At 61.5% G+C, this 56824-nt stretch carries 53 protein-coding genes (1 of these 53 cut by a window edge); 16 read left to right on the top strand and 37 right to left on the bottom strand.

Annotation, left to right across the window (positions count from 1 at the left end; translation table 11 throughout):
• The 9 genes from BFQ00_RS19805 to lptF form a co-directional block, all read right to left on the bottom strand.
• Positions 1–631: the start of a multicopper oxidase family protein gene (locus tag BFQ00_RS19805; protein WP_065934480.1), read on the bottom strand. 752 nt of this gene lie to the left of the window's left edge; the window shows 631 of its 1383 coding nt (coding positions 1–631); the start codon lies at positions 629–631; its stop codon lies beyond the left edge, outside the window.
• 170 nt (positions 632–801) lie between these two features.
• Positions 802–1551 (bottom strand): pyridoxine 5'-phosphate synthase, encoded by a 750-nt coding sequence (gene pdxJ / locus BFQ00_RS19800; RefSeq protein ID WP_065934479.1) that lies wholly within the window; start codon positions 1549–1551, stop codon positions 802–804.
• A gap of 51 nt (positions 1552–1602) precedes the next feature.
• A complete protein-coding gene (recO, locus tag BFQ00_RS19795; protein ID WP_057724727.1) occupies positions 1603–2292 on the bottom strand; it encodes a DNA repair protein RecO in 690 nt (229 codons plus the stop codon).
• Between the two features lie 142 nt (positions 2293–2434).
• Positions 2435–3337 (bottom strand): GTPase Era, encoded by a 903-nt coding sequence (gene era / locus BFQ00_RS19790; protein WP_043204836.1) that lies wholly within the window; start codon positions 3335–3337, stop codon positions 2435–2437.
• Complete coding sequence (gene rnc, locus BFQ00_RS19785; protein ID WP_003188856.1) at positions 3330–4019, bottom strand: ribonuclease III; 690 nt, start codon at positions 4017–4019, stop codon at positions 3330–3332. The genes era and rnc overlap by 8 nt, the downstream gene beginning before the upstream one ends.
• Positions 4020–4163: 144 nt before the next feature.
• Positions 4164–5018, bottom strand: coding sequence for a signal peptidase I (lepB, locus tag BFQ00_RS19780; RefSeq protein WP_065894847.1), 855 nt, complete (start codon positions 5016–5018; stop codon positions 4164–4166).
• A 5-nt stretch (positions 5019–5023) separates the two neighbouring features.
• The gene (gene lepA, locus BFQ00_RS19775; protein ID WP_003210439.1) at positions 5024–6823 is read right to left on the bottom strand and encodes a translation elongation factor 4; all 1800 of its coding nucleotides are present in this window, start codon (positions 6821–6823) and stop codon (positions 5024–5026) included.
• Between the two features lie 154 nt (positions 6824–6977).
• Complete coding sequence (gene lptG / locus BFQ00_RS19770; RefSeq protein WP_065885929.1) at positions 6978–8057, bottom strand: LPS export ABC transporter permease LptG; 1080 nt, start codon at positions 8055–8057, stop codon at positions 6978–6980.
• Positions 8050–9168: an LPS export ABC transporter permease LptF gene (lptF, locus tag BFQ00_RS19765; RefSeq protein ID WP_065885928.1), complete on the bottom strand. Its 1119-nt coding sequence runs from the start codon at positions 9166–9168 to the stop codon at positions 8050–8052. Before lptF ends, lptG begins: the two co-directional genes overlap by 8 nt.
• 285 nt (positions 9169–9453) lie before the next feature.
• Here lptF and BFQ00_RS19760 point away from each other — a divergent pair, with 285 nt between their 5' ends.
• The 5 genes from BFQ00_RS19760 (at position 9454) to rlmF (ending at position 16238) form a co-directional block, all read left to right on the top strand.
• The gene (locus tag BFQ00_RS19760) at positions 9454–10941 is read left to right on the top strand and encodes a leucyl aminopeptidase (protein WP_065885927.1); all 1488 of its coding nucleotides are present in this window, start codon (positions 9454–9456) and stop codon (positions 10939–10941) included.
• A gap of 145 nt (positions 10942–11086) precedes the next feature.
• On the top strand, positions 11087–11515 hold the full coding sequence (locus BFQ00_RS19755; RefSeq protein WP_065885926.1) for a DNA polymerase III subunit chi: 429 nt from the start codon (positions 11087–11089) through the stop codon (positions 11513–11515).
• A 7-nt stretch (positions 11516–11522) separates the two neighbouring features.
• Positions 11523–11897, top strand: a complete 375-nt coding sequence (locus tag BFQ00_RS19750) for a DNA polymerase III subunit chi (protein ID WP_065885925.1) — start codon at positions 11523–11525, stop codon at positions 11895–11897.
• Positions 11898–12108: 211 nt separating this feature from the next.
• The gene (locus BFQ00_RS19745; protein WP_065934478.1) at positions 12109–14955 is read left to right on the top strand and encodes a valine--tRNA ligase; all 2847 of its coding nucleotides are present in this window, start codon (positions 12109–12111) and stop codon (positions 14953–14955) included.
• Positions 14956–15221: 266 nt separating this feature from the next.
• Positions 15222–16238 (top strand): 23S rRNA (adenine(1618)-N(6))-methyltransferase RlmF, encoded by a 1017-nt coding sequence (gene rlmF, locus BFQ00_RS19740; protein WP_065885923.1) that lies wholly within the window; start codon positions 15222–15224, stop codon positions 16236–16238.
• Between the two features lie 180 nt (positions 16239–16418).
• Here rlmF and BFQ00_RS19735 read toward each other — a convergent pair whose 3' ends face one another.
• Positions 16419–16700: an HU family DNA-binding protein gene (locus tag BFQ00_RS19735; RefSeq protein ID WP_005785131.1), complete on the bottom strand. Its 282-nt coding sequence runs from the start codon at positions 16698–16700 to the stop codon at positions 16419–16421.
• A gap of 397 nt (positions 16701–17097) precedes the next feature.
• On the opposite strand from BFQ00_RS19735, the gene yejK reads away from it, so the two are divergent.
• Together yejK and BFQ00_RS19725 are read left to right on the top strand one after the other, a co-directional pair.
• A complete protein-coding gene (gene yejK, locus BFQ00_RS19730; RefSeq protein WP_003171997.1) occupies positions 17098–18102 on the top strand; it encodes a nucleoid-associated protein YejK in 1005 nt (334 codons plus the stop codon).
• On the top strand, positions 18102–18452 hold the full coding sequence (locus BFQ00_RS19725) for a glutaredoxin family protein (protein WP_065934477.1): 351 nt from the start codon (positions 18102–18104) through the stop codon (positions 18450–18452). The genes yejK and BFQ00_RS19725 overlap by 1 nt, the downstream gene beginning before the upstream one ends.
• 601 nt (positions 18453–19053) lie before the next feature.
• Here the strand turns inward: BFQ00_RS19725 and BFQ00_RS19720 are convergent.
• From BFQ00_RS19720 to BFQ00_RS19700, 5 genes are read right to left on the bottom strand one after another with little or no spacing between them, the layout of a single operon-like run.
• Positions 19054–20031 (bottom strand): FecR family protein, encoded by a 978-nt coding sequence (locus BFQ00_RS19720; RefSeq protein ID WP_065934476.1) that lies wholly within the window; start codon positions 20029–20031, stop codon positions 19054–19056.
• A complete protein-coding gene (locus BFQ00_RS19715) occupies positions 20028–20606 on the bottom strand; it encodes an RNA polymerase sigma factor (protein ID WP_065934475.1) in 579 nt (192 codons plus the stop codon). Before BFQ00_RS19715 ends, BFQ00_RS19720 begins: the two co-directional genes overlap by 4 nt.
• A gap of 7 nt (positions 20607–20613) precedes the next feature.
• Positions 20614–20940, bottom strand: a complete 327-nt coding sequence (locus tag BFQ00_RS19710) for a DUF3325 domain-containing protein (protein WP_065934474.1) — start codon at positions 20938–20940, stop codon at positions 20614–20616.
• Positions 20941–22515, bottom strand: coding sequence for a PepSY-associated TM helix domain-containing protein (locus BFQ00_RS19705; RefSeq protein WP_065934473.1), 1575 nt, complete (start codon positions 22513–22515; stop codon positions 20941–20943).
• On the bottom strand, positions 22512–22814 hold the full coding sequence (locus BFQ00_RS19700; protein ID WP_065934472.1) for a DUF3649 domain-containing protein: 303 nt from the start codon (positions 22812–22814) through the stop codon (positions 22512–22514). Before BFQ00_RS19700 ends, BFQ00_RS19705 begins: the two co-directional genes overlap by 4 nt.
• 170 nt (positions 22815–22984) lie before the next feature.
• Between BFQ00_RS19700 and BFQ00_RS19695 the strand changes: the two genes are divergently transcribed.
• The 3 genes from BFQ00_RS19695 to fecA all read left to right on the top strand — a co-directional run bounded on the left by BFQ00_RS19695 (position 22985) and on the right by fecA (position 26838).
• A complete protein-coding gene (locus tag BFQ00_RS19695; RefSeq protein WP_065934471.1) occupies positions 22985–23473 on the top strand; it encodes a sigma-70 family RNA polymerase sigma factor in 489 nt (162 codons plus the stop codon).
• Complete coding sequence (locus BFQ00_RS19690; RefSeq protein WP_065894834.1) at positions 23470–24411, top strand: FecR domain-containing protein; 942 nt, start codon at positions 23470–23472, stop codon at positions 24409–24411. The genes BFQ00_RS19695 and BFQ00_RS19690 overlap by 4 nt, the downstream gene beginning before the upstream one ends.
• Positions 24412–24501: 90 nt before the next feature.
• The gene (fecA, locus tag BFQ00_RS19685; protein WP_065934470.1) at positions 24502–26838 is read left to right on the top strand and encodes a TonB-dependent Fe(3+) dicitrate receptor FecA; all 2337 of its coding nucleotides are present in this window, start codon (positions 24502–24504) and stop codon (positions 26836–26838) included.
• Positions 26839–27183: 345 nt separating this feature from the next.
• Here fecA and BFQ00_RS19680 read toward each other — a convergent pair whose 3' ends face one another.
• Positions 27184–28056: a LysR family transcriptional regulator gene (locus tag BFQ00_RS19680; RefSeq protein WP_065934469.1), complete on the bottom strand. Its 873-nt coding sequence runs from the start codon at positions 28054–28056 to the stop codon at positions 27184–27186.
• Between the two features lie 105 nt (positions 28057–28161).
• Here BFQ00_RS19680 and BFQ00_RS19675 point away from each other — a divergent pair, with 105 nt between their 5' ends.
• Positions 28162–29673 (top strand): MFS transporter, encoded by a 1512-nt coding sequence (locus BFQ00_RS19675; RefSeq protein WP_065934468.1) that lies wholly within the window; start codon positions 28162–28164, stop codon positions 29671–29673.
• A 54-nt stretch (positions 29674–29727) separates the two neighbouring features.
• Here BFQ00_RS19675 and BFQ00_RS19670 read toward each other — a convergent pair whose 3' ends face one another.
• Both BFQ00_RS19670 and BFQ00_RS19665 read right to left on the bottom strand, forming a co-directional pair.
• Entirely contained in the window at positions 29728–30138 is a 411-nt protein-coding gene (locus BFQ00_RS19670; protein ID WP_065934467.1) for an HPF/RaiA family ribosome-associated protein, read from the bottom strand.
• Between the two features lie 213 nt (positions 30139–30351).
• Positions 30352–31299, bottom strand: coding sequence for a LysR substrate-binding domain-containing protein (locus tag BFQ00_RS19665; protein ID WP_065934466.1), 948 nt, complete (start codon positions 31297–31299; stop codon positions 30352–30354).
• Positions 31300–31436: 137 nt separating this feature from the next.
• Between BFQ00_RS19665 and BFQ00_RS19660 the strand changes: the two genes are divergently transcribed.
• Together BFQ00_RS19660 and BFQ00_RS19655 are read left to right on the top strand one after the other, a co-directional pair.
• On the top strand, positions 31437–32813 hold the full coding sequence (locus BFQ00_RS19660; RefSeq protein WP_065934465.1) for an L-serine ammonia-lyase: 1377 nt from the start codon (positions 31437–31439) through the stop codon (positions 32811–32813).
• Between the two features lie 354 nt (positions 32814–33167).
• Positions 33168–33485, top strand: coding sequence for a DUF3509 domain-containing protein (locus BFQ00_RS19655; protein ID WP_065885908.1), 318 nt, complete (start codon positions 33168–33170; stop codon positions 33483–33485).
• Here BFQ00_RS19655 and BFQ00_RS19650 read toward each other — a convergent pair.
• Complete coding sequence (locus tag BFQ00_RS19650; protein WP_065885907.1) at positions 33482–33970, bottom strand: phosphate-starvation-inducible protein PsiE; 489 nt, start codon at positions 33968–33970, stop codon at positions 33482–33484. The two genes, BFQ00_RS19655 and BFQ00_RS19650, sit on opposite strands and share 4 nt — an antisense overlap.
• A 421-nt stretch (positions 33971–34391) precedes the next feature.
• Here BFQ00_RS19650 and BFQ00_RS19645 point away from each other — a divergent pair, with 421 nt between their 5' ends.
• The gene (locus tag BFQ00_RS19645; protein WP_057724702.1) at positions 34392–34658 is read left to right on the top strand and encodes a YebG family protein; all 267 of its coding nucleotides are present in this window, start codon (positions 34392–34394) and stop codon (positions 34656–34658) included.
• Between the two features lie 17 nt (positions 34659–34675).
• On the opposite strand, the gene BFQ00_RS19640 is transcribed toward BFQ00_RS19645, so the two are convergent.
• The 13 genes from BFQ00_RS19640 to BFQ00_RS19580 form a co-directional block, all read right to left on the bottom strand.
• Positions 34676–36079, bottom strand: coding sequence for a pyridoxal phosphate-dependent decarboxylase family protein (locus BFQ00_RS19640; RefSeq protein ID WP_256536958.1), 1404 nt, complete (start codon positions 36077–36079; stop codon positions 34676–34678).
• Positions 36069–36914 (bottom strand): ABC transporter substrate-binding protein, encoded by an 846-nt coding sequence (locus tag BFQ00_RS19635; protein ID WP_065934463.1) that lies wholly within the window; start codon positions 36912–36914, stop codon positions 36069–36071. Before BFQ00_RS19635 ends, BFQ00_RS19640 begins: the two co-directional genes overlap by 11 nt.
• A complete protein-coding gene (locus BFQ00_RS19630) occupies positions 36915–38918 on the bottom strand; it encodes a class I tRNA ligase family protein (protein WP_242527093.1) in 2004 nt (667 codons plus the stop codon).
• 12 nt (positions 38919–38930) lie between these two features.
• Positions 38931–40001, bottom strand: a complete 1071-nt coding sequence (locus BFQ00_RS19625; RefSeq protein ID WP_065885903.1) for an NAD(P)/FAD-dependent oxidoreductase — start codon at positions 39999–40001, stop codon at positions 38931–38933.
• A complete protein-coding gene (locus BFQ00_RS19620) occupies positions 39985–41304 on the bottom strand; it encodes a lysine N(6)-hydroxylase/L-ornithine N(5)-oxygenase family protein (RefSeq protein ID WP_065934462.1) in 1320 nt (439 codons plus the stop codon). The genes BFQ00_RS19625 and BFQ00_RS19620 overlap by 17 nt, the downstream gene beginning before the upstream one ends.
• 107 nt (positions 41305–41411) lie before the next feature.
• Entirely contained in the window at positions 41412–42422 is a 1011-nt protein-coding gene (locus BFQ00_RS19615; RefSeq protein WP_218188831.1) for a hypothetical protein, read from the bottom strand.
• On the bottom strand, positions 42422–43147 hold the full coding sequence (locus BFQ00_RS19610; protein ID WP_065934460.1) for an SDR family oxidoreductase: 726 nt from the start codon (positions 43145–43147) through the stop codon (positions 42422–42424). The genes BFQ00_RS19615 and BFQ00_RS19610 overlap by 1 nt, the downstream gene beginning before the upstream one ends.
• Positions 43148–43173: 26 nt before the next feature.
• Positions 43174–43872 carry an SDR family oxidoreductase gene (locus BFQ00_RS19605; protein ID WP_065934459.1) on the bottom strand — a complete coding sequence of 233 codons (699 nt, stop codon included), beginning with the start codon at positions 43870–43872 and terminating at the stop codon, positions 43174–43176.
• Positions 43869–44609, bottom strand: coding sequence for an HAD family hydrolase (locus tag BFQ00_RS19600; protein WP_083208052.1), 741 nt, complete (start codon positions 44607–44609; stop codon positions 43869–43871). Before BFQ00_RS19600 ends, BFQ00_RS19605 begins: the two co-directional genes overlap by 4 nt.
• A gap of 15 nt (positions 44610–44624) precedes the next feature.
• Positions 44625–45644, bottom strand: coding sequence for a homocitrate synthase (locus BFQ00_RS19595; protein WP_065885897.1), 1020 nt, complete (start codon positions 45642–45644; stop codon positions 44625–44627).
• The gene (locus BFQ00_RS19590) at positions 45641–46018 is read right to left on the bottom strand and encodes an L-rhamnose mutarotase (protein WP_057724692.1); all 378 of its coding nucleotides are present in this window, start codon (positions 46016–46018) and stop codon (positions 45641–45643) included. Before BFQ00_RS19590 ends, BFQ00_RS19595 begins: the two co-directional genes overlap by 4 nt.
• A 14-nt stretch (positions 46019–46032) precedes the next feature.
• Entirely contained in the window at positions 46033–46944 is a 912-nt protein-coding gene (locus tag BFQ00_RS19585; protein ID WP_065885896.1) for a dihydrodipicolinate synthase family protein, read from the bottom strand.
• 471 nt (positions 46945–47415) lie between these two features.
• Positions 47416–48447 (bottom strand): Leu/Phe/Val dehydrogenase, encoded by a 1032-nt coding sequence (locus BFQ00_RS19580; RefSeq protein ID WP_065934458.1) that lies wholly within the window; start codon positions 48445–48447, stop codon positions 47416–47418.
• Positions 48448–48634: 187 nt separating this feature from the next.
• Between BFQ00_RS19580 and BFQ00_RS19575 the strand changes: the two genes are divergently transcribed.
• The gene (locus BFQ00_RS19575) at positions 48635–49438 is read left to right on the top strand and encodes a SirB1 family protein (protein ID WP_065934457.1); all 804 of its coding nucleotides are present in this window, start codon (positions 48635–48637) and stop codon (positions 49436–49438) included.
• A gap of 78 nt (positions 49439–49516) precedes the next feature.
• Here BFQ00_RS19575 and BFQ00_RS19570 read toward each other — a convergent pair whose 3' ends face one another.
• From BFQ00_RS19570 to hmgA, 4 genes are all read right to left on the bottom strand, one after another.
• On the bottom strand, positions 49517–50890 hold the full coding sequence (locus BFQ00_RS19570; protein ID WP_065934456.1) for an MFS transporter: 1374 nt from the start codon (positions 50888–50890) through the stop codon (positions 49517–49519).
• Between the two features lie 154 nt (positions 50891–51044).
• Positions 51045–51680 carry a maleylacetoacetate isomerase gene (gene maiA / locus BFQ00_RS19565; RefSeq protein ID WP_065934455.1) on the bottom strand — a complete coding sequence of 212 codons (636 nt, stop codon included), beginning with the start codon at positions 51678–51680 and terminating at the stop codon, positions 51045–51047.
• Between the two features lie 12 nt (positions 51681–51692).
• Positions 51693–52979, bottom strand: a complete 1287-nt coding sequence (fahA, locus tag BFQ00_RS19560) for a fumarylacetoacetase (protein ID WP_065934454.1) — start codon at positions 52977–52979, stop codon at positions 51693–51695.
• Between the two features lie 3 nt (positions 52980–52982).
• The gene (hmgA, locus tag BFQ00_RS19555; RefSeq protein WP_065934453.1) at positions 52983–54266 is read right to left on the bottom strand and encodes a homogentisate 1,2-dioxygenase; all 1284 of its coding nucleotides are present in this window, start codon (positions 54264–54266) and stop codon (positions 52983–52985) included.
• 118 nt (positions 54267–54384) lie between these two features.
• On the opposite strand from hmgA, the gene BFQ00_RS19550 reads away from it, so the two are divergent.
• On the top strand, positions 54385–55164 hold the full coding sequence (locus BFQ00_RS19550) for an IclR family transcriptional regulator (protein ID WP_065885889.1): 780 nt from the start codon (positions 54385–54387) through the stop codon (positions 55162–55164).
• A 1-nt stretch (position 55165) separates the two neighbouring features.
• Here the strand turns inward: BFQ00_RS19550 and dacB are convergent, their stop codons facing one another.
• The gene (gene dacB, locus BFQ00_RS19545; RefSeq protein ID WP_065934452.1) at positions 55166–56623 is read right to left on the bottom strand and encodes a D-alanyl-D-alanine carboxypeptidase/D-alanyl-D-alanine endopeptidase; all 1458 of its coding nucleotides are present in this window, start codon (positions 56621–56623) and stop codon (positions 55166–55168) included.
• Positions 56624–56824 lie beyond the last annotated feature (201 nt).

Genomic DNA, 56824 nt, shown 5'->3' with positions numbered 1-56824 from the left:
ACACGCCATTGATGGTGGATAAACGCCCCGCCGTACCGCCACGCGCCGCCTCACGGGGGATGCTGAAGGCGACAAAGGCGCCCTCTTCGTCCACGTGCCAGCTTTTCAGGCTGAGGGTGCGTTCGTGTTTGAAACCGGTGGGCTCGCGCTCCTCGATGATCAGCGGTCCGACCAGGCCCCGGCCGAGTTCTTCGCTGCTGTTGACGTGCGGGTGATACCAGTAGCTGCCGGCGTCGGGCACACGGAACTTGTAGTCGAAGTATTCCCCTGGCAATACCGGCAATTGCGAGACGTAGGGCACGCCGTCCATTTCCAGCGGCAGGCGGATGCCATGCCAGTGGATGGTGGTGGCGACCGGCAGGTGGTTGATAAAACGCACCCGCAGCCACTCGCCCTGGCGTACGCGCAACTCGGTGCCGGGCGCCGAAGGGCCGAACGCCCAGGCCTGGGTGGTGTGGCCCGGCACCAATTCCACGTCCAGGGGCGCTGCGATCAACTCGTAATCGTGCCCCGCCTCGGACTCGGCGACCTTCCCCAGCCAGTAGCGGTAGCCGCCACCGGCACCGACGCCCACTACGGCCAGGCCTGCAAGACCACCCAGGATTTGTCGACGGGAAAAGGATCGGGACACAACAACCTCACGTATCTGCCACAGGCACAGGGCCTGCAAAGGGCGGATACGATACACCGGCCCCGGCTGTAGGAGCGAGCTTGCTCGCGAAAAACTCGAAGCCTGCGCGTGTATCCAGGCGACCCGCGTTATCGTTGACGTTTTTCGCGAGCAAGCTCGCTCCTACAGTGTCAGCGATCCATTGTGGCGGCCGCCAGGATCAGCGCCTTCATCTCGGCCACGGCGCCTTTGAAACCGACGAACAGTGCATGGGCCACCAGCGCATGGCCGATGTTCAGTTCGTTGATGCCCTTGATCGCCGCCACGGCTTCGACGTTGTGGTAGTGCAGGCCATGGCCGGCGTTGACGATCAGGCCTTCGCCAAGCCCGCAGTTCACGCCGTCGATGATGCGTTGCAGCTCTTCAGCCACTTCGGTCGGCGTGGTGGCATCGGCGTAGCGACCGGTATGCAGTTCGATGGCCGGGGCACCGACGCGACGTGAGGCCTGGATCTGACGCTCGTCGGCGTCGATGAACAGCGACACTTCGCTGCCGATCTTCGACAGGCGCTCCACGGCAGCCTTGATCCGTGCTTCCTGGCCGGCCACGTCGAGGCCGCCTTCGGTGGTCAGTTCCTGGCGGGTTTCCGGCACCAGGCAAATGTGCGCCGGGCGGATGCGCTCGGCGAACTGCATCATTTCTTCGGTGACGCCCATTTCAAAATTCATGCGGGTCTGCAGCACGTCCTTGAGCAGCAGCACGTCGCGCTCCTGGATATGGCGGCGGTCTTCGCGCAGGTGCACGGTGATGCCGTCGGCGCCCGCTTCTTCGGCGTCCAGCGCGGCCTTGACCGGGTCCGGGTAACGGGTGCCCCGGGCCTGGCGCAGGGTGGCGACGTGGTCGATATTGACGCCAAGAAGAATGCGATTGCTGGTGGTCACGGAAGCGCTCCTGAAAAGGGAAAGAATCGGTGCACAGCATACACGGGGATGTCAGGGCTTTCGAAACAACTCGCGACTGACCAGCGGCCGTCCGCCCAGGTGCACGGCCAGGGCCTGGCGCATCAGGCGCTTGGCGGCGGACAAGGCGCCGGGGGCGGTCCAGTCCGCTTCGCTCATGGCCAGCAACTCGGCGCCCTGGAACAGGCCGGGTTGCAGCAGGTACACGCGCTCAAGGCCTGCATCCACTTGCAGGCGATACAGCCCGTCGGCGGCGACAGGGTCACCGTGCAGGTCATTGTGCAATTCGAAGCCGTAGCCCAGGTCATCCAGCAGGCGCCATTCAAAGGCCCGCAGCAGCGGTTCCAGGGGACGGCCTTCGGCGAGGGCGAGCAAGGTGGCGGCGTAGTGATCGAAGACGGCCGGGTGCGGGTCTTCGGCGGGCAGCAGGCGGATCAGCAGCTCATTGAGGTAGAGACCGCTGAACAGCGCATCGCCATTGAGCCAGGCGGACGTGCCGACGCTTTCCAGGCGGCCGACATTCTTCAGCTCGCCCTTGCCGCGAAACTCCACGTCCAGGGCCACGAACGGCCGCGCCAGCGTACCGGCCTTGCCCCGCGCGCTGCGCAGAACCGCGCGCAGGCGGCCTTGGGGCGTGAGGAAGTCCACCAGGGCGCTGGTCTCACGGTAGGCGCGGCTGTGCAGCACATAAGCGAGCTGGCTGGGAGGCGGGGATTGCGACATGGGTTCTCGATCTTGAAAACAACATCAACCGAATGTGGGAGGGGGCTTGCCCCCGATGGCAGTGTGTCAGTCACTTATCCATTAACTGACCCACCGCCATCGGGGGCAAGCCCCCTCCCACATTTTTCTGACCCTGCGGGTCTTACAGGTCGCCGTAGCCCAGGGAGCGCAACGCGCGCTCATCATCGGACCAGCCACCCTTAACCTTCACCCACAGGTTGAGCATGATCTTGGAATCGAACAGCAATTCCATGTCCTTGCGCGCCTCGGTGCCGATGCGCTTGATGCGCTCGCCCTTGTCGCCAATGATGATTTTTTTCTGGCCGTCGCGCTCAACGAGGATCAACGCATGGATGTGCAGGGTTTTGCCCTGCTGCTTGAACTCTTCGATTTCAACGGTGATCTGGTACGGCAGCTCGGCGCCCATCTGGCGCATGATTTTCTCGCGCACCAGTTCCGCAGCAAGGAAGCGGCTGCTGCGGTCGGTGATCTGGTCTTCCGGGAAGAAGTGCTCGTTCTCCGGCAGGTAGCCGGCAATCACGCGCTCCAGGGCTTCGAGGTTGTGGCCGTGCTGCGCCGAGATCGGCATGATCTGGGCATTCGGCAGTTGTTCCTGCAGCCAGGTCAGGTGCGGCATCAGTTCGGCTTTGTCTTCGATACGGTCGGTCTTGTTCAGCGCGACGATCAACGGGCCTGTGACGTACTGCACGCGCTCCAGCACCATCTGGTCTTCGTCGGTCCACTTGGTGCGGTCGACCACGAAAATCACCACGTCGACGTCTTTCAACGCCGCCGAAGCGGTCTTGTTCATGTAGCGGTTAAGCGCCTTTTCACCGCCCTTGTGCATGCCGGGGGTGTCGACGTAGACCGCTTGCACGGTGCCTTCGGTCTTGATGCCCAGCATGTTGTGGCGAGTGGTCTGCGGCTTGCGCGAGGTGATCGCGAGCTTCTGGCCGAGGATGTGGTTGAGCAGCGTGGACTTGCCCACGTTGGGGCGGCCGACAATGGCAACATAGCCACAGCGTGTTGCGGTTGAATCAGTCATGGCCATTCTCCACGCCCAGGGCAATCAGTGCTGCAGCGGCCGCTACCTGTTCGGCAATACGACGGCTCACACCCTGACCTCGGCTTTTTTCGTTCAGTAAGGTGATTTCACATTCCACGAAGAACACGCGGCAATGCGGCTCACCCTGGATATCCACCACTTCGTAGCGTGGCAGTTCGCAACCGCGCGACTGCAGGTATTCCTGCAGGCGGGTCTTGGGGTCCTTGTTGGTGTCGACCAGCGTCAGGCTTTCGATTTCCGAAGCCAGCCAGGCGACCACGCGCTCCTTGGCCGTTTCCATCCCTGCATCGAGGTAGATCGCCCCGATCAAGGCTTCCAGGGCATCAGCCAGGATCGACTCGCGACGGAAACCGCCACTTTTCAATTCACCGGAACCGAGGCGCAGGTACTCGCCCAGGCCGAAACCGCGAGCCAGCACCGCCAGGGTCTCGCCTTTCACAAGACGGGCGCGCAGGCGCGAAAGCTGGCCTTCGCGCGCTTGCGGGAAACGCTCGAACAGCGCCTCACCGGCGGCGAAGTTGAGGATGGCGTCACCGAGGAATTCCAGGCGCTCGTTATTGCGCCCTGCAAAGCTGCGGTGTGTGAGGGCAAGGACCATCAATTCCTGGTCCTTGAAGGTGTAGCCGAGCTGGCGCTCGAGACGACTCAGAGAAACGGTCACGGTTTATCCATATCTAGTTGGTGGCACCGGCGGCCATCGACGATTGACGCAGTGTTCAAATTCACATCCTGATGGGTACCGGGCATCGGAAAATGTCCAAGCCCCAGAAAAGCATTCGGCGCTGTGATCACAGCGCCGCCTGTATTACTTGATCAGCCCGACCCGCGAGAAGTTCGGCAGGTGGCTGAGCTTGGGTTCCGGCCAGCTCATCCAGACCGCGAAGGCTTTGCCGACGATATTCTCGTCGGGCACCATGCCCAGCAGGTCCTTGGGAATAGTAGGGTCATCCCAGTAACGACTGTCGTTGGAGTTGTCGCGGTTGTCGCCCATCATGAAGTAGTGCCCGGCAGGCACTTTCCACTGGCCATCGGGCATCGCGCGGTAGCGGCTCATTTCCTTGCGGATCTGGTGCTCCACCGCACCGAGTTTTTCCTGGTACAGCTCGGCGCTGCCCAACGTGTTCGGCTCGGCGCCCAACAGTTTTTCGGCCACCGACTCACCGTTGATGAACAGGCGCTTGTCGCTGGTGTAGCGGATCACGTCGCCCGGCAGGCCGACCACACGCTTGATGTAGTTGACGTTCGGGTCGCTCGGGTAGCGGAACACCATCACATCACCGCGCTGCGGGTCACCGACCTCAATCACCTTCTTGTCGATCACCGGCAAGCGAATCCCGTAGGAAAACTTGTTCACCAGAATGAAGTCGCCCACGTCCAGGGTAGGTTTCATCGACCCCGAAGGGATCTGAAACGGCTCCACCAGGAAAGAACGCAGCACCAGCACGATGAACAATACCGGGAAGAACGATTTGCCGTATTCAACCAGCAAAGGCTCTTTGTTGAGCTTCTCGACCACCACGGCATCGGGCTGGCTGACGCTGCCCTGATAGGACGCGATAGCCGCCCGCCGACGCGGGGCGAAGAACACCAGATCGAGCAACGCCAGAAAACCACAGACGGCAACGGCGATGACCAGCAACAGCGGGAAATTTAGCGACATAGGACCTAACTATCCAACCTGAGCACCGCAAGGAAGGCTTCTTGTGGAATTTCCACATTGCCCACTTGCTTCATGCGTTTTTTACCGGCCTTTTGCTTCTCAAGCAGCTTGCGCTTACGGCTGACGTCGCCACCGTAGCATTTGGCCAGTACGTTCTTTCTGAGTGCCTTGACGGAGGTCCGCGCAATGATCTGCCCGCCAATGGCGGCCTGGATCGCAACGTCGAACATCTGACGCGGAATCAGTTCTTTCATCTTCTCGGTCAACTGGCGACCTTTGTAGTGCGCATTGTCCTTGTGCACGATCAGTGCCAGGGCATCAACCTTGTCGCCGTTGATCAATACATCCAGCTTCACCAGATTAGCCGACTGGTAACGGTCGAAATGGTAGTCCAGCGAAGCATAGCCGCGACTGGTGGATTTGAGACGGTCGAAGAAGTCCAGGACCACTTCGTTCATCGGCAAATCGTAGGTCACTTGCACCTGGGTACCGAGGAACAGCATGTCGTGCTGCACGCCACGCTTTTCGATACACAGGGTGATGACGTTGCCCAGGTGCTCCTGCGGCACCAGGATATTGGCGCGCACGATCGGTTCACGCATGTCTTCGATGGAAGACAGGTCTGGAAGCTTGGAGGGGTTGTCGACGTAAATCGTTTCACCGGTTTTCAGCGCCAGCTCGAAAATAACCGTTGGCGCGGTGGTGATCAGGTCCAGGTCGTATTCGCGCTCCAGGCGCTCCTGGATGATCTCCATGTGCAGCATGCCGAGGAACCCGCAACGGAAACCGAAGCCCAGGGCGTCGGAGCTTTCCGGGGTGTACTGCAACGACGAGTCGTTGAGGGTCAGCTTCTGCAGGGCTTCGCGGAAATCTTCGAAGTCGTCGGAGCTGACCGGGAACAGACCGGCATAGACCTGCGGCTGAATGCGCTTGAAGCCTGGCAGCACGTCGACATCCGGCGTTGAGCTCAGGGTCAGGGTGTCACCGACCGGCGCACCGTGGATGTCCTTGATACCGGCGATGATGAAGCCTACTTCGCCGGCTTTCAGATCAGTGGTGGCGGTATGCTTGGGGTTGAACACGCCGACGCTGTCCACCAGATGGATCTTGCCGGTGGACTTGACCAGGATCTTGTCGCCCTTCTTCACGCGGCCATGGCGCACGCGCACCAGGGAGACAACGCCCAGGTAGTTGTCGAACCAGGAGTCGATGATCAACGCTTGCAGCGGATCTTCGTAGTTGCCGGTCGGCGCGGGGATGGTCTTGACCAGGCGCTCGAGCACTTCGTCGACGCCCAGGCCGGTCTTGGCGCTGCACTCGACGGCGTCGGTGGCGTCAATGCCGATGATTTTTTCGATTTCTTCCTTGACGCGGTCCGGATCGGCCTGTGGCAGATCGATCTTGTTCAGCACCGGCATCACTTCCAGGCCCTGCTCGATGGCGGTGTAGCAGTTGGCCACGGACTGGGCTTCAACGCCCTGCCCCGCGTCCACCACCAGCAGCGCGCCTTCGCAGGCGGCCAGGGAACGGCTGACTTCATAGGTGAAGTCGACGTGGCCCGGGGTGTCAATGAAGTTGAGCTGGTACTTGATACCGTCTTTGGCGGTGTAGTACAGGGTAACGCTGTGGGCCTTGATGGTGATCCCGCGCTCGCGTTCGAGGTCCATGGAGTCCAGGACCTGGGCTTCCATTTCACGCTCGGCAAGGCCGCCGCACATCTGGATGAATCGATCGGCCAGCGTCGACTTGCCATGGTCAATGTGGGCGATGATGGAGAAATTGCGGATATGACTCAAATCACTCACGGATCAACACTCAAAAAGGCTGCAGGCAGATTGCCCGCTGAAAAATAGCCGGGAATTGTACCTGATGCTCGGGCCAGACGTCATCTTTGCTGACGAACACAAAAAAGCCCCGTTTCCACGGGGCCCAATGTTGCAGGAGCGAGCTTGCTCGCAATCAGCCGGCTCGACGCAGCAACCAGAACCCGGCCACGGCGCAGATAAACGTCGGCACCAGCACCGCGAATAGCGGCGAAAACCCGAATACCAGGCTCGAAGGCCCGAGCAAGTCCTGGGCGATGCGGAAGGTGAAGCCCACCAACACGCCGGTGAATACCCGCTGGCCGAGGGTCACGGAACGCAACGGGCCGAAGATAAAGGAGATCGCCATCAGCACCAGCGCCGCGGTGACCACCGGTTGCAATACCTTGACCCAGAACGCCAGCCAGTAGCGGCCATTGTTCAGGCCCTGGTCCTTGAGGTAGTGGATATAACTCCAGAGACCCGAGATCGGCAGGGTTTCCGGAACCATGATCACCGTATTGAGCAGCTCCGGCTTCAGCGCGATATCCCATGTCTGGGTGGGTTCATTGACCACTTCGGTGCTGGCATTGAACCCCTGGCCCACATTATGGAACAGCGTGGTGGTGACCTCGCTCAGTTGCCATTGCGCGCCATCGTATTGCGCACGCTTGGCGAAGCTGGAGCTGAGCATGTGCCGCTCTTTGTCAAACGTGTAGCGCGTGACCCCGATCAACAACCCGCCGGGCTGCACGGCGTTGATGTGGATGAACTGGTCGCCCTGACGGTGCCACAGGCCGTGTTTGGAACTCTGCGCATCGCCGGAACCCTGGGCCAGGGCGCGATTGGCCTGGGCGGTGGCTTCGGACGGTGGCGCGACGTATTCGCCGATCAGCACGCTGCACGCCATCAGCAGCAGCATCGGCTTCATGACCGCCCAGACGATACGCCCGATGGACACGCCCGCCGCGCGCATGATGGTCAATTCGCTGTTGCTGGCCAGGGTGCCCAGGCCGATCAGGCAGCCGATCAGGCCGGCCATCGGCATCATGTCGTAGAGACGCCGCGGCGCGGTCAGCGCCACGAAGCTCAGTACGTCCATGACGGTATAGGTATCGGTAACGTTGCCCACTTCATCGATGAAGGCGAACAGCGAGGCCAGGCCCAGGATGATGCCCAATACCGCCAGGATGGCGATCAGTACGCTGCTACCAATGTAGCGATCGAGCTTAGCCACGAGCCAACTCCTTCAGGCCACGACGGCTCTTCATTTTCAAACGGATAGGCTCCCAGTAGAGCAGCCCCAGGCCGATCACCAGGAAAATCCCGTGCACCCACCACAGGCCCAGGGCGGGCGGCAACTTGCCCTTTTCCAGGGAGCCACGGGCGGAAATCAGGATGGTCAGGTAAGCCATGTACAGCAGGATCGCCGGCAGCAGCTTGAGGAATCGGCCCTGGCGCGGGTTGACGCGCGACAGCGGCACCGCCATCAAAGTCACGATAAACACCAGCAGCGGCAGCGACAGGCGCCATTGCAGTTCGGCGATGGAGCGCAGTTCCTGGCTGCCGAACAGCGAGGCGGTGGGCAGCGCGTCGCGGTCGGTGACTTCGTCGCTGATATCGGGCTTGGGCAGCATCACGCCGTAGGTGTCGTATTTGATCACGCGGTAATCGGCCAGGCCCGGGCTGCCATCGTAGCGATAGCCGTTATCCAGGATCAGGTAGCGGCTGCCGTCGGGGTGCACTTCCTGGCGGCCGCCGTCGGCCACCAGGATCGAGATGCCACGGTCTTTCTGGTCCTTGCCGAGGTTTTTCTGGGAAATGAACACGCCGCTCAGGTTGGAACGGTCTTCGGTCATTTCTTCGGTGTAGGTCACGCGCGTGCCGTCGTTGAGTGCCTGGAAACGCCCGGGCTCGAGGGTGTCGAACTCGGTCATCGCGTCCTGCTTGTTCAGCAGCAGTTGGAACTGCATGGCGCCCTGGGGTGCCAGGCTCAGGCTCAACCAGGCCACCACCAGGGCAACGCCGGCGGCCGGCACCATGGTCATCGCCAGCAGGCGCTGCTGGCTCATGCCGGTGGCGGACAGCACGGTCATCTCGCTTTCGAGATAGAGCCGGCCATAAGCCAGCAGAATGCCAAGGAACAGGCCGAGCGGCAGGATCAGTTGCAAAAAGCCCGGCAGGCGAAAGCCCATGATCAGGAACAGCGAGCCCGGATCCAGGGCGCCGGAGGCAGCCTGCGCAAGGAATTTGACGAAACGACCACTCATGATGATGACCAGCAATACCGCACTCACGGCACTCAGGGTCAACAGGACTTCGCGGGATAGATAACGGAAGACGATCAAACCAGACACTCCAGGGTTGTCAGGCTAAGGCGGCCAAACAAGCAAGCATACCGAGTCGACCCGTTTATCACGGGTCGGCTAAAAAGATGGCGCATTATCCTGTGATTGACCGCGCCTGTCACTGCGCAACCTCATGCGCATGCACAAAGCGTGCTTCGAGGGTTGTCAGGCTTCGCCTGCGAGGTTCAAACTGCGGCCTTTGTCGCTGGCGGCTTACAAGGCTGCCGCGCTTTTAAAGCCTGGGTAAAAACGCCAGGCTCACCGACCTTTATAAGGGACCCGAAAATGGAATTGGTTGTAAAAAGCGTTAGCCCCGAAACGTTGAAAACCGCCACCCTCGTGGTCGCTGTTGGCGAAGGCCGCACACTCGGCGTTGCCGCCAAGCAACTGGATGAACTGAGCGGCGGCGCCATCAGCGCCGTGCTCAAGCGCGGCGACCTGGCCGGCAAAGTCGGTCAGAGCCTGCTGCTGCACAGCCTGCCGAACCTCAAGGCAGAGCGCGTGTTGCTGGTGGGCGTGGGCAATGACGCCGAACTGGGCGACCGTCCGTTTCGCAAGATCATCAGCGCCATCCTCACCACGCTTAAAGGCCTGGGCGGCAGCGACGCGGCACTGGCACTCGACGAAATCGTCATCAAGGGCCGTGACAGCTACGGCAAGACCCGCCTGCTGGCCGAAAGCCTGGTGGACGGCGGCTACGTCTTCGACCAGTTCAAGAGCCAGAAGGCCGACCCCCGTGCCCTGAAGAAAATCACCCTGCTGACCATCAAGGCCGCCCAGGCTGAAGTCGAGCGCGCCGTGACCCACGCCACCGCGATCGCCAAGGGCATGTCGTTCACCCGCGACCTGGGCAACCTGCCGCCGAACATCTGCCACCCCACCTACCTGGGCGAACAGGCCAAGGCGCTGGGCAAGGAGTTCAAGGGCCTCAAGGTTGAAGTGCTGGACGAGAAGAAGATCAAGGAACTGGGCATGGGCTCGTTCTATGCCGTAGGCCAGGGCAGCGACCAGCCGCCCCGCCTGATCGTGATGCAATACAACGGCGGCAAGAAGTCCGAGAAGCCTTACGCCCTGGTGGGCAAAGGCATCACCTTCGACACCGGCGGCATCAGCCTCAAGCCGGGCGCAGGCATGGACGAGATGAAGTACGACATGGGCGGCGCCGCCAGCGTGTTCGGCACCCTGCGTGCCGTCCTGGAACTCAAGCTGCCGATCAACCTGGTGTGCATCCTGGCCTGCGCCGAGAATATGCCGAGCGGCGGTGCTGCCCGCCCAGGCGATATCGTCACGACCATGAGCGGCCAGACCGTGGAAATCCTCAACACCGACGCCGAAGGCCGCCTGGTGCTGTGCGATGCGCTGACCTACGCCGAACGCTTCAAGCCGCAGGCGGTGATCGACATCGCCACCCTGACCGGCGCCTGCGTGGTTGCCCTGGGCGCCCACACCTCGGGCCTGCTGGGCAACAACGACGAGCTGATCGAGCAACTGCTCAGCGCCGGCAAGGCTGCCGACGACCGCGCCTGGCAACTGCCGCTGTTCGATGAGTACCAGGAGCAACTGGACAGCCCGTTCGCCGACATCGCCAACATCGGCGGCCCGAAAGCCGGCACCATCACCGCCGCCTGCTTCCTGTCGCGGTTCACCAAGAACTTCAACTGGGCGCACCTGGATATCGCCGGCACTGCATGGGCCAGCGGCAAGGACAAGGGCGCAACCGGCCGTCCGGTGCCCCTGCTGACCCAATACCTGCTGGACCGCGCCAAGGCCTAAGCGCCACCGGCCCTTCTGTAGGAGCGAGCTTGCTCGCGAAGATCGCCAACGATAACGCGCCCATCCCGGATGAACGCGGTGTCCTCTGGTTTTTCGCGAGCGAGCTCGCTCCTACAGGACTGGCGGGCCAGCAACAGGAACCGCAATGACCCAAGTCGACTTCTATATATTGCCCAGCGCCGACCCGTCCGCGCGCCTGGACTTTGCCTGCAAGCTCACCGAAAAGGCCTGGCGCATGGGCCATCGCATTTACCTGCATTGCAGCGATGCCGCCCAACGCGAGGACCTCGATGCCCGCCTGTGGCGCTTCAAGGGTGAAAGCTTCCTACCCCACGGCCCCGCCGAATCGGAACCCGACGGCGTGGTAGTGCTGGGCCTGGGTGACAGTTGCGGCGACCACCATGACCTGCTGGTCAACCTGGACCTGAAAGTACCGGCCTTTGCCAAGGCCTTCGCCCGTGTGGCGGAAGTGGTGGTGGAAGACCCGGCTATTCGTCAGGCCGCGCGGGAGAGTTTCCGTTTCTACCGCGAACAGGGCTATCCTCTGCAGGACCACCGGCTACAACGACTTTGAGCACATGATGGACACGCCCAACCCGCTGAAAAAAGACGACCACCTGCTGGACGACCTTGAGTCGATCCGCCAGTTGCTGGGTGATGATGGCTTGCAACCGCCGCTGTTGACCGAAACGGCCGATGGCGAGATACAGATTCCGCTGTTGTTCGACATGGTCGGCAACAAGTCTGCTGCGCCGGAGCCAGCCATTACCGAGCCCGCCCCCGCTGCCGAAAAAGCCCCCGACGCCCTGCTGCTGCATCTGGACAACGAACTGCGCGCCGCCGCGCAATTGATCATGCAGGACGTTATCGATGATTTTTCGCCGCATATTGAAGCCGAGATCAAACGGCGAATGGATGCGCGGATGGAGCGGCTGCTCAGCCAATACCAGTCTTAAGCCACACCGAGATCCCCTGTGGGAGGGGACTTGCCCCCGATAGCGGTGAGTCAGCAGTCTATTTGAAGCTGACAGACCGCCATCGGGGGCAAGCCCCCTCCCACATTTGGTTGCATACACCTTAAGCCCTGTCTTCGCCTCGCCCTGCGCTCTATCCCCCGTTATACTTGCCGGCTTTCCTGAATAAATGCCAACTAGGGTCCCGCCGCGCATGGATAAGACCTACCAGCCCCACGCTATCGAAACTTCCTGGTACAACACCTGGGAGTCCGAAAACTATTTCGCCCCACAAGGTGCGGGCGACTCGTACACCATCATGATTCCGCCACCGAACGTCACTGGCAGCCTGCACATGGGCCATGGCTTCAACAATGCGATCATGGATGCGTTGATCCGTTTCCGCCGCATGCAGGGTCGCGACACCCTGTGGCAACCGGGTACCGACCACGCCGGTATCGCCACCCAGATGCTGGTGGAACGCCAACTCGAAGCCACCGGCCAGAGCCGTCACGACCTGGGCCGCGAGAAATTCCTCGAGAAAATCTGGGAATGGAAAGACCAGTCCGGCGGCAATATCAGCCGTCAGATCCGTCGCCTGGGTTCCTCCGTGGACTGGAGCCGCGAGCGCTTCACCATGGACGACGGCCTCTCGGAAGCGGTGAAGGAAGCCTTCGTGCGCCTGCATGAAGACGGCCTGATCTACCGTGGCAAGCGTCTGGTCAACTGGGACACCAAGTTGCACACGGCGATTTCCGACCTCGAGGTGGAAAACCACGACGAGAAAGGCTTCCTGTGGAACCTCAAGTATCCGCTGGCTGACGGCGCCAAGACCGCCGAGGGCAACGACTACCTGATCGTCGCCACCACCCGTCCGGAAACCATGCTCGGCGACGCCGCCGTTGCGGTTAACCCGAACGATGAGCGCTATCAGGCGCTGATCGGCAAGTTCGTCGAGCTGCCACTGGTCGGCCGCCGCATCCCGATCATCGCCGACGACTACTGCGACCCTGAATTCGGCACCGGCTGCGTGAAAATCACCCCGGCCCACGATTTCAACGACTACGAAGTCGGCAAGCGCCACAACCTGCCGCTGCTGAACATCTTCGACAAGAATGCCGCCGTGTTGCCGGCCTGCCAGGTGTTCAACCTGGACGGCACGCTGAACGAGAGCATCGACGGCAAGATCCCGGCCGAATACGCCGGCCTCGACCGCTTCGAAGCGCGCAAGCAGATCGTTGCCGCCTTCGACGCTGCCGGTTTGCTGGTGAGCGTTGACGACCACGGCCTGAAAGTGCCGAAGGGCGACCGCTCCGGCACCGTGATCGAGCCGTGGCTGACCGACCAGTGGTACGTGTCCACCAAGCCGCTGGCCGAGCCTGCCATTGCCGCCGTGGAAGACGGCCGCATCCAGTTCGTGCCTAAACAGTACGAAAACATGTACTTCTCGTGGATGCGCGACATCCAGGACTGGTGCATCAGCCGTCAGCTGTGGTGGGGCCACCGGATTCCGGCCTGGTACGACGAATCGGGCAAGGTGTATGTAGGCCGCGACGAAGCCGAAGTGCGCGCCAAGCACAACCTCGGTGCCGACATCGCCCTGCAACAGGACAACGACGTACTGGACACCTGGTTCAGCTCGGGCCTGTGGACCTTCTCGACGTTGGGTTGGCCGCAGCAGACCGAATTCCTGAAGAAATTCCACTCCACCGACGTGCTGGTCACCGGCTTCGACATCATTTTCTTCTGGGTTGCCCGGATGATCATGCTCACCATGCATTTGGTGAAGAACGAAGACGGCACCCCGCAGGTACCGTTCAAGACCGTGTACGTGCACGGCCTGGTTCGCGATGGCCAGGGCCAGAAAATGTCCAAGTCCAAGGGCAACGTCCTGGACCCGCTGGACATCATCGACGGCATCGACCTGGAAACCCTGGTGCAGAAACGCACCTCGGGCATGATGCAGCCCAAACTGGCGAAAAAGATCGAGAAGCAGACCCGCGACGAGTTCGCCGACGGCATCGCCAGCTATGGCACCGACGCCCTGCGCTTCACCTTCTGCTCCCTGGCGTCCACCGGTCGCGACATCAAGTTCGACATGGGCCGCGTCGAAGGCTATCGCAACTTCTGCAACAAGATCTGGAACGCCGCGCGCTACGTGCTGGATAAAGGCGAAGACTGCGGCCAGAACGGCGAAGCCTTCGAACTGAGCCTGGCCGACCGCTGGATCATTTCGCAGCTGCAGCGCACCGAAGCCGAAGTGACCCGCCAGCTCGACCAGTTCCGTTTCGACCTGGCCGCCCAGGCCTTGTACGAGTTCATCTGGAACCAGTATTGCGACTGGTACCTGGAACTGTCCAAGCCAGTGCTGTGGGACGAAAACGCGCCGGTCGAACGCCAGCGCGGCACCCGTCGCACCCTGGTGCGCGTACTGGAAGTGGCGCTGCGCCTGGCGCACCCGTTCATGCCGTTCATCACCGAAGAAATCTGGCAGCGCCTGGCGCCGCTGGCCGGTGTCGAAGGCAAGACCATCATGCTGCAGCCCTGGCCGGTGGCCAATGAAGCCCGTATCGATGAGGCCGCCGAAAGCGATATCGAATGGCTCAAAACCCTGATGCTCGGCACGCGCAACATCCGCGCCGAGATGAACATCGGTCCGGGCAAGCCGCTGGCCGTGTTCGTCAAGAACGCCAGTGCCGAAGACCAGCGTCGCCTCAGCGAAAACGATGCGCTGCTCAAGAAGCTGGCCAAGCTGGAGTCCATCACCGTATTGGCCGATGGCGCCGAAGCACCGCTGTCGGCCACTGCGCTGGTCGGTGATATGGAAGTGCTGGTGCCGATGGCCGGCCTGATCGACAAGGGCGCGGAACTGGCCCGTCTCGACAAGGAAATCGCGCGCCTGCAAGGCGAAGTGCAACGCGTGGGCGGCAAGCTGTCCAACGCGGCATTCGTCGACAAGGCGCCGGCGGAAGTGATCGAGAAAGAACGCGCCAAACTGGCCGAGGCTGAACAGGCCCTGGGCAAGCTGGCGGAGCAACATGCGCGGATTTCCAGCCTGTAAGGCTTGAGTCGCGCAAAAAAGAGACCTTCGGGTCTCTTTTTTTGCCCGCAGTTCCTGCGCACGCGGTCCATGTGGCCGTCTGTAGGAGCGAGCTTGCTCGCGAAAAACGTCAACGATAACGCGTATTTTCCGAATAAACGCGGTGCCTGGGAGTTCTTCGCGAGCAAGCTCGCTCCTACAAAGGGCAAGCCCCCTCCCACATTTGAACGAGTTGGGCTCAGGATGTGTGACAATGGCCGCCACTTTGAGCCAACACCAGAATCAACATGACCGCCCCCAGCACACCCAAACCACCGCGCAAGAAGCCTAAAACCGCCGCCACGGCCAAACCCGTCGCGCCACGCAAAGAGGCTACCCTGCACCCGCGCAACCGCCACACAGGCCGTTACGACTTCCAGGCGCTGATCAAGACCACGCCGGAACTGGCGCAATTCGTGATCATCAATCCCTATGGCAAAGAGAGCATCGACTTCGCCAGCCCGGACGCGGTGCGGGTGTTCAACCGGGCGTTGCTCAAGTCGTTCTACGGCATCCAGCATTGGGACATCCCGGCCGATTACCTGTGCCCGCCGGTGCCCGGGCGCGCCGACTACGTGCACTTCCTCGCCGACCTGCTGGCCAGCGTCAACGACGGCAAGATTCCGCGCGGTTCCATCGTCAAGGTGCTGGATATCGGCATGGGCGCCAACTGCGTCTACCCGCTGATTGGCTACATGGAGTACCGCTGGAACTTCCTCGGCTCGGAGGTCGACCCTATCGCCGTGGCGGCTGCCAAGGCCATCGTGCAGTCCAACGACTTGAGCAAAGTCATCGAATTGCGCCAGCAACCCAACCCCAAGCATATCCTGCTGGGCCTGCTGGAGCCTGCCGAACGCTTTGACCTGACCATGTGCAACCCGCCGTTCCACGCGTCCATGGACGAAGCGACCAAAGGCAGCGAGCGCAAGTGGCGTGCCCTGGGCAAGGCCGACCCCAAGCGCAAGCTGCCGGTGCTGAACTTCGGCGGCCAATCGGCCGAACTGTGGTGTGAGGGCGGCGAAGCGCGTTTCGTGACGCAACTGATCGCCGAAAGCGCACATTTTGCCCACAAGGTGCTGTGGTTCAGCACACTGGTGTCAAAAGCGTCAAACCTGCCCGCGATCGAGACGGCGTTGAAAAAGGCCGGCGTGCTGGAAAGCCAGGTGGTGGAAATGTCCCAGGGGCAAAAGCAGAGCCGCTTCGTCGCCTGGACCTTCCAGACCAAGAACGAACAGCAGATCTGGCGCCAGCGCTGGGTGCGCTGAAGCCAACCTGTAGGAGCGAGCTTGCTCGCGAAGGACGCCAACGATAACGCGTGCATCCTGGATAAACGCGCTGCCTGTGGGTTCTTCGCGAGCAAGCTCGCTCCTACAGTAAGACGTAAAATCGCAGGCAACAAAAAACCGTGCCCGGATCACTCCGGAGCACGGTTTTTTTACGGCGTCTTACTTGTTAACAGCGTCGGTCAGGCCTTTGGCCACAACCAGCTTGATAACTTTCTTGGCAGCGATTTCGATGGCAGCGCCAGTCGAAGGGTTACGGCCGGTACGGGCAGGACGCTCGGTCACTTTCAGCTTGCCGATACCTGGCAGAGTGATTTCGCCGCCGTTTTCCAGCTGATCGGCAACGATCTGGCCCAGTTGGTCCAGCGCTGCGCGCGCGGTGGTTTTCGGCGCGTCGATAGCTTCAGCGATATCAGCGATCAGTTGGTCTTTAGTCAAAGCCATTGTGGTGTTCCTTCCCTATCAAATTCATATGGATTGCAGAGTGCAGTGTCAGCCGTCGAGCCCGACCGTGTCGGCCTGGCGCCCCGGCTATAACCTTTGGAGAACGGGGTTATAGATGCTTGAAACGGGGATTGGTTCGACCTGACAAATGCTGAATGCACGCTTAACGCCGAGACTTGGCGTAAGACGGGGCAAAACTAGCACAGAGACGGGGAAATATCCGCCTCAACATACCCATTTGGTCAGCTTTATCGCTCTAAAGCGTGAAAAAACCCCATATGCACGGTGGGAGAACATCCAAACCGCCCTTCCAGGCGCGTCTTGACCAACGGGTGCGGTACACTGGGCAACTTTTTGCGGGAGGCTCAACGCTCCCCTTCAACCAGCCGAGAAGCCTATGCCGATCCGTCATTGCATCGTCCACCTGATCGACAAAAAACCCGACGGCACACCCGCAGTTCTGCATGCCCGTGATTCGGAGCTGTCCGAATCGGCCGCCATCGAGAACATGCTTGCCGACCTCAACGAGAGCTACAACGCCAAACAGGGCAAGGCCTGGGGTTTCTTCCATGCCGAGTCCGGCGCGCACCCGTTCAGCGGCTGGTTGAAGGAATACTTTGACGGCGGCCAGGATTTCACCACCTTCAGCCGTACCGCAGTGGAGCATCTGCAGAAGCTGATGGAGGAGTCCAACCTGTCGACCGGCGGTCACGTGCTGTTCGCCCACTACCAGCAAGGCATGACCGACTACCTGGCCATCGCCCTGCTGCACCATAGCGAAGGCGTGGCGGTGACCGACGAGCTGGACGTGACGCCCTCGCGCCACCTGGACCTGGGCCAGCTGCACCTGGCCGCGCGGATCAACGTGTCCGAGTGGCAGAACAACAAGCAGTCCAAACAGTACATCTCGTTTATCAAGGGCAAGAACGGCAAGAAGGTCTCGGAATACTTCCGCGACTTTATCGGCTGCCAGGAAGGCGTCGACGGCCCGGGCGAAACCCGCACCCTGCTCAAGGCGTTCAGTGACTTCGTTGAAAGCGAGGACCTGCCGGACGAGTCGGCGCGCGAGAAAACCAAGACCCTGGTGGACTACGCCAGCAGCCAGGCCAAGCTCGGCGAGCCGATGGGCCTGGAAGAACTGTCCGGTCTGATCGATGAAGATCGGCCCAAAGCGTTCTACGATCACATTCGCAACAAGGACTACGGCCTGTCGCCGGAAATTCCTGCCGACAAACGCACCCTCAACCAGTTCCGCCGCTTCACCGGCCGCGCCGAAGGCTTGTCCATCAGCTTTGAAGCGCACCTGCTGGGCGACAAGATTGAATACGACGAAGCCGCCGGCACCTTGATCATCAAGGGCCTGCCGACCCAACTGACTGATCAGCTCAAGCGCCGTAACTGATGCTTGGCGGGGTCTTGAAGAAAGTCCTGCTGGTGTTGCTGGTGGTGGTGGTGATTCAGAACTGGGGCAAGGTCGAGCGGCTGTTCAACCCGTCGCAGGTGGTGTCCGAGCAGGTACGCAGCTCGGCGCGTGTGGTGCTTTACGCCACCGAGTGGTGTGGCTACTGCAAGCAGATCCGGCGCTTTCTGGACCAGAAGGGGATTCCCTACCAAACCTTCGACATCGAGAAGGATGCCCAGGCGCGTAAGGCGTATGAAGCGTTGGGTGGCGGCGGGATTCCGTTTGTGGACGTCAACGGCACCTTGATCCGCGACTACAACCCCGAGGCCATCATGGCCGCCCTGAAATAACCCGGTCCTCGAAAACACCGCAGATCAAATGTGGGAGGGGGCTTGCCCCCGATAGCGGCCTCTGGGCCGACCAGGATGTTGGTGGCGATCCCGGTCCAAATGTGGGAGGGGGCTTGCCCCCGATGGCGGCCTCTGGGCCGACCAGGATGCTGGATCAGACTGATTACATATCCGTTTCTGCGGTAACGGCTACTTAGGGTTCCGCTTTTACAGCGGCTCACTTTTGAAAAGCGCAAAAGTAAGCAAAACGCTCTTGCCCCACCACTCGGCACCTCGCTTAGGCTCGGTGTGCCCTCTCCGGCTTGAATCCGTGGGCCGCCGCAATGGGCCATCCCTGGCCCAGTGCGGCTAACCCGGCGTCCTGCCGGGTTACCCACGGATTCAAGCCTGCGTTCGGCCAGCGTGGTTTAACGGGGCGCCTAGGATCAAAAGCAGATCAAGATCAAGAGCGACTCGCTTCGCATCGTGGTTACGTTTGGGGGTTACAGAGTGGTGTAGATACCTATCCTCGATAGCAGTGTGTCAGTCAGCCTATCTGTAGCTGATACATCGCAATCGGTGGCAGGCCGTTGACCGTGCGGAGTTGAACGGCGCCGTGCGCCTATCGCAACACAATCACCCGCCCCAGCAGCGTGTGCTGCTCGAAGCCGAGGACCGCTTGCAAGGCCTTCAACACGGCGACAGGGTCGTCGCTTGGAAAGCTGCCGCTGACGCGCCTGGCGCCCATCTCGGCATTGAGCAGGAGGATGCGGCCCGGGTAGTAACGCGCGAGGTCCCTGACCACCTCGGCCAGCGGCGCCTTGTAGTAATTGAGCCAACCGTCGCGCCAGGCCAGGCGTGATTCGCTGTCCACCGAGTGCAGCGGCTCGGCTACACCATCGGCGTAGGCCACTTGCTGGCCTGCCGTCAGAATTTGCTGCGGCGCCTGGGCGGACGGCGTTACGCCAACCCGGCCCGACAGCACGGTCACCTGGGCCCCTGCCGGTTGCAGGCGTACTTCGAACTGTGTGCCCAGCACCCGCGTTTCTCCGTCGCCCGCCTCGACCACGAAGGGCTGGCCGGTGTGGACAACGCGGAAAAAACCGGCCCCGCGGCGCAATTGGATATGCCGCTCGCCGTGGCTGAAATCCACCGCAATCGCGCTGTCGGCGTCGAGGGTGACGCGGGACTGATCGACCAGGGTGACGGTCCTCACCTGCCCTGGCGCCGTCACGTAATCGGCGCCAAGGTCATCGACCCAACGCGACGGCTGCCAACCGGCGCCCATCGACACCATCAGCAACAAACAGGCCGCCATGGCCAGGGCGCCGGCCCCACGCACCAGGCGCGAGCGCCCGGAACGGCGCATCGCATCGAGGTAACCCTGCAAGGCCTGTGCGTCTTCGTCGGCCAGGGTGCGTGCCGGCACCTCGCTCAACTCCCACAGCACCTGGGCCTGGGCGTAGGCTTCGATATGGGCGGGGTCGGCCCGCAGCCATTGGCTGAAGGAGGCTTGATCGCCGCTGCCGGGCTGGTCGTGCAGCCGGCTCAGCCAGTCGAGCGCAGCCTGTTCCTGAGCGGGCGTGGGAGTGACGTTCACGATGCGTTCCCTGGCGTACGAGGGACTGACGGTTCGCGCAGGCTCGCCTTGCACGCGTGCAGGGCCCGCATCATGTGTTTTTCCACGGCGCTTTGGGACAGGCCCATGGCCTTGGCGATCTCTGCGTATTTGCGCCCATGAATGCGGTTGAGCAGGAAAATCTGCCGGGTGCGCTCGGGCAGGCTGCGCAAGGCGGCTTCGACATGCCGCAGGTCATTGCCTGCTTCGAGGGCCGCCTGGGGTTCGCAGCCCTGGTTGTCCTGCTGCTCCGGCAACCAGCCCTCGTTGCTGCGCACGCGGGCGCCTTCGCTGCGCAAATGGTCGATGGCGATATTGCCGGCGCAGCGCAGCAGGTAGGTGCTGAGCTCTTCGACCTGCACCAGCGGGCGGCGCCAGAAGCGCAGAAACAGGTCCTGCACCAGATCAGCCGCCGTGGCGCGGCAACCGACACGGCGGCTGACCAAGGCCTCCATCTGTGAACGCTGGGACAGGAACACCTGCAGGAAATGCGCACGCCCCCCGGCCGCGTCCGGGTGCGCGCTGTCCTGGTGCTTAGGCGGCGGGCTGATCATCATGGGCAGCTCAGAAAAGGCCAAACGCCGCGACCGGGCTGGCCAGCACGCCAACGCCCGCGAGGATCAAGGCCAGCCGTGGCCGGTACGGCAACAGCAGCACCAAAAGCAGGGCGCTGAGCATGAGCACCGCGCACCACTCCACCAAGCCCTGACCCCAACCGGTGACGGCCACCGCCGGCCAGATCGACAGGGTCAGCAGCACCCAGCCGGCCGCACGCAAGCCCAGGCGCCGTGCAGGCGTGGGTTTGCTGCGCAGCAACTCGCCGTGATGACGATCGGTGGCCAGGCACAGCGCAGTAAACCCGGCGTAGCACAGCAGCAGCGCGAGCAACATTCAGCCGGCCTCCTGCTTGAACGCCAATGCACGCGCGCGCTCTGCCTTGGGCTGCAACGCGGCGCGACGCTGCATCTTCCAGGCGGCCCATCCCAGGAACAGGCCGCCGGCCAGGCACGTCAGGTCGAAGCCGGCCATGGCCCAGTCGCGGCTCATCAGCGAATTGCCCAAGTGATACGGCGTAGTCAGGGCATTAATCAACGGGATGGCCATAAACAGCAGCGCGCCCAGGCTCAACTGCTCGACCCAGCCCTGGCGACCGCGCCGCAGCATGGCATGCACCAGGCTCAGTCCCCAGGCGATAAAGAAGCTCTGCACTTCCCAGTCGGAACGTTCGGCCATACTCACCGGCAGCAGTCGATTGGCCCAGAAAAACGCCGCGATGGCGATCATCAGCCCCGACATGCTGGCGATATTCAGCACCTCCACCAACCGCAGTTCAAAGGGCATCACACCGGTTTTGGCGTGCTTGAGCTGACGCTTGCCCAGCCATATCACCAGGCCTGTGCCGATCATCGCCGTGCCTGCCAGGCCGCAGATGAAATACAACCACCGCAGCACCGGGCCGGCGAAATGGCCCATGTGCAAGCCGTAGAAACTGCCACCGATGACCGACGGCAAGGACGGTTCACCACTGACCCGCAGCAACTCGCCCGTGGTGCCGTTGAAGGAAACAGTGCTGCCAAAATCTTGCACCACGCTGTCGGAGCCGGCGCGAAATACATTCACCGAGGCGTTGACGTCGCTCGGGTTATTCACCGCCAGGCGCCCGACATGCCCACCCGCCCACTGTTGCTGCGCCTGCTGGTACATCGGCCACAACGGCAGCAACGTGCCCGGCTGGCCGAGTGCGGGCGCGTTATCGGAACTGGGAAACACTTCATTGAAGAAGGCACGGCTGTCATTGCCATAGGAGGCCACGATCGGCGCCGGCATCACCATGCTCATGAAAATCACCAGGCTGCTATAGGTGATCATCAGGTGAAACGGCAGCACCAGCACGCCCACCGCGTTGTGCCCGTCCAGCCAGGAGCGCTGGCCCTTGCGCGGGCGGAAGGTGAAGAAGTCCTTGAAGATTTTCTTGTGGGTAATGATGCCGGTGATCAGCGCGACAAACATCACCATGGCGGCGAGGGTCGACAGCCAGCGGCCCCATGGGTAAGGCATCTGCAGTTGGAAGTGGAAGCGGTAGAAGAATTCACCGCCCATGCTTTCGCGGGCCTGCACCGCTTGGCCGCTGACCGGGTCGAGGACTTTCTGGATGAAGTTGCCGCGCTTGCCGGGGTCGACCTTGTCCTGCCACATCACCGACAGGCCGGGGTCGCGGCTGTTGGGCAAGGTAATGAACCAGCGCGCGGCCGTGGGCGCCTGTTGCTGCAGGTAGTCTTGCGCTACGGCGAGGCTGCGCGCGTCGTCCACCGGATGGGCCTGGACTTCGGGCTGCATCCAGTGGGTTATTTCATCCTTGAAATAGGCCAGGGTGCCGGTCAGGAAAATCGCAAACAGCAGCCAGCCGAAAATCAATCCGGCCCAGGTGTGCAGCCAGGCCATGGCTTGGCGAAAACCCTCTTTCATGTGCGCACCACCCAGAACCCAATGCCCGCCAGGGTCGCGAGCAGGGCGCTGGGCAGCATCACCCCGGCCCACGCACGCCACGCGGTGCGGCAGGCGAAACACCAGAGCACCGCCAGCAGGTAGAACACGAATGAACTCATCATGCCGACAATCACCGCGTCGGCACGCGTCGTCGGCAGCCACAGCGCGATACAGATCGCGGCCAGCGAGGCCGTCAGATAACCGCCGACCACAGCCGCCAGTACGCGCGAAGTGACGGCGAGGCGATAAGAGGCGGGCAGTGAGGTTTTGCTTTTCATGCGGCAGGCGCCAAGTTCATCAGCGCGCAATATTAATGATAAATATTCTCATAAGCAAAAGAGAACGGATGAATCACCTGCTCGGGTCGATTGCCGAACCGTGTCTGCGGCCCTACAATGCGAACAATTCTTGTTCTCTAAAGCATGCCGATGCTGATGGAGTGATCACGTTGCCGCCGTCCAACACCGTCGAAGTTCTGTACAACGACCATCACCACTGGCTCACCGGCTGGTTGCGACGCAAGCTCGGCTGCCCGCAAAGCGCCGCCGACCTGGCGCACGATACCTTCATCCGCGTGCTCAGCACGCGGGAAGCGCCCACGCTGATCGAGCCGCGCGCCTTTCTCACCACGGTCGCCAAACGCGTACTCTTCAACTACTACCGTCGCCAGGACCTGGAACGCGCCTACCTCGACGCCCTGGCGCAAATGCCGGAGCACGTCGCGCCGTCGGAAGAAGACCGCGCAATCATCCTGCAAACCCTGGTGGAACTGGACCAACTGCTCGACGGCCTGCCGGTGCAGGTCAAACGCGCGTTCCTGCTGGCCCAGCTCGATGGCCTGACCTACGCACAGATCGGCGCGCAACTGGGCATTTCCATTGCCACGGTCAAGCGCCACCTGCATAAAGCCGCCCTGCGCTGCTACTTCGCCCTATGAATGTCTCGACCCAGGTTGCCGAACAGGCCGTGCACTGGTTGCTGCAAATGCAGCAAGGCGCGCTCGACCCGCGCCAGCAGGCGGCCTGGCAGCAATGGCTGGAGGCGCATAGCGAACATCAGCGTGCGTGGGACCAGATCCAGCGCGTCAACCAGCGCCTGCGTGGCCTGCCTTCGCCGCTGGCGCACGCGGCGTTGAATGCACCGACCTCCACCAGCCGGCGCCAGGCGCTGAAGCTGCTGTTGATCCTCGGCGCAGGTTCGGCGGCAGCCTGGAGCCTGCGCCAGCAACACATTTTGCCGCCGTTGACGGCGGACTACCGCAGCCCTGTCGGCCAGCGTCGCCGCGTGCAGTTGGCCGACGGCAGCCAGTTGCAACTCAACACAGGCAGTGCGGTGGATGTGCATTTCGATGGCCACCAGCGCCTGATCCGCCTGCTCGAAGGTGAAATCCTGCTGACCGCTCGCGCAGGAGCCACACCGCTGCGCGTGCTGACCGGCCAGGGTTTGCTCAGCAGCCAGGCGGCGCGCCTGAACGTGCGTCAGTTCAATGACCATACCCAATTGGCAGTGCTCGATGGCCGTGTCGACGTGATGCCCAACCACTACAGCGGCCTGCCGCTGAGGGTGGACGCCGCGCACCAGGTCAATTACACCCGCAAGGGCTGGGACAGCCCGCGCGCTATAGACGCCAACAGCGGCGCCTGGGCTGACGGCATGCTGGTGGCCGCGCATATGCGCCTGGAAGACTTCCTCGGCGAACTCGGGCGCTATCGCCGGGGCCAGCTCAATTGCGACCCGCAGGTGGCAAACCTGCTGCTGTCCGGCAGTTATCCGCTGGATGACAGCGAACGCATTCTCGACCTGCTGGAAGTCAGCCTGCCGGTAAAAGTGCGACGCTTTACCCGCTATTGGGTGACGGTTCAGGCCCGTGCGTGAAGTTTTTTGAAAACCGCTGAGCCGTTTTCCCTACGTCGCGTGACAGAGAAGGAAAGCCCCCTTGATCCTTCCTTCTCAGGACCACCCTTCATGCCCCTGCAACCGACGCTTCTTGCCCGTACCCTGCGCCAACTCCTGCTCGGCGCCAGCCTTAGCCTGACCGTGCTGCCCCCGGCGATGGCGGCCGACACCAAGGCCTATCACATCGCGCCGACGAGTCTGGAAGCGGCCCTGAACCAGTTCGGCCGTGAAGCCGGGGTGCTGGTGTCCTTCGGTTCCGAGGTCACCGCCGGTCGCCAAAGCCCTGGTTTGACGGGCAACTACAGCACCGCCGAAGGCCTGGATAAACTGTTGGAAGGCAGTGGCCTGCAAGCCCGCGCCGAGGGTGACAACGCCTACAGCCTGCAACCGGCCGGCGCCCCGGCCACCCTCGAGCTGCAAACCTCCAACGTGGTCGGCGACTGGCTCGGTGACGCGGCGCAGACCAACGTGTTCGAGCATCCCGGCGCCCGTGACGTCATCCGCCGCGACGAATTCGAACGCCAGGGCGCAACCCAGGCCCGTGACGTGCTCAACCGCATCCCCGGCGTCAATGCCCCGGACAACAACGGCACCGGCAGCCATGACATGGCACTGAACTTCGGCATTCGCGGGCTCAACCCACGGCTGGCATCACGCTCCACGGTGTTGATGGACGGCATTCCCGTGCCCTTCGCCCCCTATGGCCAGCCGCAACTTTCATTTGCACCGATCAGCATGGGCAACATGGACGCGGTGGACGTGGTGCGCGGCGGCGGCGCAGTGCGCTACGGCCCGCAGAACGTCGGTGGCATCGTCAACTTCGTGACCCGCGCGATTCCGGATGCGCCCACCGTCAAAGGCGGCCTGCAGACCGAGACCAGCCCGTCCTCCAGCCACGACGGCTTCAAGACCACCGGCAACCTGCTGGCCGGCGGCACCGCCGACAATGGCCTGGGCGGTGCACTCCTGTACTCCGGCACCCGTGGCGGCGACTGGCGTGAAAACAGCGACACGCGCATCGATGACCTGATCCTCAAGGGTAAATACCAGCTGGATGACGCCAACAGCTTCAACGCCATGGCGCAGTACTACGACGGCGAGGCCGATATGCCTGGGGGCTTGAACGTCAAGGACTACAAGGCCGACCCGTACCAGTCGACCCGCCCCTACGACAAGTTCTGGGGCCGCCGCACGATGTTCAACGTCGGCTACCGCTACGAGCAGGACCGCCGTGAATTCACGGTCAACAGTTTCTTCACCAAGACCCTGCGCAGCGGTTACCTCGATCAAGGCAACTTCCTCTCGCTGTCACCCCGCGAGTATTGGGTACGCGGCCTGGAAACCCGCTTCGCCCAAGGCTTCGACCTCGGCCCCACCAGCCACGAAGTCGGCGTCGGCTACCGCTACATCAACGAAGCCGGCCACGAGTTGCGCTACCGCACGCCGATTGCCGCCAATCAGCAACTGCCGACCACCGACAGCCGTAACGACCGCGACACCCGTGGCGGCACCGAAGCCAATGCGTTCTTCATCGACGACCGTATCGATATCGGCAAGTGGACCCTCACGCCGGGCATCCGCTACGAAATGATCGAGTCCCAACAGACCAACAACCTGAGCAACGTCAAATACAAAGGCGACTACAACACCGCGCTGCCGGCGTTGAACGTGCTCTATCACCTCACCGACGACTGGAACCTCTACGCCAACACTGAAGGCTCGTTCGGCAGCGTGCAGTACAGCCAGATGCCCAACCGCGTGAACAGCGGCGAAGTGAAGCCGGAAAAAGCCCGCACCTGGGAGCTCGGCACACGCTATGACAACGGCAGCCTGCGCGCGGAAATCGGTGCGTTCCTGATCAATTTCGACAACCAGTACGACAGCAACCAGACCAACGACACCGTGATCGCCCGCGGTGAAACGCGGCACCAGGGCATCGAGTCGAGCCTCAACTACGCCCTCGACGGCGTGAGCCCGGCGCTGGCCGGCTTCGATGTGTACGCCAGCTATGCGTATGTCGACGCGACCATCCGTGAAGACGGCCCGAACAAAGGCAATCGCGTGCCCTTCTCGTCCAGACACAAAGGCACCCTCGGCGTGGGGTACACCGAAGGCCCGTGGAAGCTCAACCTGGACAGCAGCTACCAGAGCAGCCAGTTCGCCGACAACGCCAACACCCAGGCCGAAAGCGCCGACGGCGCGAACGGACGCATCCCCGGCTACATGCTGTTCAGCAGCCGCGCAGCGTATGACTTCGGCCCGCAGCTGTCGGACTTGAACGTCGCGGTCGGGGTGAAGAACATCTTCAACAAGCAGTACTACACGCGCTCGTTCGACGATAACAACAAGGGCAAATACGTGGGTGAACCGCGCACGGTGTATGTGCAGACGTCTATCGCGTTCTGACTGTTTGCCTTCAATTTGCAGGCCACAACACATCCAAATGTGGGAGGGGGCTTGCCCCCGATTGCGGTGGGTCAGTCACTGTATGTGTTGACTGAACCACCGCATCGGGGGCAAGCCCCCTCCCACATTGGTTTTATGTGCAGCCAGTGAGTACTTGCCTGAAGCCAATTCCTTGAAAGTCGGACAATCCGGCAGGTGGTCAACTTCGGGTAGATGAAGATCAAATGTGGGAGGGGGCTTGCCCCCGATGGCGGTATGTCAGTCACTGTATGTGTTGACTGAACCACTGCATCGGGGGCAAGCCCCCTCCCACATTTGATCCTCAGTGTATTCAGGATTCGGGTTCTAACTGCCCGCCAGGCAACTTGGGGTGGCCGCGACCAGCGCATCAATGGCGCATCGTGTCTTGGCCGGCATGTGCGGCGCCGTCGGCCAGATCACATGGATGGGGGCCGGCTGCTCGCGATAGTCGGGCAGTACCGCCTCCAGTTGTCCGCGCAGCGCATAGTGGGCAATCAACCAACTCGGTAACCAGGCCAGGCCCACGCCTGCAATCGCCGCGTCGGCCACAGCCTGGAGGTCGTCCAACACCAGGGGCGTGACCAGCCGCGAGCGATGGACGCTGTTGCTGCGGTAAGCAATGCCGCGATGAGCCGCCAACGCCTCGATACGTTCAATTCGCCCCCTGCGCTGCAAATACGCCGGTGACGCCGCCAATCCCATGACTTGCTCCCCCAGACGCCGCGCACTCAGGCGGTCGGTATCCGGCAACGGGCCGATACGCACGGCAATATCGAAGCCTTCCTGCGCCAGATCGATCATGCGGTCGGAGAAGCAAATGTCGATCTCAAGGTCCGGATAACGCTCCATCAAGCCCCACAGGGCAGGCGCGGCATAGTGGTGACCAAACGCCAGCGGCAAACTCGCGCGCAAGCGCCCGCGCGGCTGCTGACGGCCGCTTTCCAGCACGGACTCGGCCGCCTCCAGTTCCGCCAGCGCGCGCAGACAGTGCTCGTAGTAGGCCTGCCCATCCTCGGTCAGACGCTGGCGGCGCGTGGAGCGTTGCAACAGGCAGGTGCCCAGGCGCGCTTCAAGCCGCACCAGGCCCTTGCCCACCGCCGAGCGCGTGAGGTTCAGGCGCTCGGCGGCCGCGCTCAGGCTGCCGCTCTCGACGATTTGCAGAAACAGCTCGACACCATCGAAACGTGGGGTAGACATCGTAGATTGTCGCCTTTGGCTCCCCTATCAAGGGAAGAGTTATCGCAAATAAAGAACCCAATTCCCGAGAGAATAATCCCTCCCTCTTCTCTTAAGGAACTGCGTATGCCACTCGCCGCCGCTCTATCGGCCTCAAGCCCCGCGCATACCACCAGAAACGGCCTGGCGCTCACAGCCGTGTGCCTGGTGGCGCTGATGTTCGGCCTGGAAATCTCCAGCGTACCGGTCATCCTGCCCACCCTTGAACGCGAATTGGGCACAGGATTTCAAGACGCCCAGTGGATCATGAACGCCTACACCCTGGCCTGCACCAGCGTACTGATGGCAGCGGGCACCCTGGCCGATCGCTTTGGCCGTCGACGCGTGCTGGTGCTGTGTTTGTGGCTGTTCGGCCTGGCTTCACTGGCTTGCGGGCTGGCCACCGACGCGACCCTGCTGATCGTGGCGCGCTTTGTCCAGGGCATCGGCGCCGGCGCGATGATGATCTGCCAGTTCGCGATTCTGTCGCACTTGTTTCGTGAACCGGCCGCACGTGCCCGGGCCTTCGCGATCTGGGGCGTGATTGCCGGCGTGGGCCTGGGGTTCGGGCCGATGGTCGGTGCGCTGATCCTGGCGGTCGCCGATTGGCGCTGGGTGTTTCTCGCCCACGTACCGCTCAGCCTGTTCACTCTGGTGCTGTTGCGCATCAGCGTGCAGGAGTCCCGCGACCCGGCCAGCCATCGCCTGGACATTGCCGGCATGCTGACCCTGACGCTGGCGGTGTTCGCCCTGGTCTACTTTATCACCCAGGGCACCGAGCACGGCTTCGCCACACCGGCCATGCTCGGCTGGGCGGGCCTGGCGCTGGTGGCGTTGTTGCTGTTCGTCGTGGTTGAAAAGCGCAGTGCCCATCCGATGTTCGATTTCTCGGTGTTCCGTATCCGGCGCTTCAACGGGGCGCTGATGGGCTCGATCGGCATGAACTTCAGCTTCTGGCCGTTCATGATCTACCTGCCGCTGTATTTCCAGGCGGGCCTGGGCTACGACACCCTGACCACCGGCGGCGCCCTGCTCGCCTACACCTTGCCGACCTTGCTGGTGCCGCCCCTGGCCGAACGCCTGGCCCTGCGCTACGGCGCCGAACGCATCATCCCGCTGGGCCTGGCGACCATGGGCGCGGGGTTTCTGGCGATGTTCGTGGCCAATCTCGCCGCACAGCCGCACAGCCTGCTGATACTGCTCGGTTGCGTGATGGCCGGCACCGGCCTGGCGCTGACCAACTCGCCCACTACCAACACCACCACCGGCGCCGTCTCGGCTGATCGCGCAGGCATGGCCTCGGGCATCGACTTCAGCGCCCGGCTGATCACCCTGGCGCTCAATATCGCGCTGATGGGCCTGGTGCTGTTGTTGGGGATCAGCCATCACCTGGCCGATGTACTGCCGCCGGGCACGGCAATGGAATGGCCGGCCCTTAGCCAGCACCTCGCGGCGGGCAAGCTGGATGCGCCGGGATTGGCGCTCAACGAGGCCCGTGCGGCTCTGCGCAGCGGTGCCGGTTGGGCCATGCTCTTTGCAAGCTTGGGTGCGTGCGGGCTGGCGCTGCTCAGCGGGTATTTCTTCAAACAGCGCCTTTAAACGAAAACGGGCCTGCATGCGCAGGCCCGTCTTCAATGGGGAGTCAAAAAATTATCAGCCGTTGAATACGGCCCGTTCTTTTTCCAGAAACTCCTGTTCAAGCTCATCTTCATTGACTTTGGTGGTCGGCTGGTTTTTACCGGCAGCGCGGGGCTTGCCTTGCAGTTTGCCGAACAGATGCTCCAGCGCATGGTCGAGCCTGGTGGCCGCGCCATCGATCGCTTGTTCCAGCGTATCGGCCTTGTGCAGCACCGAAAGCGGTTGGTGGCCTTTTGGCCGGGCCTCGAGGCGGCAACTTAAATCGTGGGGACCTGGCTTGTCGCCGTTCTCATCCCGCAGGTAGACCTCCACACGGGTCAGGTCTTCTTCATAACGTTCGAGCGTGCTCTCAATGGTGGTACGTACCCACTCCTCCAGTCGGATGCTGCTTTCAATATGGTTATCGCTATTGACTTGGATTTGCATAGTTCTTCCCTTATTTCAGCTAGCTCGCCAGAGATCACAAACTGCAACACCGGGGTGGTGAAACCATGACCTCTTGGTTACACAATTGAGCACCTGCTGAAACATTTCAACCCCTTTGCAAAGATAAATCCTACATTACAAATTAACCCTGACGACGAGCAAGAACGCTGGTAGGGTGGGGAGTTAGTTACAACTTCTTACCTCCTGCTTTCCTCACAATGGCGCCGCGCCCAACGGGTGCAACGCGCGAAAAATCCCCGCTTCTTCCACCAGCCAGTCGTGCACCGCCCGCACGCCGGGGTGACTCAATGCGCCCGGCGCATACAGCAGCACGTAGCGTTTATGGTTGGGCACGGCCAGGCCAAACGGCACGATCAGGGTCCCTCGTTCCAGCTCATCATTGAGCAAGGTGCGCCGCGCAATGGCCACGCCCATGCCGGCAATGGCGGCTTCGATGGTCAGGTGATTGCGGTTGAAGGTGTGCCCGCGACGCACATCGGCATCGCGGTAACCGATTTCATTCAGGTAGAACTCCCACTCGGCATACTCATAACTCCCACGCCAGGCGGTGATGTCGTGCAACAACGGAAAGTGGGCAAGGTCGGCCGGGCCATGCAGTGGCGGCCGGCCACGCAACAGGCTGGGGGCGCACACCGGAAATATCTGCTCATCCAACAGGGCTGTGGATAACAATCCGGGATAGCTGCCGTCGTTCAGGTCGATGGCCAGGTCGAAGTCGCCCTCGTGCAGCGCGACGCTGCTGTCTTCGGCAACCATGCGCAACTGAATGTCCGGAAAGCGCTGCTGCAAGCGTGGCAGGCGCGGGGTCAGCCACTTGCCGAGAAACGACGGAATCGAGCGCAGGCGCAAGGTGCCGCTGATCATCCCGGCGTCCAGACGCTGCAATTCGGCGTCGATGCTGCCATAGGCCTCCCCTACCACCGCCGCCAGGCGCTGCCCTTCGGCGCTCAGCTCCACACCCCGTGCACGGCGGTGAAACAGTCTGAAGCCCAGGCGCTCTTCCAACTGACGGATCTGCTGGCTGACTGCGCCCGGCGTGATGTGCAACTCCTCCGCGCAGCGGGTGAACGAAAGGTGCCGCGCAGCACAGGAAAAGACATGCAGCCAGGAATAGGTCTGGCCATGAAGGGGCCGGGTCATAGCGTTTAGTCCTGCTAAAGGGTGTCTTAGGATAATTCGTTGGTCAGTGCCAATCCAGAGGCCCAGTATCGCTTCAACTCCGCCTGCTCTACAAAACATGGCAGCGACTTCCACTCCATTGCTTGTAAGGCTTTAGCATGGCTATCAGCGTTTTCGATCTATTCAAGGTGGGCATCGGCCCGTCCAGCTCCCATACCGTCGGGCCGATGCGGGCTGCCGCGACCTTTGCCCAGGCACTGGCCGACCAGCAGTTGCTCAGCCAAACCCGGCGCGTCGAAGTGCGCTTGTACGGTTCGCTGTCTGCCACCGGTGTCGGCCACGCCACTGACCGCGCCTGTGTGATGGGCTTGATGGGCGAATGGCCGGATCAGGTCGACCCCACCTCGATCAACGCGCGCATTCAGCAACTGCGCGAGTCCGGCCAGTTGTTACTCGCCGGCCAACAGGCCATTGCCTTCGACTGGCACACCGACCTGCTGCTGCTCGACGAAAGCCTGCCCTACCACCCCAATGCCATGTCCCTGCACGCCTACGGCGACGGCGGCCTGTTGAGCGAGCAAACCTACTATTCGGTGGGCGGTGGTTTCATCATCGAAGCGGCCGAAGCCGCATCGGGCATTGCGCCTACCAGCGACGTTGAATTGCCCTACGACTTTTCCAGCGCCGTTGAACTGCTGGCCTTGTGCAACAAGCACGGCCTGCGGGTTTCGGAATTGATGATGGCCAACGAACGCGCCTGGCGCAGCGACGAAGCCATCCGCAGCGGCCTGCTGCATATCTGGTCGGTGATGCGCGCGTGCGTGGAACAGGGCCTGCGCGATGAAGGCATTCTGCCCGGTGGTTTGGACGTCCCGCGTCGTGCGGCGAAATTGCACCGCAGCCTGCTGGAAATCGGCAAGCCCAATGTCATCACGTCAACCTTGTCGGCCATGGAGTGGGTCAACCTGTTCGCCCTCGCCGTCAACGAAGAAAACGCCGCCGGCGGGCGCATGGTCACCGCGCCGACCAATGGCGCGGCGGGGATCATTCCTGCCGTGCTGCATTACTACATGAAGTTCAATGCCGACGCGTCTGACGACGACATGGTCAATTTCTTCCTGGCCGCCGCCGCCGTCGGCATCCTCTGTAAAAAGAACGCCTCGATCTCCGGCGCCGAAGTCGGCTGCCAGGGTGAAGTCGGCTCGGCCTGCGCCATGGCCGCCGCCGGACTGGCGGATATCCTTGGCGCCACCCCCGAACAGTTGGAAAACGCCGCCGAAATCGGCCTGGAACACAACCTCGGCCTGACCTGCGACCCCGTCGGCGGACTGGTGCAGGTGCCGTGCATCGAGCGCAACGCCATCGCGGCCGTCAAGGCGATCAACGCCACCCAAATGGCCCTGCGCGGCGATGGCAAGCACTTCATTTCCCTCGACCGGGTGATCCGCACCATGCGCGATACCGGCGCCGATATGCATGACAAATACAAAGAAACGTCACGGGGCGGCCTGGCGGTCAGCTGGGTGGAGTGCTGATCGGGCTGATTGCGCTGTCTGCGATCGTTTTCTCCGTGCTGCCCTGAAACAGGTCACCGCCCCCAAGGAAAACACCGTTCAAATGTGGGAGGGGCTGCCTTGATGCCGGTCTGTAGGAGCGAGCTTGCTCGCGAAAAGCGTCAACGATAACCCGTGCTTTCTGAATGAACGCGGTGCCTGTGAGTTTTTCGCGAGCAAGCTCGCTCCTACAAAAGCCTTCCCAGCACCTGTACGGCACGCCCCTTGCTGTAGAGCTTTTGAGGAAAACGGACTTTGGCCGGTGGTCAGGCAACGCGAACTATTCCCGACACCGGTCGTCAATGACTGCATGTTCTTATCAGGCGGTAACGCACCATGGACAACCCTTTTCAGATCATCACCGACACCTTCAGCCCACAATACCGCGTCAACCTGAGCATTCAGCGGCTGGACGGCAGCATCATGCTCACCCTCTCCGATGACGGCGGCGTAGTGGCCAAGCGCATGATCAGCGCCGAACAACGCAACGACCCGCAACGGCTCAAGCGCCTGGTGCAAAGCATCCAGTTCGGTATTGCCATCGAGCAGGGTCACAGCGCCATGGAAATCCTGGCGGTGATGACGGATGGGGACAATCACAAGCTGTTGCAGCGACCGCCCACCCGTCACCTGCCGTTCAGCGTCGGGCTCTAAAGCTCGCCCTTCTCGGTCTCCAGGCTCGCCTCGCCCTTGCGACGCGGGCCTTCGACTTTCACCGAAGGAAACGCCGACGACGCGTAGCGCACTACCAGAATCGCGAAGGCCAACAGCAGAATCCCACCGCACAAGTAGATAATGCCCACGTCCGGCGGATTGTGATGGGACACGTTGGAGATCAGCAGCCGCGTCAGCGCGGTGATGGCCACGTAGATCAGGAAGCGCACGGGCATGTGGTTGGTCTTGAAGTAAATCCCCACCATCGCGCCCAGTTCCAGATAGATGAACAGCAGCAAGATGTCATCGATCTTGATGTGCCCGTTCTCCAGCATCCCCAGAAATTCCATCACCGCCGCCCAGGCGGTCACTGCACCAATGGCGAACAGCGCCAGGTAATGGAACGACTCCACAAACAGATTGCCCAGCGACTCGGCAAGCCCATGGACTTGCCGGCGCAGCTTTTCGGCCCAGTTGATTTTCACGATGTTGCTTCCTTAGGTCGGTGCGACCGGATAATGCGGGGTGGAGGTGACGGTTGTTCTGCATGCAGGAAAAAAGCCAGAGGCCGCAGGTGAGAGGGTGGCCGAGTGACACGAGGCACTTTATTCACTCAGATCATGGCATTCAGCCACAATGCGCGTTTGCGGCGTAGCAACTCGCAATTTTCCGACTACATTAAAAACCTGCCCTCCAATGCCAAATGTTTCGCTTGCTTTTAACTGTATATAAACACAGTATGCACCAGAGGTAAGGGTCGTGAATGCCTGGATATGTCAGATGCGCCCTATCTGGTCAGGACGCTCGAACCGCAGACTCGATGATTGCGTAGCTTGTCGGACACAGCACAAAGCCCGCAGCGCCGGGGCGACCCCATTCAACACTTGATATTACGACGAGGCCAAAATGGCTGTTGAAACCCTTTACCGCAGTACCCGGGATTTGGAGACTACGTTCGTGGACCGAAAACTTGCCGACGCTCACGATCAGATGCTTGAACTGGCAGAGGCCCTGACGGACGTATTGATGAAAAACGTCGCCGGCCTCTCCGAAAAACACGCCGAAGATGCAAGTATCTACATGGCAAAAAATCGCGCCATCTTCGCAGCCGCCTTCAAAAACAACGCAATGGCGCTCAATGAGCTGAATGCTCCAGCCGATGCCGAAGGATAGAAATCAGCACGCATTCTTCAGAGGTCAGCCAGCAGGTCATCACATCGCTGCTCATCCAGCGTTGTGTTCATGATGCATACCCGCATCACGGTCTTCCCCTGCCAGCGAGAAGGGACCACCAGGGCAACACCGTCACGCAGGCAACGCTGCGCCCAGCGATCATAATCGTCGGCTTGCCAGCCGTGGCGCGTGAACAGGATAACGCTCAAGCCGGACGCCTTGATCAGCTCCAGCCTCGGATGGCTGGCGATGCGCGTGCGCAGGTAGGCGCTGAGCACAAGGATGCGCTCCAGAGTATGCCGGTAAGCCGCGATGCCATGCACCGCCAGTGAGAACCACAGCGGCATGCCTCGGGCCCGACGCGACAGATGGAAGGCATAGTGCATGGGGTTGCATTGCTCTGACTCATTGATCTGCTCCAGATAGGAAGCATCCTGAGTAAAAGCTGCGGTAACCTCATCGGGTTTGGCATAGAGCAGCGCACAACAGTCGTAGGGTACGAACAGGCCCTTGTGTGGGTCGATGATCAGTGAGTCGGCCCGCTCAATACCTTCCAGTTGAGCCCTCACACTCCGTACACACAGGAACGCACCGCCATAGGCCGCATCCACATGCAACCAGATAGCATGCTGACGGGCGATTTCCCCTATACCGGAAAGATCATCAATCTGTCCCGAATTGGTCGCGCCGGCGACCGCTACCACGGCGACCACATGGTCGCGCCGCCCCTCCACGGCCAGTTGTTCCAGGGTCTTGGCCAGTTCGAAAGCCGTCAAACGGCCCAGCGCATCCGAAGCCACCGTAACCACGTCCAGGTCGAGCAACCGGGCGCTGACGATAATTGAAGAATGGGCTCCCTCTCCCACCACTAAAAGCCCCTGATGCCGCCCCGCGCGTTCTCGGTAGCGATGTCGGGCGGCCACCAGCGCGGAGAAATTACCCGCGGTGCCACCACCGACGAAACACCCTCCGGCGCCGTCCGGCAAACCGGCCAGCTCACACAACCAGCGCAATGCCTGATTCTCCGCCCAGATCAAGCCCGCCCCGCCCAGCCATCCCGAGCCGATCATGCCACTGGCGGACAGCAAGCCGTCCATCAACGCGGCTGCCGGGGTAGCACGGGCACCGATGTAGGCCAGATAACCCGGGTGGTCGGTCGGCACGCCGTGCCGGCCAAGCAAGCTGGTGTAGAGTTCCAACGCGGGTTCCAGGCCTATACCTGATTCACAAATCGTGGCGCCGACTGCCTCTTCTGCCGCCTGCGTAATGTGCTCGGCATCACACGGCGCCGACAGCTTGGCGCGGGGCTGGGTCAGGGCCTGGCGGAACGCGGACAGCATAATCTCAATGTCGCCGGGTGCGATGTCGTCATGGCCTATGCAGGGTAACTCGCGCAAGGTTCCAGAATGTTCAAGTTGCATGATGATGACGTCCTTTGTCATGGTCAGGAAAAATGGAATATTCGTGCCACTTCATGATGTAGTCGGCATGTCGGTACTGACCCTGGTCGAAATCCGCATGTGCATCGAGGTACTCGCGTACGGCGCAGCCCTCCTCAACGGCAGCAGCCACAAACCTCAGCGCCATGCGCGCGCAGTCGCCAAAATCCGGCGTGGCATGGGGGCACAGGGTGATTGCGCCGGTCCCCGCCAGCAACTCGCCAAACTCTTCGACCACACAATCATCCGGCACCAGATAAACCGTCCCCGGACGCGCTCTTCGACGAATTTCCGCAGCCACCGCGACGTGCGAGCCCATCAACGCGCATACCGACTGGCTTGCCCCTTGCAGCGTCATCGGCAGCAGACGCTGTTGCAAAGCCGAGGCCAATCGTTCGCCGTACGGCGAGCCATCCGACCAGAACTCTTCAACCTGCGTATAAACCTGAGCCAGGTAGTCGACAATGGTGATCACTTGCTGCAATTCACTGGCACACAAGCGAAAGGCACCGACCGTACGGCAAAGGTCTGGTGCCGTTGCGGCGGGCAATAGCAAGGGAACACCGGCCGCCTGGTAGAGTGCTCCGGCCGACCGGGCGCATTCACTGTTGAAATGCCCAATGACCACCCCTGCCCCGCCGGCCAACAGTCGGCGCGCCGCAGCTACCGCGACGACGGGGTCGGCCGCATCATCCGCCCATATCAGGGGTAGCGATGACCCCTGCACGGCCTTGCGAAGCCACTCCCCATACGCCGCCCGAGGGCCCGTCAGAGGCCCGACGACACCCACCCGTTGTCCGCGCATGACTGCGCTCATCTAGACGTGCCCCGGCATAAGCCGCGCCAGTGCCTGCGCCGACACGCTGTGCAGTTTCACAGGTGGCCGGCGGGCCAGGGTATGACCGCCGGCAAAGAACGAGCCGGCCAGTACATCGTCACGTTCGAGCCCAGGCAGATTGAGCCATTCGCTCAGTTGCTGGCTGATACCCGGCATCAACGGGTAAGAGGCATAAGCAAGCCAGCGCAGGGTCATGGCCTGCAGCGCCAGTGCGGTGCGCGCATGGTTGGATAACGGTTGCGCCGAAGACTTCAGTAAATGCTCTTGTGCGGCACTGAAACGCGACGCGCGATGAATCACATGAGCGACCTGCTCGGCCATGCGTTTGGGCGAGAAGCTCTGGATCGAGGCAGCCTGCCGATACCCGTCCATCCATTGGCACAGTTCTTCATGATAGGTTTTCTGGTCGCTCAGCCAGGCGCCAGGCTCAGGCACGCCGCCGCCATGCCTGGCGATGCACTGATCCAGGCGCTGGATCAACCCATTCAATTTCTGCGCAAACAGGTCATTGAGCTGCTCGCTGATCTCATCGACGGTGAAATTGGTTCTCACCCCCTCAGGGCGCGCGAGCATGAGCGCCATGCGCGCATAATCGCTGCCGGCTTCGGCCAAAAACTCACGGCCCCAGATCAAATGGCGGCGACTGGTGGAGAACTTACTGCCATCAAGATCAAGCAGTTCGTTGACAATGTGGTGTCGCGGGGGGGTCAAGTCCAATGCCAGGTAGATCGCCGGGAATAACAAGGTGTGATAATAGGCATTGTCGAAGCCGTAACAATGAACCACATCCATCGCGCCCGAATAGCACTGCTCGGCACGTGCGAAGCGATCGTTGCCGTCAACCGGCAGGTCGCTGGCGCCCCACAGATAACCGAAGGCCATTTCGAACCAGACGTAGATGACCTGATCCTGCACGGATGGCAGGCGGTGACGAATACCCCAGTCGCTGCGATGGCTGATGCAGATATCCGGCAGCCCCTGGCGCAGCATGGTGTGGCAAAGCTGATAGACATGGGCGGGCATGTTGGCCGTCTGGATGTACTTGAGCAGTTCGTCGGCAAATGCACTCAAGCGGAAGAACAAGCGTGTTTCGATTTTTAATCGGGGTTGACGCCCATCGCGCTTGACGCGCGGTTGGGTCAGGTCGGTGCACTGGTTGGGCTGGCCACAGGCCTCACAGGCATTGCCGTCACTGCTTTCACCACAATGCGGGCAGCCCCCATGAATGAACGCCTCATGCAGCGCGTTTCCCGCGTCATCCACGAACACTGGCGTGTCCTTGGCATAGATAACATCCTGCTCATGCAGTCGTTGCAGGTAGTGATGAACGAAGTCCGCGTACTCACCTTGGGTATCCGGTGTGATGAACACGTCCATATCGATGCCATAACCTTGCCACGTTTCGCGGATGGCCTGGGCATAGTGATCGGCGCATGCGCCCGGACCGATGCCTTCCTTGGTTGCGCACGTTACGACGTAAGTCTGGTTATCGTCACGCCCGCTGCCGTAGAAAACCCTGGCACCGGTGTTGCCCAGCACGCGCTTGAGCACATCACCTGCGATGTAGGGCCCCGAGAGATGTCCCAGGTGCAAATCACCGTTCGGCGTCGGCGGGGTGGCGTAGATCAGGGTGTCCACAACCGGCGCTGCTGCGGGCGCGTTAGAGCGCCCCGCATCCCAATATAATGAATGGAAGGTCAAGGGGTGTTGATCGCTCAGATTACGCAGGGTATGAGGTTCGAAGCGCTGGCAGTGCACGGCGTCCCCCGCACGCACTTCAAGCGTCTCCTGCGCGGTTTTAACCACGCCATGCCCAGCGGTGAAAATAAACAACTCATCCTCAAAGTGATTGTGCGGCTGGCTTTCCTCGCCAGGCCCCAGGGTGCAGCCCATCAGGTTAAGGTCAGTGCCAGGCAGGTCAACGGTGCGCGAGTCGACGTTGTAGAAGCGTTTGGCCGGGGAAAACATATTGATCTTTTTCATGGTCGTTGCTCTCTATCCTTGAGAAATTACGCGGGCGAGCTGCATGGCAACATGGGGCGCCATTTTGAATCCGCCGCCACTGAAACCAGAGGCAACCAGCACGCCGCCCGGCAACCCCGGTTGCTTGCCAATCAACCCGATGGGTTGCTCGCTGTAGCAGTCGCTATGGCACAGCGCACCCTCCACCGATGCGTCTTGCAGCCAGGGAAAACGCCGTTGCCCCTGCTCTCGGGTCAGTTGTGCGTGGGACAGTTGAGCAGGCATGTAACTGTGGCTGGCCGGCACTCGCATACCCGTCGGGTAGCCGACGTAGAGCCCGCCGGTCAGGGGGCACGGTCGTCCGTTAAGCTGATTGATGTCGTCAATGAAACACGGCGCCTCAGGTAACGGTGTCGCGCCCTTGAACCGTGTGACCTGAATATGCTGACTCCACAGGCCAAAGGCATCACCGAACTGGCGAATCAGGAACTCGCTGGTACCATTGCCCATCGCGACAATCACCTGCGCACCGTCGTAATCGCCGTTGGAGCTCAGCACGCCAACGGCCTGCCGGCTCGCAACATCGACACGTACCGCGTGAACCTTTACCGCGTCATGGTAGACCCCCCCCTGGGCGATGGCCGATTGCACCAGGTACTGCAACGTCGGCCTGGCCTCCATGTAGCCTGAGCCCGGTTCGTACAGCGCCATTTGCGCGGTGATCGGCAATGCGGGGTAGCGGGCAGCCAAGGCCCGGGAGTCGAGCAATTGAGCGGGAACCCCTTCGCGCTCCAGCCAGCCCTGCATGTCGGCCAATGCGTGTGGCTCGGCGAAATGCAGGTAGCCCGTCTCGGTAAAGGGCACCTGCCCCCCGGAGTCCTGCGCCAACTGCCGGTAGAAGTGATAGCCCTGCGCCGCAGCGCGGGTCGCCTCCCAGGACGCATGAGTGACCCGCACGATGCAGCCGGAAGCGCCTGTCACACCGCAGCCGAGCTGCTTGTCATCCAGCAGCAGGCAGCGTTTGCCCGCCAGGGTCATGACATAAAAGCACGTCGCGCCGATGATGCCGGCCCCAATGATGATGACGTCAAACGGCTTGCTCATAGTGCCTCCGTTTCAGGGTGGTGCGCAGATCGTCGACGATTTCACCGGCGCGAATGGCCATATTGGAAATGAGCGTGGCGCTCAATCCATGAGTGTCTTCGGCAACACCCGTGGAATACAGCAGTGGCGCCGAGTCCCCCTGAAAGGTCAGGCGGTAGTTACGCAAAATACGCGCCGAGCCCTCGTCGTGGACCAGTCGGGCAGCCAGGGATGCGCACAACAGGTCGGCGATACGGCGGGGACGGAAGCCGGTCGCGCAGACCAGATAGTCGCAGCGCAGCTTTTGTACATCGCTGCTCATTTGGCGGTTGAACGCCACCTGTAGACCGGCATCCTGAACAAGGACCGATTGGAAACGACTCATGCGTTCCAGCTTGAGACGCTGCTGCCCACTGACTTCGTCGTCGTACCAGTTGCGGTAGAGTTTTTCGATCAGGGCCATGTCCACTGCGGAGTAATTGGTGGAGGCATGTGTGCGCAGTATGTGTTGGCGGACATGGGCGGGCGACGCGTGGAAATCATCGACCGCGTCGGCGTTGAATATTTCGTTGACGAATGGGCTGTCGTCGGCTGGCGTGTAGCCATAGCGCGCCATTATGGCTGTCACGTTCATGGCCGGATACGTCTCGAGCAGGTACTCAACGGCCTCGGCGGCACTCTGCCCACCGCCCACCACGACGCAGTGGCCGTCGGCATTCAACGCAGTCTTTTCAAGATGGGCCAGCAAGTGATGAACGTGCGTTACCCGCTCGCCGGGCTCCACCCCCAATGGCAATTGAGGTTCAAGGCCCAATGAATGAACCACCGAACGGGCAAGCACAGCCGTCGTCATATCACCCACCTGCATCTGGACTCTGAACAGAGGTGAACCGTCATCGTCCACGCCGCCCTCGTTGATGCTCAGGACCTGATGACCGTAGAACACCTGGTCGCTGAACTCCGCCGCGCACCAACTCAGGTAGTCGTGGAACTCCAGGCGGCCGGGGAAGAAGTCCTTCTTGTTGCAGAAGGCGGCGATCCTGCCTTTGCTATGCAAGTAATTGACGAACGTAAAGTGGCTGCGCGGGTTGCGAAAGCTGACCAGGTCTTTGAGAAACGTCACCTGCATGGTTGCATTCTTGAACAGCATGCCCTTGTGCCAACCGAAACCAGGTGCGCTGTCAAAAAAAGCAACATCCAGCTCGGGAGCCATCTCCTGAAGGGCGATAGCGAGCGAAATGTTCGAAGGGCCAAAGCCGATACCCACCACATCGTGGATTTTTTGCTCGCAAGGGCTGATGACCAAATCTGTTGCAAAACTCATGTGAACTCCCTGTCTACAGAATTTCAGGCTGAGCGCAGCCGCAGGAGGTTGATCGTGTGATGACCTCCCTGGGCATTTCTATTGGGGTGCTGCGCAGCGGCGACGGGTTAATCGATCTCGAAGGCGTCGGTAAGGTTGAGCGACTGGAGCATGGCGATCTCCTCGGTCAACTTTTCAAGGCAATGATTGCGTAAGAAAACCGTACATCCGTAGGTGGTGCCGTCAGTGGTCATTGCTACCGCCTGGCCAAGCGACGGCGCCACGAAATAGTGGCTGAAGCTCTCCAGGCTGCGCACTTCACGGTCAAAGCGAAAGGCCTTGACCCGCCCGGCCCGCGTAATCACAAAAGAGTAATCCGCCACCGCTGCACCTTGCGTCGGGCCTTGCCCGAGTGCCTGCGGCCACTGTTTCCAGCAATCCTCCTGGGCTGGCCACCCGCCCACCCGGCAAAGCTGCGGCAACGGCGTGCTGGCCAGTCGCGGCGACAGCTTCACCAGTCGCGCACCGGTTGATGTGATCACCACCTCAGCGTGCAACGGGCCGTGAAGCATGCCGAGCCCGTTAGCCAGCGCGGCAAGCTGCGGCACCAGCCGCGCCGGCAGCACGGCGGGAGGCAGGCTGTTGACGGCAGTGAGGAGCCTGCGCCCTTCCAGATCCAGGGTATGACAGCGCCAGGCGTCAGTGACGTGGAACTCACCCGCGTCGAGTACCCCATTGATGAACACGGGATAACCCGGTTCATGGACATGGATCTGAAACGGCCCCGGTGAATCATCCAGCAAGGCGGCGACCTGGGACGCAGTGGCCCACTGCCCCCCCAGCAGCACGGCTGAACCGCGCGAACTCGGCGACAGCGCCGGGCGCACGACCCAGGCACGGCCATCATCAGGCGGCAACCGGTCCAACGATGCTACTTGCCGACCGTCAAACGCCAAGTCAGGGGCGAGCCTGCGAACCGCCTGGTGTTGCGCGCACTTGTCAAAGAACACTGCCGGATCGCAGCCTGCGGTGAAAAACCCATCGGCGATGTTCAGCGGCATGACCTGACGCAGCTCCAGGTCATCGCTGGAGAGCCGATAACTGACCGGTGCCCGGCACCGTGCAGTGGTGTTGTTCATCATTGCAGCGTCTCGCGAGTCGGGCCCCGGAAGTGCACCGCATCGATGTGGCAGTTGCGCGGTTGCGTCAGCACGAAGCGCATGGTCTCCCAGATGGAACGACCGTTGAGCAATGGGCTGGCAGGATCAACCGCCTCATCCAGGCCGGTCACTTCGAAATCGGGCGGGTAAAAACCGGTGACCCGAATGTGCTCCTTGGCCAGGTGATGAGCCATGTTCTGGCAAAAGCCACTCATACCGTGTTTGGCGGCGAAAAAGGCTGGATGGGCGATAGAGTCGGTAAACTGCGGCACGCCGCACACCGAGACCATCGCCATGATGTCGGCCGCCGCCGAGCGACGCAGCCCGGGCAACAGTGCACGCGTCAGGATGATCGAGCCTGTCAGACCGGAGTTGATGGTGCCGGCGATGTCGTCGTCACTGTCGTCCTCCCCCAATAGCCCCTCAAGCCATTGCGCCGCGCTCAGCACCAGAACGTCCACCGCCCGTTCATCCTGCAGGATTTGCCCAGCGAAGGCGCGCACCGATGCAGGGTCGGCGATGTCGCACGCGTAGGCACGCGCAGATCCCCCTTCGGCTCGAATAAGCTCACACGTGGCCTGCGCACTGGACATCTGACGCGCGCACACGTCGACATGAGCCCCTTCCCGGGCCAGCCACACCGACACCGCCTGGCCGAAATCACGACCACCACCGGTGACGACAACACGTTTATTTTTCAGCATGGTATGCGTTCCTGTCGCAAGGTTCGTTATAAGCCCGGATGGGGAACCGTCTGGCTACCCGAGACCTTCTCCTGATAGAGATGATCAACGATGTAGTCGGCGGCGTGTTCGGCCCAGATATCGGCAGCGATGTACTGGTGATGCTCGTCCGGCAGGCAGATGGAGAGCATTTGGGTATTCACACCATTGCCCGGATCAAGCGCGACAGCATTCACCTCCGCCGGCAAGTCAGCGTTAAGCGAGCCAATCAGCCCCTCGATGGCGAATTTGCTGGCACAGTAAGGCCCCAGTCCCCACGAAGCTGAGCGCCCCCAACCGGAACTGATCGCGATGAACAGGCCCTGGCGACGGTCGAGCATCGATGGCAAAAAAGCATGCAGGGTATTGACGACCCCCAGCACGTTCACCTCCATCACTCGCGCCCAGTCCTGCAGGTCAATCTCCCACGCCGGCTTACGTTCGCTGATCACCCCGGCGTTGCACACCACGATGTCAACCGGACCGTCGCGCAACACGGCCTCTGCGAATTGCTGCATGTCCTGAGGCTCGGTGACCGAGGCGCAGTACAGCGCAGGATTGCCTTGCACCGCGCCGACAGGCGCGTCAACTGCAAGCTGGCAGCCATGAACCTGGTGGCCGCGTGCGGCCAGCGCATGGCCCAGGGCTTTGCCCAGGCCACGGCTTACGCCGGTGATGGCAATGGTGAGTGGCGCTCTTGCTTTCATTGTAAAAAGTCCTCCTTGACCCTCGAACAGCGTGCGTTGAACTGTGAAACAGGATTATCCGGTTGCAAATCAGGCACCTCTCCCGCCCGGTAATCGGCGGGCCAGTTGGCGCTCAAGGCTGAACGCCCGACCAGTGCATGGCCGCTGACAAAGATAAACGGCACCTTGCAGGTAATCGCAGCCTCGGCATCGGCAATGGCATCCCCCAGAAAGAGCGCCTGCGAAGCATCACACCCATATTGATCGAGCAGAGCACGAATGGCAGCAGTCTTGGAGGTGGGTGAGCCGATCACTCGTACCATGTAGCGATCGATACCGCTCACCCTCAACGCCTGGATAATTTCCTCTTCCTTGCCACCGCTCACCACTGCACATAGCACGTTGCCCTCTGCCAGTTGCGCCAGCAACTGCTGCGCCCCGGCCACCAAGGGTGCAGCGCTGTAATGGGTGCGCAGATAATCTTCATAACGTGAAATGCACGTCGCCAGGAAATGCTCGGCATCGGGGCCGACGGGCGCAATCAGTTGCTGGAAGACCTCAAAATGCCAGAGTCTGGGTCGTCCGAAGTTAAGTCTGAAACTTTCCTTGCAGCGATCGCGCAGCTTCTGCGAGTAATGCGCCAGTGCGTAATCGACCGCCGCCAGCTTCACGCCATTGGAGTCGAGCAACACGCCATCGCAATCGAAAAATACCAACTGCTTACCCACTAACCTATCGCCAAGCGTGACCCTGGTCATACGCGTACTCCGCACTTACCTGTACTGGTTGAGAATGTTCACATCAAACTTGTGCGATCCGGCGTGCCCGGCGATTCTGCCGACGATGTCGATGCGCTGCGCACCGCTTAACGGAGCACCTTCGAACAGTCTCTGTGCATAGGTGGGGTGGATGTTATGCCTGGCCTGACAACGGTAGGTCGGCGAGTACCCCCAGTTCGCTACTTGCCGCAGCGGCTCGATATGTTCGGCCAGAAAGTCTTCGCAGTGCGCCATCGGCTGCTGAGGCTTGAGTAACGCCAGGCTCTCTGTCGCCGCATTACCCGCTCCACGGCCGATGCCGGCAAAGGTACCGTCGACATACCGGGCCCCTGCCTGGACAGCAGCGTGGGTGTTGGCGACGGCCAGACCGTAGTTGTCATGCGCATGAAAGCCAAGCGGCAAGTCTGTCAGCTCGGCAGCGTTGCGAAATAACTGGTGCACCTGCCCCGGCAACATGCGGCCAAAACTGTCGGCAAAATACAGGGCAGCGATCGGTTCCTGGTCCAGGCCGTCGAGCCTATCGGCCAGTTGATCGCTCGATAGCTCGGCGACCTGCATCAGGTTGAGGATCACTGTCAGCTCATTGCCCTCCAAAGCCCGCGCCAATCTCACGCAAGCATCGAACTGGCTGCTCTTGGCCGCAATGCGCAGGATATCGATACGAAATGGCGCGCGGCGAACCGAGGCGAGTATCACGTCGGCCATTGCCTGGGGTGATTGCTCCAGCGCCGGCCCCGCGTCGATCATGACGGCCACTTTGACCTGATGCGGATCAATCAGCAGGCACTGCTGCTCCGTCAGTGACTCGGGCAATGCCTTATAAGACCCGTAATCAGCGCTATGCGAGAACGTATCGAGATTCAGGTAACCCAATTCGACGATGTCCACGCCAGTGGCGAGGCAAGTACCGAAGTACTGCCGAGCCATGGCATCGGAAAACCGCCAATCGGTCTGGAACCCACCATCGCGCAAGGTGCAATCCAGTAACGCGAATGACTGTTTTCGATCGGTCATTTTTGCTGGCCTGCCGTATCGACGCTCCAGTCGTACACCTGCTCCAGGCGCCACCAGTTCAATTCTGTCTGATTGCCGGCAATGCGTTTGAGCAACGGATTATCACCATGCATCTGGTCGTCCCACGCCTGCACTGCCGGATGGAAAGACAAGGCACGGCTGAAGTCACGCAGCGCATCAAACTCATCGTTGGCCTCTACCTGCATGAACAGCGTGCGGGGCGGCAAAAGATAAATCGACATGCGCTGCAAGCCGATTTCCTTGAGCACGCCGTGCTCACCGGCAATTTGTTGCGGCACGTCGCGGTGTAACGTCTTATACAAGGTTACTGCTTCGGCACTGGTCAACTCGATTGAAAAACCAAAACGCTTCATGTGTAACTTCCTTATTACTGGGTCACGAATTCAAGAAGTTGATCATAGACCTTTTCAACTTCGCAAAGTGTTTCCGGGTCCATGGTGAAATCAACCGGCGGACGAATTAATGTATTGCTCATTAAACGACGCCGCTTGAGCAAGTGCTTTGACAACTGCAAGTAACAATCGATACTCGCCATCATATGGCACATCAAATAAGACAACGGATAACCAATAGCCCTGGCGAGTTTTTCATCGCCATTTTGCAGCGCGCGCCATAATGCCACGGTAATTTCGGCGATTTCGGTCGCCGGAATAACGCCTGCCAACCCACGCTTATAAGTATCGACCAACATCATGCCGCCATCGCCTTCGAAGATCCTGGCCTCGCCGCCGGTGGCATCGCGCAACAGCGATACTTTGGGCGCGGTAGGTGCCGACTCCGGTTTGAACTGCACTTTCTGCGCCCCGAACGTCTTGAGCAGACGCGCCTGCACATCAATCGACATTGGACGCTTGGCAAGGGATTTGGCGTGGTGCACCAGCACCGGAACGCTGACGCTCTCGATCACATTGGCGAAGTAGACATACATCTGTTCATCGTCAAGTGCCCACATCGACGGGTGCATCACCAGCAATGCGTCACAACCTGCCTGCTCGGCCTGCCGCGAATACTCAATGGCCTGGGCGATGCTTTCGCCGCCCGTGCTCATGATCGCCACGCCTTTATCGCCCGTTTGCTCGGCGATCAATTCAGCGACGCGAAAACGCTCGGTAGTGGTCAACCGTGATACTTCCGAGATTTGCCCGATTACCACACCGTCACACCCCGTGTGCAGAATGTGTTCGATCTGGAGCCGCAGGGCTGAAGTATCCAGAGAAAGATCGCTGTTGTACGGAAGGATGGCGACCGGAAGGACACCATGAATTGAAGCGTTCGTCATATCTGATATTCCTTATCAAAGTTCGACGTTAACAAACAATAAGCCAGTCAAGAGTCCCACCAGGCCAAAACGTTTGCTCACACTATCCAGTAGCGCAAGACGCGCTGCCGCATTACTTGGACGGGCAGTTCTATTTTCACTTCGATCAAATAATTTTCGCTTCAGAGATCATACAAATTTTTCAGAAATCTCTTACAGGACTTTCCGTCATTCCGAAGTCGCAGCGAAGTTAATGGCCGGCGACTTTATTGTCCAACCGGCATATATTTCAAATTATTACAAATTACGCAAAGCACAGAATATTTTTTTTGCTTCAAAACTATCATTACTGTTTGTTTCATACATGTAACAAAAGTTGTACTCATGCAAGCGCGACAAAACAGAGAAGTACGTGCTTCTTCTTTTTTACGTTTTTTATTGTTGAGTTTTAACTAATGCTCAAAATCATGTTTTTTAGGCAGGCGAGCCGGGTTAATCCCTGGCCTGCGGATACAGCAGGCGTTCGGCCAATTCATCGGCCACTCGAGCGGGGGAGCGTTTTTCGGCTTGGGCATGGGCGTAGATTTCGGTCAGGCGCCTGCCGATGTTGGACAGGTGAGCTGTGATGCTCGGCAGCTCGGCGCCGCTGTGTTTGAGCGCGACGTAGATCAGCCCGCCGGAATTGATCACGTAGTCGGGCGCGTAGAGGATGCCGCGGCCTTCCAGTTGGTCGGCGATGTCCAGGTGGGTCAGCTGCGCGCTGGCGGAGCCGGCCACGGCGGCGCAGCGCAGTTGGCCGACGCTCTGGCGATTGAGCACCGCGCCCAGGCCGCAGGGGGCGAGGATGTCGCACGGGGTGCTGAGCAAGGCGTCGTTGGCGATGGGGTGGGCGCCCAGTTGCTCCATGGCCAGTTGCACCTTGCCGTGGTCAATGTCGCTGACCAGCAGTTCGGCGCCCGCCGCATGCAGTTGTTCGGCCAGGGCGTAACCGACATTGCCCAGGCCCTGCACCGCCACGCGCAGGCCTTCGAGGTTATCACTGCCCAGGCGGGCCATGGCGGTGGTGCGGATGCCGGTGAACACCCCCATGGCCGCATGGGGCGCCGGGTCACCGGCAGCGCTGGTGCTGGTGACGAAGCGGGTGTGTTGGGCGATGCAATCCATGTCGGCGACCGAAGTGCCGCTGTCGATGGCGGTAATGTAGCGCCCGCCCAGTTGCTCGACACAGCGGCCGAAGGCTTCAAACAGTGCGGCACGGCTCTCCACATGGCCCGGGCGCAGGATGACCGCCGTGCCGCCACCTACCGGCAGGCCGGCCAGGGCGGCTTTGTAGCTCATGCCTTGGGCCAGGCGCGCGGCGTCGGCCATGGCTGTTTCATCGTCGGGATAAGCCAGGTAGCGGCAGCCGCCCAGGGCAGGGCCCAGGCGGCTGTTATGGATGGCGATGATCGCCTTCAGCCCGGTCACCGGGTCGACGCTCAGGTGCAGCGATTCCAGGCGGGTGCTGTGCATGAGCGCAAACATCGTCGTGCTCCCGAATCACTTCTGGTAGTGGCCCAAGTATAGGCTTGCGCTGGAAAAGTGCTGGATCGCACTGGAATAAGCCGCCCTAATTCTTGGGTTCTGTGACATAAGCGAGTGGGATATTTCTCAAGATGCTGGACGAAAATTCACAGCAAGGCTAAAACGAGAGCATCCGCCGGAGAATGCAATGAATCCCCGCCAAGCTTTTTTCGCCTGCCTGGAGCGTTCACCCCCTGCGCTGTTCGAAGCCGCGCTGTGGATTGCCGCCGAACACGACCCCGCCGTGCAGCCGTTGCTGATCCTGCAGGAACTGGGCCTGTTGCAACAGCAGGTCAGCCTGGGCATGCCGGTGCTGCCGGCCGATGAGCTGGGCCAACCGTTGCTGCGGCGCATGAATGACCTGGGGTTTGCCCAGGATGACTTCACCCCGTTGCGCCCCGCCGCCGCCTTGCTCGATAAGGTGCTGCAGCGCAAGCGCGGGCAGCCCCTGGCCATGGGCCTGATCGCCCTGGAACTGGCGCGGCGCCTGGACATCCCCATGGTCGGGGTGAATTTCCCCGGCCACTTCCTGCTGCGGGTGCCCGGTGCCGATCACCTGCTCGACCCCTGTGGTGGCCGACGTATGTATCCCAACGACTGTCGCGACATGCTGCATCGCCAATATGGCCCGAATCTCAAACTGCAGGCCGAGCACCTGCACACCGCAGAGCCCCGCTCGATCCTGCAACGGCTGTCACGTAACCTGCGCCAACTTTACCTGGCCAACGACGAACCGCTGGCCGCCCTGGTGGACGCCGAGCGCGTACTGGAACTGGGCAATGCCAGCGCCGCCGATTACCTGGCACGCGCCAGCCTGTATCAGCGCCTGGACTGCCCAAGCGCCGAGCGCTTCGACCTGGAACACGCGTTGATGCTCAGCGAAGACCCGATCCAGCGCCTGCGCCTGACCGAGCGACTCGGCCATCTGCCACCCAACTCAGTGGTGCATTGACCCAACTCCCATTGTAGGAGCGAGCTTGCTCGCGAAAAAACCCAGGGCACCCCGTTTAACCAGATGCCCGCGTTATCGTTAACGTTTTTCGCGAGCAAGCTCGTTCCTACAGCCAGGCAATGGCGTGTTCGGTGTAGTGGGTCCCGGCGAGCGCACCCGGATAATCAGCAACGCTGCAATCACCGCTGGAATCGCGCAGAAAAAGAAGATCTGCTGCACCGGTATATGCATCGCCAGCAGCAGGCTGCCGAACAACGGCCCCAGGATTGATCCGAAACGCCCTACCCCCAGCGCCCAGCCTGTGCCGGTGGCGCGCACGTGCGCCGGGTAGAAATTGCTGGCGAACGCATTGAGGGTCAGTTGCCCGCCGATGATGCAGAACCCGGCGGCGAACACGCAGGCCACCAGGTAGCCTGGGTTGTCATGATTCAGGCCCAGCAACACGGTGCACACCGCCGCCGCTGCCAGCACGCCGGATAGCAGTCGCACCTTGCTTTTCAAGCGATCGGCGAACCAGGCCATGCCAATCGCGCCCAACGTGCCGGCGAACAGGAACATCGAGGTCACCAGATTGGCCTGGTTCAGCGCCAGCCCGCTTTCGAGCAACAGCGAAGGCAGCCAACTGATCATGAAGTACAGCAGGATCAGGCTGACGAAAAAGGTCGCCCAGATCAGCAACGTCGGGCGTGCGTAGCCATTGCGAAACAGTTCCAGCACCGTCAGTTGGCTGCCCTGCTCCTGGAGATGCTCGGCTTCGCTGGCCGGCGGCGGTTGCCAGTCGGGCAACATGCGCGCGGTAACTGTGCGCAAACGCAGGTAGGGCGGCGCATCCCGCAGCAAACGCGGCAGGGATTCGGGCAGCAACCACAGCAGGAACGGGAACAGCAGCAACGGCGTCACCCCTCCCGCCAGAAACACCGCCTGCCAACCAAAACCGTCGATGAACCCTGCTGCGACAAAACCACCCGCCGCGCCGCCGAACGAGAAACCACAGGCCGCCAGGGTGACCATCAAGGTGCGCATGCGTGGCGGTGAGTATTCCGACATCAGGGCCATGGCGCTGGGCATCGCGCCGCCCATGCCGATGCCGCAGATAAAGCGGGCGGCCATCAACGAGGTCAATGAATTGGCAAACACCATCAGTACGGTGAGGCTGGCGTAGATCAACACGCAGCCCAGCAGGATGCGTCGCACGCCGAAGCGGTCCGCCAGCGGCGTCACCAGCAGCGAGCCTAGAGTCAGGCCAAGCAGATTGGCGCTGAACACCGGCCCGAACGCGGCTTTTTCCAGGCCCCAGTCCCTGGCCAGGGCCGGTACGACATAGCCCAGCACCTGGGCGTCGTAGCCATCGGTCACCAGCAGCAACGCCAGCAATAGAAGGATCAACCACTGGTAGCGCGACACCGGACGGGCGTCGAGTGCCGCACGAAAGCTGGCAATCTGATTGTGCATCGCAAGGTACCTGTTTTATTTTTATGGGATGACGATGATAAAAATGGGAGGGGGCTTGCCCCCGATAGCGGTGTGTCAGTTGCAAATTTATTGCTGATACACCGCAATCGGGGGCAAGCCCCCTCCCACATTTGGATCTATGCAGGTTTGAGTGCTAGGGGGTGTCAGGTTGATTGGCGGGGTGGGCCTGCACAAACGCCGGATGTTGGGCCGCCAACGCCGCCACTCGACCAATACGCGGGTACGCACCCAAGGGCACCTTGAAACGTTCGGCGGCATACAACTGGGGAATCAGAAACGCGTCCGCCATGCCCGGCTGCTCGCCAAAACAAAACCCTGTGTCGCCAATCAACTGCTCCACCGCGCCCAGGCCCAGGCTGATCCAATGGCCAATCCACTCCAGCAGTTGCTCCTCATCGTGGCCCCACTGGCGCAGCAGGTTCTGGGTACTGGAGTTATGCAACGGATGGATATCGCAGGCAATGATCGACGCCACCGCGCGTTCATGGGCTCGAACAACCAGGTCTTTGGAAAGCAACGGCGCCTGTGGATAACACTCCTCCAGGTACTCGATGATCGCCTGTGACTGGATCAGCAGCGCCCCCTCATCAATCCGCAAGGCCGGCACGCGCCCTTGCGGATTGATCGCCAGGTACTCGGGCTGGCGATTGGCGCCGCCGGCCGGCACCAGCAGATTGACCGGCACCGCCGTGAAATCCAGGCCCTTGAGGGCCAGGGCGATGCGCACCCGGTACGACGCGGTAGAACGGTAATACGTATACAGTTCCATGACCCTGCCCTCTCAGCGCGCGGCGACCACGATGCCACGGCATTCACCGAAACCAATGGAGGCGAAGCCTTCACGATGGCAGCGGGCACGCAGGATGATTTCATCGCCGTCTTCGAGGAACTTGCGCACCTCGCCGGATGCCAGTTCAATCGGCTTTTTGCCGCCTTCGGTGATTTCCAGCAGGCTGCCGAACTGCCCCGGCTGCGGGCCCGACAAGGTCCCCGAACCAAACAGGTCACCGGCTTGCAATTGGCAACCGTTGACGCTGTGGTGCGCCACCATTTGCGCCACGGTCCAATACATATGCTCGGTGTTGCTCAAGGTCAGGCGATGGGCCGGCAGGTTCTGTTCACGCATTGATGCGGTGGTCAGCAGCACTTCCAACTCGATATCGAAGGCGCCGGCCTTCTGGTCGCGAACGTCCAGCAGGTACGGCAGCGGCTGCGGATCGCCTGCGGGACGCGGCGGTTGCGCCTTGCGAAATGGCTCCAGCGCTTCGGCCGTCACCACCCATGGCGAGATGCTGGTGATGAAGCTCTTGGAAAGAAACGGCCCGAGCGGCTGGTATTCCCAGGCCTGGATATCCCGCGCCGACCAGTCGTTGAGCAGGCAGAAACCGGCAATATGTTCGGCCGCGTCGCCAATGGCAATCGCGTCGCCCATGGCATTGCCCTGGCCGATCCAGATACCCAGTTCCAACTCATAGTCCAGGCGCGCGCAGGGGCCGAACGTCGGCTCGGTCTGGCCGGCGGGCAAGGTCTGGCCTTTGGGGCGACGGACCTCGGTGCCCGAGGGGCGAATGGTCGAGGCACGGCCGTGGTAACCAATCGGCACGTACTTGTAGTTGGGCAACAGCGGGTTGTCGGGACGGAACAGTTTGCCGACGTTCTGCGCGTGTTCGATACCGACGTAGAAGTCGGTGTAGTCATTGATCCTGGCCGGCAGGTGCATCTGGCAATCGGCGGCACGGTGCAACACCTGCGCTTCACGGGTTTGCAACGTGCTGCCTTCGGCCAGCAATTCCAGCAGGCGCTCGCGCAGGGCCACGCGGGGGCCGCGGCCGAGTTCGAAAAAAGCGTTCAGTTGGCCGCCGGCGGTGGCTTCTACCGCTCGCCGGGCGTCACCGTCGAACTGGTCCAGTGCCGCGTGCAGGTCGAGAACCGCGTCGCCAATCGCTACGCCACTGCGCGGCGCCGAGCCATTGATGCTGAACACCCCCAGCGGCAGGTTTTGCAGGGGAAAGTCCGCGTGACCGTTGGCCGAGGCCACCCAGCTGCGGGTCTGCGTTGGTTGAGTCATGGGCTATCTCCGATTCGGGTTGAAGGTGGCGGGCAGCGCGGCCCAGCACGCGTCGTAAGAAGGCTGCAACTGCGGGCATTGCAAGGCAAACTGGGTGGGCCTAAGCACCTGGCTGGTCTCGAACATGAAAGCCATGGTGTTATCGATCTTGTGCGGTGCCAGCTCGGCATTGATCGCCCGGGTGCAGGTTTCGCCATCCGGGCCATGGGCGCTCATGCAACTGTGCAGGGACGCGCCACCGGGCAGGAAGCCCTCGGCCTTGGCGTCGTACGCGCCCTGGATCAGGCCCATGTATTCGTTCATCAGGTTGCGGTGGAACCACGGCGGCCGGAAGGTGTTCTCGGCCACCATCCAGCGCGGCGGGAAGATCACGAAGTCGAGGTTGGCCAGGCCATGCACGCTGGTGGGCGAGGTCAGCACGGTGAAGATCGACGGGTCCGGGTGATCGAAGCTCACCGTGCCGAGGGTATTGAAGCGGCGCAGGTCGTATTTGTACGGCACGTTGTTGCCGTGCCAGGCGACCACATTGAGCGGCGAATGGTCGAGCTCGCAGGCCCACAGCTCGCCGAGGAATTTCTGCACCAGGGTGGTCGGTTGCTTGAGGTCTTCGTAGTGCGCGACCGGCGCCAGGAAGTCGCGCGGGTTGGCCAGGCCGTTGCTGCCGATCGGGCCAAGGTCCGGCAGGCGCAGCGGCGCACCGTGGTTTTCGGCGACGTAGCCGCGTGCCTGGGCGTCGAGCAGTTCGACGCGAAATTTGAGACCGCGTGGCAACACCACAATTTCCAGCGGCTCGACTTCCAGCACGCCCAGCTCAGTGACGATACGCAACCGGCCCTGTTCGGGCACGATCAACCATTCGCCGTCGGCGTTGAAAAACACCCGCTGCATCGACCGATTGGCGCGGTAGTGGTAGATGCTGATGCCTGAGGGTTTTTCCGACCCGGCGTTGGCCACCATCCCTGCGAGCCCGTCGATAAAGTCGGTCGGCTCAGCTGGCACTTCCAACGGGTTCCAGCGCAACCGGTTGGGCGTCACAGCGCCCAGGGGCCCGCCGGCCAATTGCCGCTCCAGCTTGATAAAGGCCGGGTGATTGGCCGACGGCTGGATGCGGTACAGCCAGGTACGCCGCGCTTCGCTGCGCGCCATGGTGAACGCGGTGCCGGAGAACAGTTCGGTGTACAGCCCGTAGGGCGCTTTCTGCGGCGAGTTCTGGCCAACGGGCAGTGCGCCAGGCAAGGCTTCGCTGGCAAATTCGTTGCCAAAGCCCGACAGGTATTCGAGGTTCATGGAGCGTCCTCTGGGTCAGTTGTTTTTATCGTAATCCAGTTACGCATAACGTAATTTGATCGCCGGGGAGCGTCAAGCTATAAAGACGCCCACTTATCTTTCGGATTCTCGCTCTCCCATGGAAAAGCCCCGCGACACCGGTAAACAGAAAGTCCGCTCGGCCGAGGTGGGCACCGATATCCTCAAGGCACTGGCACAACTGTCGCCGTCCACGTCATTGTCGCGCCTGGCCGACCATGTGCAGATGCCGGCGAGCAAGGTGCACCGCTACTTGCAGGCGCTGATCGCATCGGGCTTTGCCGAACAGAACCCCGCCACCAACCACTATGGCCTGGGCCGCGAAGCGTTGCGCGTGGGCCTGGCGGCGCTGGGCAGCATGGATGTGCTGAAGGTCGGCGCACTGCCGCTGGCGGAGCTGCGCGATGAGTTGAATGAAACCTGCTTTCTGGCGGTGTGGGGCAACCAGGGGGCGACCGTGGTGCAGATCGAGCCGGCGGTGCGCGCCGTCACGGTGGTGACGCAGTTGGGGTCGGTATTGCCGCTCTTGAGCTCGTCCACCGGGCTGGTGTTCAGCGCCTACCTGCCGTCGCGGGAGACCGTGGACTTGCGTGAGCGCGAGATCCAGGCCGGTACCGCCCACGCCTTGGCGGACGATGCGGCCTACGCCACCCTGCGCGAACAGATCCGCAGCCGTGGCCTGCACTTTGTGCATGGCTTGCTGATGCCCGGGGTGGATGCGTTATCAGCGCCCGTGTTCAACGCGACCGGGCACGTGGCGGCGGTCATGACCGTGGTCGGTCCCACCTCGCTGTTCCACGCCGATGAAGACGGCCCGGCGGCGCAGCATTTGCTGGCGGCGACCCGGGCCGTGAGTTGGCGCATGGGCTATCAGCCCTGAATCAATCGTCCCAGCGCGACAGCGCCACTGCCACACGATCTTCCAGCGTCTTGACCTGCGCGCCGGCCACCACGTAGTGGTTGCTCAGCATCGAGAACACCAACTTGCGCCCGTGGGCGTCGGTCACGTAGCCGCTCAATGACGAAACACCGGTCATGGAGCCGGTCTTGGCGTGCAGGTTGTTTTCGGCCGGGGTGCCGCGCAGGCGATAGCGCAGGCTGCCACCGGTCATGCGATCGGTGTTGCCGGCAATCGGCAGTGCGTCGTACCAGGCGTTGAACCACGGCTGTTTGCCGGCGGCCAGCAGCACCTCGGTGAGGGTTTGCGACGACACCAGGTTGCGCCGCGACAGGCCGGAGCCGTCGACCTGGCTGAACGTGGCGGTGTCCAGCCCCTGGCGTTTGAGAAAGCCGGCCACCGCCACTGCGCCCGCCGCCGCCGTGCCGCTGTTGGCGGTCTGGCGCCCCATGGCCTTGAGCAAGGCTTCGGACATGCTGTTGTTCGAGAGTTTGAGCAGCGGCACGATCAACGCCTGCAACGGCGCCGATTGATGCTCGGCCAGCATCGTCACCGCCGCCGGGCTCGCCCCGCCCATTACGCGACGCCCCTGCACCGTAATACCCTGTTGTGCCAGGGCCTGTTCAAACAGATTGGCCACCAGTTGCGTCGGCTCCCAGACGCTGATCAGCTGCTGATTCTGCCGTCCCGCTGCCACCGCGCCGCTGAGCTGCAACAGGTTGGTGCCATGCCGGCGATTGATCCCATAGCTGTTGCCCGGCCCGCTGACGGCGCGATTGCTCAGTTGCAGGTAGTCGGTGGGCGGATAGATATCGACACTCACGGGCTGGCCAACCCGCACCGGCGCCCTGGCGGTGACCAACACGCTGCCGGCATCAAAATCCGTGTTGGGCGACACCGTCAGCGCGGAAATCTGCGCGCCGTAGTAGGTAGTTTCATCATCATGGGACCAGTCCACACCCAAGCGCTCAGCATCGAACCAGGTGTCGTCGAACACCAGGTCGCCCTGCACCTGACGCACGCCCTGGCTGGCCAATTGCGCCGCCAGCGCCTGATAGTCGGCGTACTGCAGGGTCGGATCGCCCAGGCCGCGCAGGTAGAGATTGCCGGTAAGACGATCGCCCTGGCGGGTGCCATCGCTCAACAGTTGCGTGGCGAAGCGGTACTGCGGGCCCAGCACATCCATGGCTGCGGCGGTGGTCAGCAATTTGAGGTTGGAGGCGGGCACCAACCGTGTACGGGGGTTGTGCTGGTAGAGCGTGCTGCCAGTACGGGCGTCGCGCACCATCAGCGAGACGGTGGCGCCTTGCAGCGCCGGGTCGCTCAACAGCTTATCCAAGGTTGCCGGAGTGGAGGTCTGGGAAACGCTGGCGCAGCCGCCCAGTAAAAAGCTCAAGCCGACCAGCAGGGTGCTGGTGTGTAACCATTTTGCGAAATGCATCAGTCGCGTTTTCCATAAGCATCGAATGTCCGCAACGCTAACAGCTCAGGTGTCAATGTGGGAGGGGCGGTGCGACGATTCGACTTGCCCCCGATGGCGGCCTCAGAGCCGACCAGGATGTTGGATTGGACCGAGTACATATCCGTTTCTGCGGTAACGGCTGCTAATGGTTCCGCTTTTACAGCGGCTCACTTTTGAAAA

The organism is Pseudomonas sp. 28 E 9 (assembly GCF_900004785.1).
GTDB lineage: Bacteria > Pseudomonadota > Gammaproteobacteria > Pseudomonadales > Pseudomonadaceae > Aquipseudomonas > Aquipseudomonas orientalis_A.
Note: the sequence above shows the minus strand (reverse complement) of the source record. Positions and strands in the feature narration are given on the sequence as shown.

Excerpts from the sequence above, each read along its gene's own strand:
- recO (WP_057724727.1), bottom strand. The coding sequence starts at position 2,292 with ATGTCGCAATCCCCGCCTCCCAGCCAGCTCGCTTATGTGCTGCACAGC.
- era (WP_043204836.1), bottom strand. The coding sequence starts at position 3,337 with ATGACTGATTCAACCGCAACACGCTGTGGCTATGTTGCCATTGTCGGC.
- lepB (WP_065894847.1), bottom strand. The coding sequence starts at position 5,018 with ATGTCGCTAAATTTCCCGCTGTTGCTGGTCATCGCCGTTGCCGTCTGT.
- BFQ00_RS19760 (WP_065885927.1), top strand. The coding sequence starts at position 9,454 with ATGGAATTGGTTGTAAAAAGCGTTAGCCCCGAAACGTTGAAAACCGCC.
- BFQ00_RS19755 (WP_065885926.1), top strand. The coding sequence starts at position 11,087 with ATGACCCAAGTCGACTTCTATATATTGCCCAGCGCCGACCCGTCCGCG.
- BFQ00_RS19750 (WP_065885925.1), top strand. The coding sequence starts at position 11,523 with ATGGACACGCCCAACCCGCTGAAAAAAGACGACCACCTGCTGGACGAC.
- BFQ00_RS19745 (WP_065934478.1), top strand. The coding sequence starts at position 12,109 with ATGGATAAGACCTACCAGCCCCACGCTATCGAAACTTCCTGGTACAAC.
- rlmF (WP_065885923.1), top strand. The coding sequence starts at position 15,222 with ATGACCGCCCCCAGCACACCCAAACCACCGCGCAAGAAGCCTAAAACC.
- BFQ00_RS19735 (WP_005785131.1), bottom strand. The coding sequence starts at position 16,700 with ATGGCTTTGACTAAAGACCAACTGATCGCTGATATCGCTGAAGCTATC.
- yejK (WP_003171997.1), top strand. The coding sequence starts at position 17,098 with ATGCCGATCCGTCATTGCATCGTCCACCTGATCGACAAAAAACCCGAC.
- BFQ00_RS19725 (WP_065934477.1), top strand. The coding sequence starts at position 18,102 with ATGCTTGGCGGGGTCTTGAAGAAAGTCCTGCTGGTGTTGCTGGTGGTG.
- BFQ00_RS19715 (WP_065934475.1), bottom strand. The coding sequence starts at position 20,606 with ATGATGATCAGCCCGCCGCCTAAGCACCAGGACAGCGCGCACCCGGAC.
- BFQ00_RS19710 (WP_065934474.1), bottom strand. The coding sequence starts at position 20,940 with ATGTTGCTCGCGCTGCTGCTGTGCTACGCCGGGTTTACTGCGCTGTGC.
- BFQ00_RS19705 (WP_065934473.1), bottom strand. The coding sequence starts at position 22,515 with ATGAAAGAGGGTTTTCGCCAAGCCATGGCCTGGCTGCACACCTGGGCC.
- BFQ00_RS19700 (WP_065934472.1), bottom strand. The coding sequence starts at position 22,814 with ATGAAAAGCAAAACCTCACTGCCCGCCTCTTATCGCCTCGCCGTCACT.
- BFQ00_RS19690 (WP_065894834.1), top strand. The coding sequence starts at position 23,470 with ATGAATGTCTCGACCCAGGTTGCCGAACAGGCCGTGCACTGGTTGCTG.
- fecA (WP_065934470.1), top strand. The coding sequence starts at position 24,502 with ATGCCCCTGCAACCGACGCTTCTTGCCCGTACCCTGCGCCAACTCCTG.
- BFQ00_RS19680 (WP_065934469.1), bottom strand. The coding sequence starts at position 28,056 with ATGTCTACCCCACGTTTCGATGGTGTCGAGCTGTTTCTGCAAATCGTC.
- BFQ00_RS19675 (WP_065934468.1), top strand. The coding sequence starts at position 28,162 with ATGCCACTCGCCGCCGCTCTATCGGCCTCAAGCCCCGCGCATACCACC.
- BFQ00_RS19670 (WP_065934467.1), bottom strand. The coding sequence starts at position 30,138 with ATGCAAATCCAAGTCAATAGCGATAACCATATTGAAAGCAGCATCCGA.
- BFQ00_RS19665 (WP_065934466.1), bottom strand. The coding sequence starts at position 31,299 with ATGACCCGGCCCCTTCATGGCCAGACCTATTCCTGGCTGCATGTCTTT.
- BFQ00_RS19660 (WP_065934465.1), top strand. The coding sequence starts at position 31,437 with ATGGCTATCAGCGTTTTCGATCTATTCAAGGTGGGCATCGGCCCGTCC.
- BFQ00_RS19655 (WP_065885908.1), top strand. The coding sequence starts at position 33,168 with ATGGACAACCCTTTTCAGATCATCACCGACACCTTCAGCCCACAATAC.
- BFQ00_RS19645 (WP_057724702.1), top strand. The coding sequence starts at position 34,392 with ATGGCTGTTGAAACCCTTTACCGCAGTACCCGGGATTTGGAGACTACG.
- BFQ00_RS19640 (WP_256536958.1), bottom strand. The coding sequence starts at position 36,079 with ATGCAACTTGAACATTCTGGAACCTTGCGCGAGTTACCCTGCATAGGC.
- BFQ00_RS19635 (WP_065934463.1), bottom strand. The coding sequence starts at position 36,914 with ATGAGCGCAGTCATGCGCGGACAACGGGTGGGTGTCGTCGGGCCTCTG.
- BFQ00_RS19630 (WP_242527093.1), bottom strand. The coding sequence starts at position 38,918 with ATGAAAAAGATCAATATGTTTTCCCCGGCCAAACGCTTCTACAACGTC.
- BFQ00_RS19625 (WP_065885903.1), bottom strand. The coding sequence starts at position 40,001 with ATGAGCAAGCCGTTTGACGTCATCATCATTGGGGCCGGCATCATCGGC.
- BFQ00_RS19620 (WP_065934462.1), bottom strand. The coding sequence starts at position 41,304 with ATGAGTTTTGCAACAGATTTGGTCATCAGCCCTTGCGAGCAAAAAATC.
- BFQ00_RS19615 (WP_218188831.1), bottom strand. The coding sequence starts at position 42,422 with ATGAACAACACCACTGCACGGTGCCGGGCACCGGTCAGTTATCGGCTC.
- BFQ00_RS19610 (WP_065934460.1), bottom strand. The coding sequence starts at position 43,147 with ATGCTGAAAAATAAACGTGTTGTCGTCACCGGTGGTGGTCGTGATTTC.
- BFQ00_RS19605 (WP_065934459.1), bottom strand. The coding sequence starts at position 43,872 with ATGAAAGCAAGAGCGCCACTCACCATTGCCATCACCGGCGTAAGCCGT.
- BFQ00_RS19600 (WP_083208052.1), bottom strand. The coding sequence starts at position 44,609 with ATGACCAGGGTCACGCTTGGCGATAGGTTAGTGGGTAAGCAGTTGGTA.
- BFQ00_RS19595 (WP_065885897.1), bottom strand. The coding sequence starts at position 45,644 with ATGACCGATCGAAAACAGTCATTCGCGTTACTGGATTGCACCTTGCGC.
- BFQ00_RS19590 (WP_057724692.1), bottom strand. The coding sequence starts at position 46,018 with ATGAAGCGTTTTGGTTTTTCAATCGAGTTGACCAGTGCCGAAGCAGTA.
- BFQ00_RS19585 (WP_065885896.1), bottom strand. The coding sequence starts at position 46,944 with ATGACGAACGCTTCAATTCATGGTGTCCTTCCGGTCGCCATCCTTCCG.
- BFQ00_RS19580 (WP_065934458.1), bottom strand. The coding sequence starts at position 48,447 with ATGTTTGCGCTCATGCACAGCACCCGCCTGGAATCGCTGCACCTGAGC.
- BFQ00_RS19575 (WP_065934457.1), top strand. The coding sequence starts at position 48,635 with ATGAATCCCCGCCAAGCTTTTTTCGCCTGCCTGGAGCGTTCACCCCCT.
- BFQ00_RS19570 (WP_065934456.1), bottom strand. The coding sequence starts at position 50,890 with ATGCACAATCAGATTGCCAGCTTTCGTGCGGCACTCGACGCCCGTCCG.
- maiA (WP_065934455.1), bottom strand. The coding sequence starts at position 51,680 with ATGGAACTGTATACGTATTACCGTTCTACCGCGTCGTACCGGGTGCGC.
- fahA (WP_065934454.1), bottom strand. The coding sequence starts at position 52,979 with ATGACTCAACCAACGCAGACCCGCAGCTGGGTGGCCTCGGCCAACGGT.
- hmgA (WP_065934453.1), bottom strand. The coding sequence starts at position 54,266 with ATGAACCTCGAATACCTGTCGGGCTTTGGCAACGAATTTGCCAGCGAA.
- BFQ00_RS19550 (WP_065885889.1), top strand. The coding sequence starts at position 54,385 with ATGGAAAAGCCCCGCGACACCGGTAAACAGAAAGTCCGCTCGGCCGAG.
- dacB (WP_065934452.1), bottom strand. The coding sequence starts at position 56,623 with ATGCATTTCGCAAAATGGTTACACACCAGCACCCTGCTGGTCGGCTTG.